This window comes from Gottfriedia luciferensis (genome assembly GCF_001712755.1).
GTDB lineage: Bacteria > Bacillota > Bacilli > Bacillales > Bacillaceae_G > Gottfriedia > Gottfriedia luciferensis_B.
The window spans coordinates 1-57671 of sequence record NZ_MDKC01000009.1 but is presented as its reverse complement, the minus strand read 5'-3'; the positions used below and the strand labels follow the sequence as shown (position 1 = coordinate 57671).

The window sequence follows — 57671 nt, the reverse complement described above, 5'->3', positions numbered from 1 at the left end:
AATTTTTGGATGATAATAAGAAACAATTCACATTGCAAAATCGTTTAAATCATAAATTAAGAATCATTCAAAATTTTAAAGAGAATCCGAGACCTTTAGATACAAGAATTATAGGAGTACGTATCTCTAGTAATTTTCAATTTGATGATGATGATGATGAAGACGTTTATTTCTATCAAAATATGTATGCAACCATTTTTTCTGATGTTCTCTATTGGTTTGATATCCGCTTACCAGGCTATAAAGAAATTTACATTGAATTAGTAGATTCCATAGAAGAAGCTATTGATATTTGCACAAGTAAAGATGATTGTTTTCAATATACTCATGCAATTTTAGATTACACTACTTTTAAGGAAGCTTCCCAAGAAATGAAGGAACAATTTTTTTTAAATAGTATAATCGAGGGATTAAGATACATTACAGATTTTGACCACCTAGAAATAAACAAAATAGAAGGTGCAATAGAATATATCCAAAAGCATAAACTGAAAACTCCGTTGACATATGGCATTAAAGAAAATGATGAATACAAGGTAACTATTCATTATATAGTGACTAGAGAAACGATCATAAGAAACTATGTAAAAGCTATTTATAATATACATATTTTCCAAAAGGCAACTGGAATAGAGAGTGTAAATCATCTTGGGATATTCGAAACATTTAATGTTCCGTATATTTTGGGAAGTATTATTCTTACAAAGAAGCAAGTCACAATAAAGGGGAGAAAAGGTTTAAGAGCAGAGGTTTATCGTTCAAGTGAAAAAGCTCCTATTGAGTTTGAATTTGAGTTTCAAAAACTGTTTTTGACCAATGAAAAAGGTGATACAGTTGGTTAAAACATATATCAGTATTTGTTAAATAAAAATTGGAGTCAATATGTTTTAATTATAATTTCATTCTTCAACTTACGTAGTGCGTTAGTTGCATAAGCACAAAAATCAACATTTTAGTTTAACAGAGCCAAAATATAAAAAAGGGCGCCACATAAGTCAGTTAACCTGACTTATGAGACAGCCCCATTATTTGATATTAGCCTTCTCCATGTAATCGGTATGCCATGTGGTTTGTTGGGCCAACGTATTGATTAAGTGGGAATGAGTGACGAATTGCTTCAGTAATGAATTTCTTTGCAGTGTAGATTGCTTCTTTCGGTTCTGCTCCTTTAGCAAGCTCTGCACAAATCGCTGCAGAATAAGTGCAACCTGCACCGTGAGTATATGTAGTTTCGATTCTGTCCGATTCTAGATGCTCGATTTTTTCACCATCAAATAATACATCTATTGCATGTTCATGCTGAATTTTGCTTCCACCTTTAACTAAAACATATTTAGCCCCTAATTCATGGATTTTGCGTGCTGCTTCTTCCATTTGTTCAACAGTGCAGATTGGTGGTATTTTAGCTAATTGAGCTGCCTCAAATAAATTTGGTGTTACAACTGTTGAAAGTGGTACTAAAATTTCTCTTAATGCATCATTTGTCTCTGGGTGAAGAGCCTCGTCATTTCCTTTACAAATCATAACTGGATCGACAACAACTCGATCAATATTATGTTTTTTTATTGTTTTTGCAGCTAACTCAATTATTTCAGTTGAACCAAGCATTCCTGTTTTCATTGCTTGAATTCCAACGCCAACAACGATTGTTTCTAATTGTGCTGCAATCGTATCTATATCAATTGGAAATACTTGATGATGCCAATGATTATGAGGATCCATCGCTACTAAAGTAGTAATTGCACTCATGCCATAAACATTACGTTCCTGAAACGTCTTAATATCAGCTTGTAATCCAGCTCCACCACTACTATCAGATCCCGCAAGTGTCAATGCTTTATAAATTGTCATGTGAAAAATTCCTCCTTTGAAGTACATAGAATTATTATACAAAAACATAAGTGCTAGGTACAAGACATGAGTATCATGAAGCGAAAATCAAGAAATAGATTTCTTAGGTTGAGTCTATTTTTGTCGAAATATTTATTGACAAACTAGATTAATAGATTGTATATTGAGTTTATAAAAATTAATTTAATATAATCTTTATCTCGTATGGATAGAGGCGCAGTTTTGATTAGTCGTTACTTTGAGGTTTATGGTACCTGTGAAAAGTAATAAAAGGTGAAACTGCCGAAGTAATAAATTTACCATTTAAATTTATTATTGGGCCTATTGCTGAATAAGCATAGGACTGTCACAAGATTTTCTTGTGGAGGGCTATTGAAGAGATGTTGATGCTGTTTGACACATATATATGAGTCTTAAACACGTGAACATTGCTTCACGTGTTTTTTTGTATTTTACCAGATTTTCCATTCTTTACATATTGACGAAAATACTGAGTAAAATACACATCATACAACACTTTTATACCGTCCCATATTCTCGCGTAAAGATAAGATTGCAAGAATGAAGAGGAGGCAATAAGATGGGACTAACAAACCCTAAAAATGATAAAGTAGTATCGAATACTCACGATGGTTCTTTAAAAAGGGGCCTTAAAGCAAGACATTTAACGATGATTTCAATTGGTGGTTCAATTGGGACAGGTTTGTTTTTAGCTAGTGGAACTTCAATTAGTCAAGCTGGTCCTGGTGGAGCTGTTTTAGCTTACGGACTAATTGGTATTATGGTTTATTTCTTAATGACTAGTTTAGGTGAAATGGCGACTTATTTGCCAGTTTCTGGTTCATTTAGTACGTATGGATCTCGCTACGTTGATCCTGCATTTGGTTTTGCTATGGGTTGGAATTATTGGTATAACTGGGCAATCACTTTAGCTTTTGAATTATTAGCTTCAGCAATGCTGATGAAATATTGGTTCCCACATTCTCCAGCTGTTTTATGGAGCGGAATCTTTTTAGTGATTATTTTAGGTTTAAATTTACTTTCAGTTAAAGGCTATGGTGAATCAGAGTTTTGGTTTTCATTAATTAAAGTTGTAACTGTAGTTGTCTTTTTAGTTGTTGGTATTGCAATGATTTTTGGTATTATAAGTGGACATCATGCAGGCTTTAAAAACTTTACTGTTGGAGATGCTCCGTTTCATAATGGATTTTTAGGCGTTTTATCAATCTTTATTGTTGCAGGTTTCTCATTCCAAGGTACAGAGTTAATCGGTGTTGCAGCAGGTGAGACAGAACATCCAGAGAAAAATGTTCCAAAAGCTATCCGTCAAATTTTCTGGCGCATCCTTTTATTTTATGTTTTAGCTATTATCGTAATTGGCTTATTAATTCCTTATACAGATCCTGGTCTAATGAAAAATGACGTGGCTGTTAGTCCATTTACTTTAGTATTTGAAAAATTAGGTGTTGCATTTGCGGCTTCTGTAATGAATGCAGTTATTTTAACATCAGTTTTATCTGCAGGTAATAGTGGAACTTATGCATCTACTCGTATGTTATATACTCTAGCAATTGAAGGAAAAGCTCCTAAATTCTTAACAAAAGTCAATAAAAATGGTGTTCCTACAAATGCTTTATATGTAACACTTGCAGTTGGTTCACTTGCTTGTTTATCTTCATTTTTCGGTGAAGGTCAAGTGTATACTTGGTTATTAAATTTATCAGGATTATCAGGTTTCCTAGCTTGGTTAGGTATTGCGATTTCTCATTACCGTTTCCGTAAGGCTTATGTTGCTCAAGGTAAAGATTTGAATGACCTACCTTACCGCGCAAAATGGTTCCCACTAGGTCCAATCTTAGCATTTTTAGCTTGTTTATTTATTGTGCTAGCTCAAAACTGGCAAGCATTTACAGGTAATGCAATTGATTGGCAAGGTGTACTTGTTTCATACATTGGAATTCCTGTGTTTTTAATTGTTTGGTTAGGTTATAAAGTTAAACATAAAACAAAAGTTGTTCCTTATAAAGAGATGGACTTATCTAGAAAATAATAATAAAGTATAGCCCTTTCATCTATGATGGAAGGGTTTTTTAGTTATTTTAACGATTTTTTGTAAATTTGGAATTTTTGTTCACAAAAACTAATACCTTTAGTATTATAAAACTAAAGGTATTAGTTTTTATTATTAGGAGGTTATAAATTGAAGATTACGAAAAAAAATTTTCTTTATGAGTTAAGCTTTTTACCCAATTTCTTTCCTGTAAATTGTTTTTTAGTTGAAGAAGAAAACGAACTTACGTTAATTGATACAGCACTTTCCTTTAGCGCGACTAAAATTATTGAAGCAGCTAATCAAATCGGCAAAAAAATCACGAATATCGTTTTAACGCATGCGCACGGCGACCATGTTGGAGCGCTTGATCAATTAAAATCACTACTTCCAGATGCAGTCGTCTCCATTTCAAAAAGAGATGCAAAATTATTAAAAGGGGACACTAGTTTAGAAGCTAATGAGCCTAATACTCCTATAAAAGGCGGCGTTCCTAAAAATATCCAAACCATCCCGGATCGATTACTCCAGGAAGGAGACACGATAGGGTCTTTAATAGCAGTTGAGGTTCCTGGTCATACACCAGGTTCAATGGCATTTTTTGATCAACGGACAAATGCAATTATCGCTGGTGATGCTTTTTCATTAAGAGGTGGTTTTGCGATTTCTGGACAATTAAGAATTTTATTTCCGTTTCCATCAATGGCAACATGGAATAAAGATGCTGCTTTAAATAGTGCTAAGAAAATTAGCGAATTAAAACCTACATTATTAGCAGTCGGTCATGGTACGATGTTAAGTGATCCACAAGAAGCAATTGACCGTGCTCTTAAAATGCAGTAAGTGGGGGATTATACGGAATGTCACCAAGAATTGGATTGAATTTTCATCAGTTACTGAGTACTTCAATTAACATTGTTGATACAGAAGGGTGGGAGGCTTTAACGATTAGTTATCTTGCAAAGAAGCTAACGATTCAACCACCATCGATTTATAATCATATTAAGAATTTGGATGAACTAAAAAATAGTGTTGCAGTATATGGAATTACACAGCTTTATGAAAAACTTTGTGAATCGGTTGAAGGAAAAAATAATGAGAATGCAATTTTTGCATTAGCTTTTGCTTATCTTGATTATGCTAGAACTCATCCTGGTTTATATAAAGCTACCTTATCTCCGTCTCAAACACCAGGTGATGAGTATCGTTTAACTGGGAATAAAATTTTGAACTTAATCAATGAGTTATTGAAACCATATAATTTAACGGACATTGAACTTATTCATGCGGTAAGAGGTTTTAGAAGTTTGCTTCATGGTTTTGTTTCGCTTGAAAAAAGTGATGGATTTGGTATAAATATTCCAATTGATGAAAGTGTACTTTTTGTATTGAAAAATTATGTAAGAAATTTGAAGTCGGATATAAAGCAATAATTAAAAGGATAGGAAGGTTTAAATACCTTCCTATCCTTATTTATAGAGAAAATACGTTATTATTTAAATTAAGCGTTTACGCCGTCTTTGAAGTTTTTATTCCAGTTTTTATCTCCCATATGTTCAAGATCTTCAGTAGTACGTTCTAATACGTCAATTAGTAACGTCTTCATATGGTGAATATTGTTATAAAATAATTTTTCTTCTTCTAAATCTGGTTTTGCATGATGAGCTGCCTTAATTGCTGTTTCTTCACGAAATCTTCTAACTTTTAAGTCTAACTCATCAAAGACGTGTTTTACATACTTTACAATATTTCTATGGTTTAACGTATTTCTCTCATTTAATTCCTCTAATTTGTTTACCATAGTCATTTTCCTCCATGAATTAAGATTAAAAGATTTATATTGATTATACTGAAACAATGTGAAAAAACAATATAAATTATAAATTTTTAACCATTATAATCAAACCCTTATGATTCAATTTGAGGTCAAAATTGTATTTTTTTCGATCTGATGTATGCTAAAATGATTTAATAATATTTTCTATTTTGAAAGAGGAGGCTATTATGAAAGCAATTGTCATTCATCAATATGGAGATAGCTCTGAGTTTAAAAATATTGAACTTTCAATACCGAAGCCATCTGGTCATCAAGTTTTAGTTAAGGTTTCTGCGACTAGTATCAATCCGATTGATACAAAGATTAGAAAAGGGATTGTACCAAATGCATTCCATCCTAATTTTCCGATGATTTTACATAGTGATTTTTCTGGTGAAGTTGTTGAAGTTGGTGAAAATGTTTCACGTTTTTCAGTTGGAGATTTTGTTTTCGGTTTAAATGTCTTTACGGGTACTCTTTCAGATTATTTTTTAATAGAAGAAACAGTAATTGCTAAAGCTCCAAAAAATTTACCTATTCAAGAAGCTGCAAGTTTACCATTAACAGCTATTACTGCATGGGAGGCACTTTTTGACAGAGGTAATTTAAAACAAGGTGATCATATTTTAATTCATGGTGGGGCAGGTGGTGTTGGCCATCTAGCGATCCAGTTGGCGAAAGCTTCTGGAGCTACTGTTACGACAACTGTTTCATCGAATGAAAAAGCTATTTTAGTTAAAAAGCTAGGTGCAGACCACGTCATTAATTATAAGGAAGAGACCGTCCAAGAATATGTTAACCGCCTAACGGATGGGCAAGGTTTTGATCTTGTTTTTGATACTGTCGGTAAAGAAAACCTAGATAAATCATTTATTGCAGTTAAACCAAAAGGTACTGTTCTAGCAATTGCTGCAAGATCGACGCATGATTTATCACTTTTACATAACAAATCTTTATCTTTACATGTAATATTTATTCTGCTTACTCAAAAAACTGAGGAAGGGCGTAAAGAACATAGTGCTATTTTAAATAAAATTGCTACTTTAGTTGAAGAAGGTAAGCTAAAGCCGCTAATCAATCCAAAATCTTTTACATTCGATCAAGTGAAGGACGCTCATGATTACTTTGAAAATAATGAAGTACAATTTGGTAAAGTATTGATTGAAAATAAGTAATTTTATTGAATCCCTTTTGCATATGCATAGGGATTTTTTCATATCATTTCATTTTGAGCTCGAAATCACACCTATCAATAAAAAAAGCTCAGTCTTCTGAGCTTTCAAGTTTTATGGTTGTATTTCAAATAGTTTTAATTATGATTTATACTTTTACTACTGTAAAATGATTTAACACAGGTACCTTTGTATATACGTCACCTACATATTCCCATTTTCCGCTACCCATAATAGTTTTTCTATATTGCTTATATTTTTTAACTTCTATATCTTTATGAATTAAAAGTTTAACTGCTTGTCCAGTATATGGCGATTTTACTACAACCCCAGTTCCACTTATACTTCCTGGCGTTACTCCTATTGAATAAGCACCATATGCAACGGATATTGTAACTGTAACCTTACTTCCACTATTTGACCAATAAAAACTTCCTGGAGAGTGAAATATAGTCCCTTTTGGTGGTTGACCTTCTGCATAACCAATTTTGACCTTTTTTGTTATTTGAGTTCCCACTAGTTCAGTTTTATACTCATATAATGGAGTTCTTCCTTTACTATTTTGTTGTTCTAATTGTTGTTGTTCTTCTCTATCAATTTCTTCTTGAGGTACAGGGATTACAAAAGCTTCTTGGCTTGTCTCATCAGTTGGAATTTCTTGTGCGTTAATTGGGGTTGAAGAAACTAAGATGCTTAAAAAGACTAATAAACTTACTATTTTTTTCATAATCAAACTTCCTACTTTCATAATTTGTTTGGATACTCGGGTTTGCATCGATCTGTTTAAAGTAATATGTCTTTTCATTTATCATAATCTTGAAACCACTATTTTTATATGTGACTTCTATGTCTTTAAAAATCGAACTTTTTATTATATATTTGGATTCAGATTTTTTTAAAAATGTTCCTTTATCTAATTTTCCATTACGTTTTAAATCCTCGTAATAATAATAAAATGTATAGTTATTTTCTGGATCAAAGACCATTGATACAAATGGCAGTTCATTACAGGTAAACGTACCTCTCAATAAAAATGTCTTATTAGTGGAATTACAACTACTTGTTAGGAACACCAATATAAATGTAATAAGTATTTTTTTAGTACTAAGTTTTTCCATAAACCTATTTTTCTCCTGTAATAGAACTTGTAATGTTTTACTCACCAATAAAGAAAAAGGTTACCTCTTCATTTTGTCGACGTTAATCAAAGTATTAACTTATTTGTAACTTATTTGAAAACGACAGAAATATAAACAAATAAGATAAATGGTAAATATTTTTTAGTAAAATTTAACAGAGCGCTCAATTAAATTTTACTAAATTTTTTATGATGTTTTACTTTAACTATTGAATATTTTGTGAAATTAATCACAAAATGAGTATTCGTGTTTTCCTATGCCTTTTATTAATGAATACGTCAAGGTTTCATAAAACAATAAAATTATGTAATTAAGTGATTTTGTTTACAAATCATTTAGATTTATCTTTTCCTTCTCATGGTAATTAGTCAATAGTGGTATATAATGGAAATATAATTCGTGGAATAAAGGATGTGAAAACGAGGTAGAAATTTTCTCCCTCTATTCAAATGAACAAAATAAAATTAATTATTGCTGATGATAATTCATTTATTAGAGAAGGTCTTAAAATCATATTGAGCTCTTATGAAGAGTTTGAAGTATTAGAAACAGTAAATGATGGGAATGAAGCGTTAAAATATTGTCAAAATAATGAAGTAGATGTTGCGCTTTTAGATGTTCGAATGCCAAATATGAATGGGGTAGAAGCTACGAAGCATATTTCCGAGCAAACTAAAACAAAGCCACTTATTTTAACGACTTTTGATGATGATGAGTACATTATTGATGCTGTGAAAAATGGAGCAAAGGGTTATTTATTAAAAAATAATGAACCAGAACGTATTCGAGAAGCGATCAAAAGTGTTTATCACGGAAATACAATCATGCAAGATTTAGTACTGGATAAAATTAGAACAAATTTAACAAACAATGCAAATACAGCAGATACGAAAATCGATACGAGTTTGTTTACCCAAAGAGAGTTAGATGTAATGGGTTTAATTGCAAAAGGATTTTCGAATAAGGAAATTTCTAAGCAAATTTATATTTCTGAAGGAACAGTTGCTAATTATATTACTTCAATTCTCGGAAAAACAGGGCTAGAACATCGAACACAAATTGCTATTTTCTATATTACTGGGAAAGTAGACTAACGCGAAGGAGTTACATATGGAGCGTTGGATTATTTTAAATAAGCTCTCTGTTATATTGTATATAGCTCTAATTTGTATTCAAAAAGAAACTCCTAATTTCTCTTGGGTACTTTTTGTATTGCTTGTTTATTTTTGTTTAAATATTAGTCTTTATTTAATAAAAAATAGATCGTTGATAAAATTTTTACTAATCATATCAATTTGTTTAATTGTCTATTCCAATTTAAAGATTCAGCCATTATTTCTTTTACTACTGCCAATGTCAATTTTAGAGCTCGTTTCTTATTTTACTTCAAAAAAATGGATCGGTTGCTTTCTTGCACTATTTCCAATTTGCTACTTATCTAATTCTTTACAGCCTATCTATGGATTAATTTCATTATTTAGTTTTATCGTTTTTTCACTTGTTAATTTGTATAACACTAGATTACGGTTTAAAGAAGATCAAATTGATAAAATGAGGAGCACGATTCAAAAGCTGTCAAAAAAGATTAATAATCATAATGAGTTTATTGAGCAATCGGAATATACCTTTAAATTGGAGGAACGAAATCGTATTTCTCAAGAAATACATGATAAAATAGGGCATTCAATGACAGGTGCGCTATATCAAATGGAAGCAGCTAAACATTTAATGAGTACTAATCAAGATAAAGCATTAGAATTGCTTCAAAATGCGATTAATATTTCAAAGGACGGAATTGAAAATATAAGACTTACTTTAAAAAATATGAAGCCTCCAACTGAACAAATGGGAATTCATCATATGAAATTATTCATAGACGAATTTTCTGCTAAGCATGATTTAAAAACATTGTTTGTCTATAAAGGAAATCTCGATCTTATTACGCCAATTCAATGGAAAGTAATTCAAGAAAATGTAGTTGAGGCTTTAACAAATACGATGAAATATGCAAATGCTACAGAGGTTTCGCTTGAAATACATGTTATGAATAAAATGATAAAAACAAATGTAAAAGACAATGGTAAAGGGAAAGTGAAAATTAAAAAAGGTTTAGGCATCATTGGGATGGAAGAGAGAACAGTGGCTATAAACGGGAAAATAATAGTGGATGGTCATGATGGTTTTTCAGTTACAACTTTGCTTCCAATCCAATAATCTTAACATGTGATATGAATTTCTATTAAGTCCATCATGATTTTGCCTAAATAAAAACATGAATATTCTCATGTGAAAAGGGTGAACTAATACACTGATATTAGTTCACCCTTTTGCTTATAATAGCATCATAGTAAAAAGCTCAGAGAGGTGAGAGGATGAAAGTTTTAGAGATAAAAAATTTAACTAAAAAGTTCGGGGATTTTATAGCAGTAGATAATATGTCTTTATCAATTGAAGAAGGAGAAATATTTGGATTTCTTGGAGCAAATGGAGCAGGAAAAAGTACGACAATTAATATTATTTCAGGGCTACTTCGAAGTAATCAAGGTACTGTAGAAATCCTAGGTAAAAACAGTAAGAAGAATAGTAAGTTCGCAAAAATGAATATTGGAATGGTACCTCAGGATTTAGCTATTTATGAAGATTTAACTGCCTATGAAAATGTTAGATTTTTCGCAGGACTTTATGGTTTAAGAGGTTCGGAATTAAATGAAAGAGTAGAAGAAGCCTTACAATTTGTAGGGTTAGAAGATAAATTTAAGGAATATCCAAAAAATTTCTCTGGTGGAATGAAGAGAAGGTTAAATATTGCCTGTGCGATTGCACACCGACCTAAACTGATTATTATGGATGAACCAACTGTTGGGATTGATCCACATTCACGAAACTATATTCTTAATAGTGTACGTAAACTTAATGAAATGGGTTGTACAATCATTTATACGAGCCATTACATGGAGGAAGTTGAAGAAATATGCTCACGTATTTCGATTATTGACCATGGAAAAATCATCGCTGAAGGAACAAAAGAACAGCTTAAATCGATTATTACGAATACAAAGGATATTCGAATTGAAGTTAAAACGACTGAAAATATTGATATTACTGAGCTTAAAGCGATTAATGGCGTTGAGAACGTTCATATTTTAGATAATGTTATTACGATTACTTCAGATAATGGTGTGAATAATTTAAATAAAATCATTCAACATTTTATTAATAATGAAATCGAAATCAGTTCATTACAGGAAAATGCGCCTAACTTAGAAACTGTTTTCCTTACATTAACAGGCCGAAATTTACGTGATTAACTTCATGGGAAATTATTTAATAAGGAGGCAATTAGCTTGAATATTTTTAATATTGCTTTCATGGAAATTAAGCGTGACTTTCGAGATGTAAGGAACTTATTTTTTATGTTAGCATTTCCAATCATTTTAATGCTTGTCTTAGGTACATCACTTTCAAATGCTTTTTCAACATCCGTCCCGATTAAAGATGTGCATGTTTTATATAAAGATCAATCAACAACAGGTGAGTTTTCGCAGTATTTTAACGAATTAATTAAAAGTACGAAAAAGTCTGGAATTCATTTTGAAAAAACTGCGAGTAATACAAATGGTGAGAATGAAGTGAAACGAAATCATTATGATGGCTATATTTCTATTCAAGATAACGGAATTAAGCTTTATATCAATGAAGGAAACAGTGTTGAGGGTAGTGTTATTCAAGGAATGTTAACTTCTTTTGTAGATAAATATAATGTTGGCGTGGAAGTTGCAAAAGTCGATCCAACTCAAGTTAAAGAAGTCTTTTTAGGTAATTCTCATGATAATTATATTAAGGACACGTCGATTGCATCAAATAAACAGCCAGGTTCGATGGATTATTACGCGATTGCAATGACTACTATGATTGTTCTTTATGCAGCTATGTCTGCAAGTAAATTGATCACAGGTGAAAGAGTTAGAAAAACTGCTGATCGATTAATCGTTGCTCCTATTTCCAAATTTGAGATTTTTATCGGGAAAATACTTGGAAGTTTGGTTGCTAACTTTCTGTGCATTATTGTAGTTATCTATTTCAGTAAATTCTTTTTTAAAGCCAACTGGGGTAGCCATCTATTATTAGTCTTTATTGTTTTACTGACAGAAGTTCTTCTATCAATTAGTTTAGGGTTAGTTGTAAGCTATATAACGAAATCAAATGCTTCATCTAGAGCAATCATCATGATTGTTGTGCAGCTATCTTCATTCTTTGGTGGAGCTTACTTTAAATTAGGCGATACTAGTGGGATTTTAAAATTCATTACTCAGCTTTCACCACTTACATGGGTTAATACAGCAATTACAAAAATTATTTATGCAAACGACTTATCAGCTGCTATCCCGGCGCTTGTCTTTAATATAGGTTTTTCTTTATTATTCCTATTTCTTGCATCTATTTCTCTACAAAGAAGGGAGGGGCTGTAGGATGCAGACAGTTTTTTGGCTAATTTCGAACACTTTAAGAGCTACTTTTAAAAATAAGAAAAATATTATTATGTATATTTTAGTGCCTCTAATTGGTATTTTTATTTCCTTTCTAGCTTATGGTGGTTCCAATAAAACGATCGTTCACGTTGGGATTGTCAATGAGGATCATCAATATATTGCAAATGATACGATTAAGTTTTTAGAACACTTAGATAACGTTCGAATTGAAATAATTAATACTACGGATGCAAATGATAAGCTCGCTTCAGGATCACTTGATTGTGTTATTTCGTTCCATGATGGCTTTACAGATAGTGTACGTTCTGGTAATCCAGATCATATTCAAATATCTTCTATAAAAGGTGCTCAAATTACGAGCTTTGTAAAATCTTATTTATATAATTATATCGATAATGTTTCAGCAATTGGTAAAGTGGCAAAAACAGACCAAACTAAATTTAATCAAATGTATTCCAACTACCAAAACGCAAGCTTCAAGGTAGCAACAAAAACATTATCAGATTCATCTCAGTCTGAAAATATGACGACATATAGTTTAGGCTTTTTGATTATGATTATGTTAATGTCTGCAGGGAATCTTTCTGAAATTATTTTAAAGGAAAAAGAAAATCGAATTTACTACAGACTTTTGTCAGCACCTATTAATGCTAGAAAATATATTTTCTCAAATGTTGTAGTAAATATGATTGTAATGACTATTCAAGTAATTATTACGCTTCTCTTTATGACTAAAGTGTTTCATATTGATATTCATATTCCGTTTTGGGAAGCGGCAATTGTTATGATGCTTTTTGCTTTGGTCTCGGTCGGGATCTCGTTAATGATTGTGGCGTTCTCTAATAGTTCAAAATCATCTGGCGCATTGCAGAATTTAATTGTTGTTCCAACTGTTATGATCTCCGGTTGTTTCTGGCCAATTGATATTATGCCATCATCCGTACAAAGAATTGCGGATTTTCTTCCACAAAGATGGACGTTAGAGACATTGACGAAGTTGCAACAAGGAAGTAGTTTAGGAAGCTTATATTTAAACATTTTAATCCTTCTAGTTTTTGCGGCTGCATTTTTCTTAATTGCTATTTATAAGTTTAGTCGCAATAGTTCTACTAGAAATTTTGTGTAGATATTAAAAAAATCCATCTCTTTATTAGAGATGGATTTTTTAGCTATTTTATTAGTCCATTGAACTACAAATTTCAATATAATGACCGTCTGGATCTGCTACATATGCTACTGTTTGGCCCCATGGTTTTGTAATTGGTTCTTTGATGATGTTTACACCTTTTGTTCGTAAATCTTCTATTGTAGAATGCACATCATCTGTTACAAATCCGATTTCAAATGTTTGAGAGGATGCTTCAGTATTTTTATAATTTAATCCAGTCAGCTCTTGAACATTGCCACGTTCAATCATAGCAAGTACGGTATTGCCAGTATCTAATTCGACATACGTACCATGATTTCCACGAATAGGAATGCCTAAAGACTCAGTATAGAAAGTAAGAGATTTTTCTAGACTTGAAACATATAAAATTAAATACCTCATTTTCAACATTTCATTAACCTCCAGAATAGTTTAATCTCTTTTTCTTTCTACATATATAAGGTATTTACCTTCTTACATTGGTTTTGGCAAGTTCTTATTCAAACTGATAGGTATAGAATGATTCCTTTGCAAAAAATGATTTTAATCGATCATCGGGTATATCCTCAAATTTTTCGATTTTTACAACGTCTTTTAGCATTGCCTCTGTCTGAGAACGGTGTGCTTTCATCGTTCTTAGTTTCTGAGTTGCAACATCCATTACATCATTCACGATATCGGGTTTTCCTAAAACTTCAAAGCGTTCTTTTGTAATCGCGATACACCATACTGTTGGACGATCTTCCTTATCCATTCGTCGAACTGCTTCAACAGCAGCTCTTGCAGTTGCATCATGGTCTGGGTGAACACCGTGTTCTGGATAAAAAGTAATTAATAATGTTGGCTGAATTTCGTCGATGATTTCCTTTATTGGACTAATTACATCCTCAGGGTCTTCGAATTCAATTGTTTTATCATGAAATCCTAGCATTCTTAAATCTTGGATTCCCATTTCTCTACAAGCGTCGATTAATTCGTTTTTACGTATTGTAGGAAGTGATTCTCTTGTTGCGAAAAATGGATTTCCCATATTTCGTCCCATTTCTCCTAAAGTTAAACAAGCGTATGTAACCGGAATCCCTTTATTTGTAAACTTCGAAATCGTTCCAGCAGCCCCAAAAGCTTCATCATCAGGGTGAGGGAACACAAGTAATACTTTTTCTTGTTTTTGACTCATTTTTAGTGCTCCTCTCTTAAAATGGCGTATAGCTTAAATGTATTGCGATTGCAAGCTTTCCATCCTCATTATGACCTGCTAGTAGGAGGCGACCTTGTTCATCAACTTCAAAATCAGTTAATCCTTCTGCAACAACCCAGCCTTCTTCAAGCTTTAATCCGACACGGAATGGGTATTTGCCTGTGATCGTAGCACGGCTAATGATTACTTTCGTATTTCTAATAAAGGCATTTACCGTCATTACTTTTTCATTAAAGTGATTAGCATATGCACCATTTGTAGTTTCTAAATGTAAATAGACTGTTTGATTTATATAATTTTGAAGTGCATCTTGGGCAGCACCAATTTCTAATTTTTGCATTTTCTCGTACCTCCTTTAAAAAGTATTATAATCCAACTTTCCCTAAATTGGTAATTTGTTGGCTTGTGATTTTGAACATAAAAAGATCCCTATCTAATTGGGTGATAGGGATTGGGGGGATGTGTATAACATGATTACTAAAATTTAACTGTTTAAATATTCAGTTAATTTATATTTAATATACATGATGGGAAAATATTCGTCAACCACTTTTGTTAAAAAAATTTAAAATATTCAAAAAATAAGAAAATGAGGTAATTAATGGTATCTTTTTATGATAATATACGTGACTAGAACTCGACAAAAAAGACGAGTTTCTGTGTAAAATAGTCAAATTTTTACTTGTTTTACCTTTTTTTTCTTTTCTAAAAAGATATTAATTGTTAAACTAGAGTAGAATAATATTTTTAAAGGGAGGTTTTTAACGTGAAGGCAGAAGCGCGAAAACTATTTAATCCACAAAGAGAAGAATTAAACAAGCCTTCTCGTAATCAATTTCCGCAGACTAAAAAAAGAAAAACAATACGAATCCATCGAATCATTTTGACAACATTATTTTTGTCTTTACTTATCGCGTCTGGAATATATATGTATAGTCAAAATAAGATCGCTTCGGCAAAGCAACATGAACTTTCAACATTACATGTTGAACAAAAAAAAGTAGCTAAAACTGAAAAAGATTTAAACAGACAGATTAGACTATTAAATGATCCGGATTTCATAGCAAACTATGCTCGTGATCAATACATGTTCTCTAAAAAAGGAGAAACAATCATCATTGTGCCGAAATCGGAAGATGAGATCACCTCAAACTAATAATTATTTAAACTTAAAGATTCTCATATATGTGGGAATCTTTTTTCTATATTCATTATAGAACTAATGTTCGTTTTGTACAAGTTTAAAGTCGAACGTAAGAACTTAAATAGGAAGAAGGGAATAGGATTTTTTCATATCTCTTACATTTTTGTCTGATAAACAGACTCTTTCTCTTATCAATTTGTTGTCTATTTAGTTCTAATTACCCACGGTTTCTACAAAATTTTTACTATTCTGAAAAATACATCTTTGATATAATTTAAATAAGCTTAAATAAGGAGGATTAACATGAAAAAGTTCATTTACGTTTTTGCTATTTTAATTGTACAAGTAATTTTGACGTTCCTTGTTAGTGTTCTCTCGGATTCATCGGCTAGTAATATTGCTATTATGGTAGGATTCGTTACGACGGTCTTCCTTTATTGGAAAACAGCTAAAAAAGTAAGTTATACTCCTCTGCAGCGATATCAATGGTTGCGTGCTGCTGGATTAGAATTTAATGACTTACATAAAGATTTTCAAAGAAAAATTGCTATTAAAGCATCGTTAATTTATAGTTTTTCAGGTTTAGTTGTTACTTTGTATACATCACATATTTTATTATAAGGCATAGTCAAAAAAAAATGGACAAGCATACTAACTGCTGTCCATTTTTTTATTTTTATTCCGATTCATGTTGTAGGCGTTTAATACGTCGTCTATATGCAATTGATGAAACAAGAATACTTAATTCGTATATAACTAACAATGGTAAGCTTGTCATCATATCAGATACAAAATCAGGCGGTGAAATTGCTGTTCCGATAATAATAAGGATAAAATATGCAAATCGTCGAGATTTTCTTAAAAATGCTGGTGATACGATTCCGATACTTGTTAAAAAAAGTATAATGACTGGTAAATCAAAGAAAAACGCAAAAGGAACAACTAAGTTAAATAAGAAGCTAAAATAGCGTTCAGCTGTGAATGTAACTGTTACTAAGTCTTCTCCAATGTCCTGTAAAAATTTTAAAACGTTTGGAAAGATGAAATAATAGCCAAATGCTAATCCACAAACGAACAATAAGAATAAAGCTGGTATGTAAAGCATTGTGCTTTTTCGTTCTTTTACATGCAAGGCTGGCTTTACAAACGCCCATATTTGGTAAGCTATGACAGGGATACTACACGCGATCGCGAACACTCCACCAATCATAAGATAAATCCAAAGGACATCACTTGGACCAAGTGCTAGAAGCTTTCCATGCAAATCTTGAACAAGGAAATTGAATATAGCTTTCGTATAATATAATCCAATCCCTAAAAAAATAACGAATGCAACAATCACTTTTATTATTCGATTTCGAAGCTCATCTAAATGGTCAATGACACTCATTTCTTTTTCTTGCATAATTTCCCCCAAAGCAAACTGTGAAAGTATTTTATTACACTTTAAAAAGTATAAATTGGCTAGCGTTGTTAATTACTCGATGTAGTTTGCCAATTTTAGGAATAAAGTGTAAGTGCAACTACGTCTTTAGTCTTCGCCTAAAAGGCTCGCCAATCGACTAGTTTTCTATAATATTGAGCTTCCTATATTTTGTCAGAAAAAAGAACAATCGTCAATGAATATAGAGACATTTATTATTCTTAAATTACCATCATTTGTTAATTTATTCATATGAAAACTAACCTTATCCGACTATAATAAAAGTATGAGTATGAAAGATAAGGATGGTAAATGTTTTGGATGGAAAAAGTCATGTAATTGTAGGATTATTTGCAACTGGTGTCACAATGTATGCAACAAAAAATGATTCTATGACCGTCCCACTTATAGTTGGTGCAATCAGTAGTTTGGCTCCTGATTTAGATCATCATAATAGTTCATTAACAAAAAAAGTTTCAATGCCGCTAAAAGTTCTCTTCAGCTTATTATTTTTAGCAGCTACATTATTTATTGTTGTGAAGACAGGGAAGTTAATTTATTCTGGATCATGGATTTATGCAGTAGGTATTCTCACATTATTTATTATTTGTGTGAGCTGGTTACGGCATTTAAAAACAATCTTAATGTTAACAGGCATATTAATTGCAGTTATTGGTTGGTTTTTCTTTTATGGTTATTGGTCAATCTTTGCGATTGGATTATTTATTGCTGTTTCATCGAGATTAAAGCATCGTGGACCAACTCATTCCCTTTACTTTTTAGCTGTTTGGAGTGGAATTTGTTATTTGCTGCAAAAAGACTTAAATGTAAATGGATTATGGTTAGCTGGTACAGTCGGTTATTTTTCTCACCTATTAGCGGATCAGTTGTTTACTAAACAAAGTATTAAGTGGTTATAGAGCTCTTTAATTATCACATTTTTTTATTAAAAATGATCCATACTAAGAAAGATGTGATGATGAAAGAAGGGTCAATATTGAAGAAAATAAATTCTCTAATATCCATATGGGTTTTGTTTTTTTTGTTAGCTTTGTCATTCCCAGTGGATGCAAGTAGCAATACGTATAACCAGCGAACTATTAAGGTAGAAGCCAATACTTTAGTTTCTAGTAAACAAACATCAACGCATCTTGCAATTAGGAGATCGTATCGTTCTAATAGAAGTTATCGTCCAACAGCACCAAGGTCGAGCTATCGTTCGTATAGAAGTCCTGGAAGGAATTTTTTAGGCTATGCAGGTGCATTTGGGTTAGGCTCTCTTTTTGGTTCGATGCTAAACCCATTTGGTGGCTACTATGGTGGTCAGCAATTTGGTTTTTCATTTTTTGGATTACTATTAGATTTTTTAGTAATAATAGTTATTATTTGGTTTATTAAGAAAATCTTTCGTAGAAACCGATATTAACTTTCCCCTTTTGAGGTGACTTGTGAAAATCTATTTTGATGAACAAGATGTTGCCAATGCAATTTGTGTATATGCGGCTGATTTGGAAGGAATTCGACCAGAAAGTGTACAAATTGAATTTCTATTTAATGAAGATGATGGTGTAAGCTGTGAAGTATCAGCTAATCATCGGAATTTAATTTATTTTGAGCAACAAATATCTGACGCAATTGGTTTTTACTTGGAAGAGATTCATCGTTTTTCATCCTATGCAATGGAAATCATTATTGGTTTTGATGAAGAAGATGGAATTACGAGTGAAATATCATTTGTCTATTCATAAAACCCGAGAGAGAACTGGATGTTCTTTCTCGGGTTTTTTCGATTGCTTAGGCATAATTCGTTACGTATTCGTAAACAATATCTTGTACTATTTCATATAATTCACGGTCATCATTTAATTGTTCGGTAACGATTTGTTCGTACAGTTTATCTAGCATATCAGCTGTAATCCACTGTTCGTGTTCTCCTCTATATTGCATTAACGCTCGTTTAATCATCTGCTTTACAAACTGTCCATCCACTTTAAGTCTTTCCTCCTTTAAGCTAATTTTAGTATAACTAAAATTTTGTATTGTTCCTAGCGAAAAAATTTATTGAAATCGAACGTATATTCGTTTAATATATGTTTATAATAAAAATAAGAACATTAGTTCTGCTATTTTTTGGAAAATCGGAGTGATATGTATGAGCATTTGTTATGAAGAGTTACCACATCATCGGATATTATGCATCGATATGAAGAGCTTTTATGCAAGTTGTTCTGCGGTCATGCTCGAATTAGATCCATTAGAATGTTATTTAGCAGTTGTTGGAGATGTGGAGAGGGAAGGAAGTATCGTACTTGCAGCCTCTCCGCGATTGAAAAAGGAATTTGGGATTAAAACAGGATCAAGGGTTTTTGAAATACCAAAAGATCCTCGAATCAAAATTGTAAATCCTTCAATGTCAAAATATCTAGAAATCTCAACGAACATAGTAAAGTTACTAAATGAAATTGTCCCTTTAGAGGATTTACATGTATATAGTGTTGATGAATGTTTTTTAAAGGTGGATGGAGTGAAGAGACTATGGGGGGATGCGTGGGAGATTGCCGAAAAAATTCGTACTGAGATTATGGCACGATTTCAATTACCTTGTTCGATTGGGATTGGACCGAACATGCTTTTGTCAAAGCTCTGCTTAGATTTAGAAGGAAAAAAAGATGGGATAGCGGAGTGGACTTATGAAGATGTAGAAAAAAAACTATGGCAGGTAAGTCCTCTTAGTGAAATGTGGGGAATCGGTAAAAGAACCGAACGCACTTTAAATGCAATGGGTATTTTTACCGTAGGACAGTTAGCGAAATATCCTCTTCATTTGCTGGAGAAGAAATTCGGAGTGATGGGAAATCAACTATATCATCATGCGTGGGGAGTAGATCTGTCTGAGCTAGGTGCGCCAATAATGAACGGACAGATTAGCTTTGGTAAAAGCCAAATATTAATGAGAGATTATACAAAAGTTGAAGAAATTAAATTTGTTATTCGTGAAATGTGTGAAGAGGTTGCACGCCGAACTCGTAATGCTAGGAAGGCAGGACGTACGATTACATTAGGAATTGGATATAGTCGGGAAGAATTTGGTGGAGGATTTTCTCATGCATATACAATGGATGAACCTACAAATATTACTTCAGATTTGTATGAGATCTGTACAAAACTATTTGATCGATATTATGAAGGGAAGACAGTTCGGCAAATTCTCATTTCTCTTTCGAATATTGTAAGTGATGAAATCATGCAGTTAAATTTGTTTGATCAGAAAAAACCTCAAAAGCGCAATTTAGGATATGTGATGGACGCAGTCCGAAAAAAATACGGATCATCTTCGCTCCTCTGGGCTGTTTCTTATGCGGAAGGAGGAACAGCACTTGCCCGAAGCAAGCTGGTAGGTGGACATAAAGGTTAAAAAATTTCCTTTTGTCCTTTTCCCCTGCAAAGCCACTAGTTCTAACCCAGATAAAAAGAGAAGAAAAGGAGAAGAATGCCGATGATTCGTGACCGTGGCACCATTAAATGGACGTCAATGATGTTACCAGAACATGTAAAAATGCTTCGTGATTGGAAAGTATCACAAAATTATGAACAACAAAAAGAAGTAGATGAACAGCTATTAGAGGAAATGAACCGTCATCTTCAACAGGCAATTCACGAAGATGAAAGTGTACAAATTACTTATTATAAAGACCACTATCACCATAATGTAAAAGGAAAAATAGGGAAAATTAATTTACACCAAAATAGGCTATCTATTTATGAAGAACAGGCTGGATATATGGAGCTGTTATTAAGTGATATTGTGGACGTGAAAATTGGATCTTGAACATCCAAAAAAATAATTAACCATTAACGAAAATCCCCCCTTTTTTAAGTACATATACATCGAAAGGGGGAGTTGAAAATGGCTCAAATTGCTACTCAACAACTAACATTGTATGTAAATTTACATGCAGGAAAAGATGCACAAGGAAAAATCATTATCAAGAGGAAGGCATATAAAAATGTCCGAGTTGATGTTGATTTAGTGAAGCTAAGTGAAATCGGTAATGCCTTAGCATCATTGCAAGATCTACCATTAGTAGAGCTAGAAGTATTAAGCAATGGACTACTTTTAAACAGTTAAAAAAGGAGGAAAGCGATATGATTCAAACATTAGAACTTAAATTTTTAAATGAAAATGAAAAGATTGTTACGCTAACAGTAGACAATCCAACAATTCCAGTTGATCCAACATTAATCAATCAAGTAATGGATAAAATTGTAGCAAACAATGTATTCACTTCTACAACCGGAATTGTCGTAGCCAAACAAGGCGCCCGCTTGGTTGGTAAGGAGATTATTGAGATTGAGCTATAAGCTCTATTAGGAAAAGAGTTTTGTAGGCAGTCTAAAGACCTTCTGAATGCAGAAGGTCTTTTTTTGCGTTATAATAATAAAGAATGAAAACATAAAATAGAAAATAGTTAAATTGTAAAAAGAATGCTTTAGTAGAATTGGGGAATAGTTAGCATTCAGATTATAAGAGAATAGTAGAAAAGGAGAGAACGACATGGCACTAATTGCAATTGATATGGATGGTACACTGGTAAATGGTAAGAATGGAATACCAATGGAAAACATTGAAAGCATCCGAGCGGCACAAAAGGAAGGAATCCATGTTGTCATTTCTACAGGTAGAATGTATGAAAGTGCGAAGGAGGCATTAGATGAAGCTGGTCTAACTTGTCCGATTGTCTGTTTAAATGGCTCTCAAATATATGACTATGAGGCAAAAATATTGCACAACGATTCAATGGATAAGGAAATTTTTGCGAAAGCCTTAAGTATATGTGAAGCAGAAAATAAAACATTTATTATTAGTACTAGTGAAGGATCATTTACAAAGTGTCGAGATACACTATATGATGAATTTTTTACTGATAAGCAAACTGGCAAAACACACAAAGTAACAGCTACTTTAAGAAAAGTTCGAAATTACTCTTCTATTGAAGATTTTAATAATCTTGATGTATATAAAATATTATTTCTTTCTAATAATGAAGAGGTTATTAGTCGCATTCGTCTAAAACTAATGCAAGAAGAGAATTTACTAATTACTTCGTCAAGCTCAAATAACGTTGAAATTAATGCAGCAAATGTAAGTAAAGGAGCGGCATTATTAAAGCTTGCACCAATCCTTGGAGTAGATTTAAATGAGAGCATGGCAATTGGAGATAGTTTTAATGATGTCTCTATGTTTAATCGAGTAGGTTTTCCAGTAGCTATGGGAAATGCGAAAGAAGAGCTAAAAGGCCACTGTACATTTGTTACAAAAACAAATGAAGAAGCAGGCGTAGCCCATGCAATTTATCATTTTTTAGATCAAAAACAGAAATTGAAGCAAAGCTAATTAAGTTCTGTTTGTCGACTGGCAAAAGAGGGAGTTCAAAAGTTAAAGTACTTTTTGAGCTCTCTTTTTTTATGGGATAAGTTGCTGATTTTTGTTATCTAACTAAATGGCAGTTTAGTTGCTTAAGGTATGTTACAATAAAAGGAAAATAATGGAATTCTATATATTGACATCCAAAAATATAAGGGGGTTTAATTTGAAATATTTAATTATACTTCTTGTAATTATTTCTACTTTTATTACGGGTTGTTCAAACTTAAAAGGAAACGAAGAACAAAATATAATAGTTCAAAAGCGTATTGCTGATGTAAATAATTATGAAGACTTCAAAGTAATTACTATAAATGAGAAAGTTCAAAAGGTAAGAGCGATATTAGATAATATTAATTGGGAACATGCAAAAGTAGATATGGTAGCACCAGCAGATTACAGATTTATATTTCAATTTAAAAATCCAGAAATAAATGGAAAAGCAGTGCTATATGAGCTTTGGAATATTCCTGATAAAGATAAAATAGAACTTGCAATAAGCGCCGAAAGTAAATTTGTTCAATTAGACAAGAACAGTTCAGCTAAACTATATAAAATAATAATTGGTGGAAAGTTAGATGACCAAAAATAATATTCTGAGCTCGAATGTAAGGTGTTTTTTATGTGCATCTTTGCATTGGTACAGTTGTGACTATTTAAAACAAACATTTGAAATTAGAGCTAACTAGTACTTCAATTTCTTATGCAACTAACGTATGCAATAGTTGAAGATCACAAGCTGCTAATATGCGGCTTTTTTTATTGAAGTAAATGGCAGATTAGTAGAATAAAGAATATAACAAAATTGGTAAATTATGTTATATTGAGTGAGTAGTTAATAATTATAGGAAGTAGTAGAAATCAATGAAATTATTTATGAAAATTGTCTTAACCTTAGCATTTTGTCTTTATCTTGTCGTCCTTACAAATCAAATACTATTTAAATATGTATCTCCATCAGAAATAATCAGTCATTTTAATTTTAACTATAATGATGATCGTTGGCATGGACATAATTTTATTCCTTTAAAAACTATTATTTATTATATTTTTTTAGCTGACATAAATTTAAATATTAGGATTACAAACTTAGTTGGAAACATTATTGGTTTTGTACCTTTTGGTTTCATCCTTCCAATATTATTGAAAGGGTTCAAAAATTTTAAAGTTATCGTAATTGCAACTTTTAGTTTAAGTTTAACTTACGAATTAATTCAGTTAATATTTGACTTTGGAAGTTTTGACATTGATGATTTAATTTTAAATACTTTTGGAGGGTTATTAGGTTATTTACCAATTAAACTTATTCAGTTAATTAATAATAGGAAAAACCATTTGAAAATAACCACCGATTTATAACAAAAATATGATTAAACTATTGAACTAACGTAATGCATTAGTTCAATAGCAAGAACCATTTGAAGTGGTTCTTTTTTTGTTATTAAATAATAACAATCGATGTATTAAGGGAAGATAACACTAGAGGTGAGTAGAAAATGAAGATGAAAGTGATGATTTTTATGTTCATTATGATGTTATCTTTCGGATCGATTGTAGGATACGCGCAACCTAAAAAGTGTCCTGTGTTAAGTGACTTAGATAAAACATCAATAAAGAATAAAAAAGAGGTAATTGAAGCCTTAAATACCTTAATACCAAAAACTTATGGTACAGGTTTAGAGGATCTTCCAGACATTTATAAGAAGTGGAATGTTGTTACGGCAAAGCCATTCCCTAAAACAGTTGGTGTTAAAGAAGAAGAGGATTATTTTGGAATGGCAAAGTATTTTTGTGGGAAAGAAATTGCTGAAAAATCTTGGCTTGTCCGTTTAGATTTTCCGAAAGCACCTGGAGCTAACTTAGCCCAGGGGCAAATATTTTTAGCCAAAAGTAAAGAAAAGGGCTGGTTTGTTTGGTTTCGTTATCATTAACCTTGTACAAATAACGCATGCATATATTCAATAAGAAATACAAAAACCCTTCTTAAAAAAGAAGGGTTTTTGTATGCTAGATTTTTTGTTATTAGAATAATCCTTATCACTTTATTAGTAAAAGGGATTATCATTTTTGCACAGAATTTACATATTATGGAAATGAAAAGGAGAGGTTTTATGAAGAAACTACTTTTATCACTTTTAGTTTTAACATTATTCGGATGTTCCAATAAATCGCTTCTTTTTAAAGGGGAAAGCGAACATTGGAAAGGAGAATACTCTGCTGATATAACCAATGATACGAGAGAAGATGGACAATTTATTTTTAAACTAAAGAAAGGTAATAAAGTAAAAAAGAATCTAGAGATTAATATCAATAATGGTCAAACTGTTCGCACAGAAGAATTAAATAACGAAAATACTATTACGATTCCTAATGCCTGCTCTGGTTGTTCTGTTACAAGTAAATCCTCACCTATTGAAGTAACGATAAAATGGAATAATCAAGAGGAAACCTTTAAATTAAAGAAAAAATAATCTGGTACTTTTATTTTTTGAAACTATGAAAACAGAAGATAAACCAATCACAGACTTAAAAAATCATATTCATCCTATTAAAAAAAGAGATAACATTGTCGTTGGATTAGTAATATTTTTGAGTGTTTTTTACTTATTTATTTTGATTTTTAGCATTCTGGGGCAATATTACTAATTCCTTGTTCAACTTACGCATGCGGTAGTACAATAAGGAATTTCCAGAGCCTTATCGTAAAGGATCATGGGAAGAAATGCAAACACTTGTGTACTTTATTGATAAAGCTTGTTTCTTATCCGAATTTTTCCTTTCTACTATTTTATAGACATAAAGATTATATAGTCTAACATAATCTAAATATAAACTATAAAGGATGTGGAAAGTTAAAATGGATGCAACCTTAAGTATAATTCCAATCATTATGATGCTTTTTAACATAGCAATTCCTGTATGTCTTATAGTAGTAGTCTACTACTTCTATAAATTATTTAAAATCCGAAACGAAGAATTAAAGAAGCAAAATGAACTACTAAATCGGATTGTAAATGTACTAGAGAGATCATAGACTTTTGCAATACATATGATTAAAAAGAACTTAGTCTGATGATGACTAGGTTTTTTTTAATCTATTAAAATTGAAAAAAAATAAAAAAACTAGTGGACATGCTGTAACGAAAAGAAAAAACTTTCATATTAATAAACTATATCAACAATTATAGACAAGCCTTTAATATGTTACTCCTAAGAGGATTTATGTCTAAATAATAAGAAAAGGTGATAGTATGAGATACCCAAGACCGCCAAGACATCATTTTCCACCAATACCTCCTGGCGAAAGTTTTGCATTTGTTACGAATAGTGGTGGAACAGTTTCCGTTATAAAAGAAGGTACAATTGTAACTTTTCCATCATTTCAGTTTTTAGGTGAAGGAGTTACAATTGATCAAGCAAATGAGCGATTAACAGTTCAGGTACCAGGTAATTACTTTATTACTTACACTGTGAATTTAAATGCGCTATTAGACGTATCTACAAGATTATTAGTAAATGGGAGACCTATAAATGCATCAGCAATCGTAAATGAAGTGAATAGATCCATTTACGGTAGTCAAATGATCTTACCATTAGACGCTGGAGATACAATTTCACTTCAACTGTTTGACTTTGTTGGAGATGTTAAGTTGTTACAAGGCGCAGGTGCAACAATTAATCTATTTAGAGTTCATTAGTATAAGATTTAATCATTACTCCTCGTGAAGATTCCCTATTCCGTTGCAAGAATGCACTGCTTTTTAAAAAGTAGTGCATTTTTTAATAGGTTAAAATCATAAAGTAATAAAGGTGAATCTAGTAATAACCACGAAAGTACATATCTTAAAGTATAAAATTAAAAGGGAGAATGATCTATGAGTAAAAAAGAGTTTATATTAGATCAATTAGAAGTCTGTCGTAATGTTGAAAGCTGGATTCAACCTTTAAGTGTAGCATTGGAGAATTTAAGTTTAGAGAGTATTAGTTGGAGACAAAATGATTCTACTCATACGATCGGTGAAATCGTATACCATTTATATTTCTATAATGAAAGATGGTTAAGAAGATTTAAAGGGGAGATCCCAACTGAAGTGGTCGAAAGTAATGCTTCAACTTTTCAAGAGATGGAAAATTTAACGAGGGAAGATTGGCAAGAGCTTGTTGAGCGGTTAGATGAGAATCTAGCGAATTGGCAGCAAGCTATAAAAGAAGTAGATGAATCAAAGCTTTATGAACAAATTCCAAATTTTCCAGTAGATGCAATCTGGTGGGGAGCGTTATCTAATCTATGTACTCATAATGCTTATCATATTGGGCAAATCCTCTATATTCGAAAAGCACAAGGCTCATGGGTATCAAAGGAAGAGTAAGATCCGGTAATAATCAGAAAGATCATTAAATAATTTTTATTGCCGTATAGGAAATAGTAGGCTAATTTGGAAGAAGTAGGAATAGTTGAGAATAGAATTGCAAAAAGATTAATAAGGGAAAATGGGGAACAAAAGATGATAACACAAAATGTTAGAGGTTACATTTTGAAAAAGTACAATATAAGCGAAGCGAATTTTTTAGGAAAGGGACAAGAAGCAGAAGTATACTCTTATGATCAAAAAAGAGTCTTAAAATTATATAAACCAACAGCATATTCAAAGCTAGAAATATTAAAGCAATTTTATGAATCAATGAATGCTAGTGATGTGAATTTTGAATTACCAAAAATTCACGAAATTATAAAAGAGAGAGATGCCGTTTTAACAATTGAAAAACGAATTGAAGGCAGAAATATACAAAAGGATTTATCAAATTATGATGAGCAAGTATTAGATTCGTTCTTTGAAAACTATCTATCTACAATAGTAAGTATTCAAAAGATTGAATTGGAAGAGCAATTTAAAGGCATTAAATTATTAAGTGATTATGATGAAATTTCTTCAAAGGACTGGAACGATTTTTTAAAACAATCGTTACTGAGAAAAAATACAGAAGTTGATCGATATTTGAAAAGAGATGTATCAGATTACGAAGTGAAATTAAAACGATTAATGGATGCATTTTCAGTTGGATACGAAGGGGAATATTCATTAGTACATGGTGATTATTATCCATCAAATCTATTAGTAAATTCAGATGGACAAATTAATGGTGTAATTGATTTCGGCTTAATGACGTTATATGGGGACCCGTTATTTGATGTTGCATTAAGCTGGATTTTATTTGATTTATATGATGAATTGGGTGAAAAAAAGCTAGAAAAATATTTAAATAAAGTAGTTAATCGATTAGGCGAAGAAGTTAGAAGAACAATTCATTTGTACGTGCTTTTTTATAGTATCTATTCGGCAAATTTCTTTTCGGAAACTTGCAGTGATGGGCACTACCAATGGAGCGTTCGCAATTTAAATAACGAAAAGTTTTGGGCGGCACTAGAAAATTAATGAAAATATGAAACTACTAATAAAAAATGCTCACTATTAAATAGTAAGCATTTTTTGTTTATTTATTTACTTCTGATTTAACTAAACCAGCTACAAGTATATAACGCTGTGGTGCATGTCCAATAAAATTAAACGGATAACAAGTGCTTACCGTTAAAGTTGGTCTTGGTTTTGGGATAATAACAGTGCGATCATCTTTATCAACGATACGAATCTTATGAACTTTATAAGTAAATGTACCAGCCGAAGTTTTAACAATTAGCGGATCGCCAACTTTTACTTTGCCAAGCTCACGGAATACAGTATCTCGATGTCCAGCAAGAACACTATTATCTCTTTCACCTGGCATCACAGATTTAGCATAATGACCTATTCCTTTTGCAAGCTCATCCTCATCTGTCCCGTGGAAGATTGGTAGAGTTGCAGAAATTCGAGGAATTGTTAATGAACCCATCTCATCGCCAAATTTAGGATAAGTCTTGTAAAGCGGTTCGTCTTTTTTAATTTGCTTCAATTTAGTTGCTGTTTCTGTTTTGATTTCTTTTTTGAAATCATCCTTAGACTGTTTATACAGCACATAAGTTTTAATCAAAGAATAAGCATTTGTTGTAGCAAAAAATAATCCGACAATAAAAAGGAGTGCTGAAAAAATAAGTAGTACTTTTCGTTTACGATTCATAGCTTATCGTTTAACAATTACCTTTTTACGTAAAACAACAGCAGTTAACATCATTAACATACCAACCATTGTCCATTCAGTTGTATGAGTTGCAGTAGTTGGAAGTTTACCGCCATTTTCCGTTCTTACTGTAACAGTTGGTTTTGGGTTTTTAATTGCTTTTTGAGTATCTTTAACGATATCTACAATTTGGTCATCACCAATAAGTTCCTCAGGTGAAAATAAAGCGTCTAATAATAGATTACCAGCGTTGTCATAAATCTCTAAATATACTTTTATATTTTCCATAGAATCCATAGAATCATCCATAGTAAGTAATTTAGCAAAAGTTAAAGGAGTTTTAACGCCATTTTGTTCAATTTTAACTTTAATATCGATTTTTAAAGTAGATTGAAGTTCTTTTACGATATTCATTAATTCTACTTTTAATTCAGCTGGTAATTCTTCTGGAGTAGCCTCAGTATCCATTGAGAAAAATTCAGGATAATTTTCTTCTAAAGCAGATGCACGTTCTCCTAATGCTTCTAATTTTGCTTCAACAGCAGGGTCATCATTCACAACTTTTTCTATATATGAAGATAGATTATTAATTTCTGCTTCAGTAATTCCAAACTCTGAAAGAGCAGAAGAAATATCTCCCATAGAAGGGAATTCATCTTCGCTACTGCTACCTGACTCATCCTCATCTAAATAAATTAAGTTTTCGATATCAGAAGTAAAATAATACGTATCTAGTAATGATGCATTTTTGTCCATATCATCATAGTAGACTGCTAGATCGATAATTTCATCTTCAGTGTAACCGTACTCATCTAGAAGATCGTCTAAAGTTTTTTGAGTAAGTCTTTCACCTAAAGTATCTTTTAACTCATCAACTGAATCGAAATCAGAGATTGACTCACCGTAGTAAGAATTTAAATAATCCTCCAATTGCTTTTGAGTTAGATCGATACTAACTAAATAAGATCTTAATTCATTTGCATTTGGTGCTGCATATGCAGTTACACCTGGTACTACTAATGCTGCAGATAAAACGACTGAAGCCAATACCTTTTTCATATTGATTCCCCCTTAATAGTTCATTCCCTAAATGTAAATGTGATTAGATCAGTTTTATGAATGATTCAAAGGTAATAAAGGTATGAGGGCATAAGAAAGCCGATTATTTAGAATTGCTAATAATCGGCGCCAGAAAAATAAAATTATTCTGATTCTTTAGGAGCTCGAACAACAGATTCGAATTTTCCTTTATGAGTACCGTCACAATATGGTAATTTACTTGACATGCCGCATCGACATAATGAGAAAGCTGCTTTTTGCGGATATGTATTCCCTTCAGCATCAACTAACTCAACAGTACCAGTGACACGTAAAGGACCATTATCTAAAACCTTAATTTGAACATCAGACATATTTAATTTCCTCCTACACATCTTAAAATTATTATATATTACATTTATGTTAAAATAAATGGTGTAATTTAATAAAGTATTAATTTTTTTCATGAAATTAACTTGGATTTAGTATAAAATGAAAAGGTTGTTTTTTTTTACCTAAGAAGAATTAAAGATAAACTAAGAAAAATTTAAGTTAAGGAGTGACAATTCATGATTCGAATAGCAAAAAAAGAAGATGCCAAACAAATTGTCCCTCTAATTGTACAAGCGATTGAAGATATTTTATTTATGTTAACCGGGACATCATCATACGAACAAGCAACACCAATTTTAGAATATTATGTTCAATCTGAACAAAATAGACTAAGTTACCATAATTGTTTAGTAAAAGAAATTGAAGGGAAAGTTGTAGGAGTGATTATAGCCTACCATTCCATGGAACTATCAGTACTTGATCGTGAGATGCTTGAAATAATAAGTCGTAATTTAAATATGCAAAATGTTAAAGTTGATAAGGAAGCAGATGATAAAGATTTTTATATTGATACATTGTCAGTGCATCCAGATTATCAAGGCAAAGGAATTGGAACTGAATTATTAGAAGGATTACTTTCTTTTGCCAAAAACAAAGGAATTTCACGAGTTTCATTAAATGTAGATCAAGACAAACCTTCTGCTCGCCGACTATATGAAAAAGTGGGATTTAAATATGAGAAAGTTAGATTTATTATGAAACATTCATACGATTATTTAGTGTACCCATTAAATGAAAAAATATTCGAAACAAAAGTCGTTTAAGATGCATCCTTTTGATTGTTTAAGTTAAAATTAAGTTTGAACAATAGGAGGGATACATATGAATTTTTTTACATTTGCAAATCCAACAGAATTAATATTTGGTAAAGATAGTGTACAAAAGTTAAAAGAAAAGGCTGCTAGCTTTGGAAAGAATGTTTTACTTGTATACGGTGGTGGAAGTATTAAGAGAAATGGCCTATACGATCAAATAGTAGGCATACTTAAAGAAGCTAATAAAACAGTTTATGAACTAAGCGGAGTTGAACCAAATCCGAAATTATCAACAGTTCATAAAGGTATACAAATTTGTAAAGACGAAAATATCGACTTTGTTTTAGCTGTTGGTGGTGGTTCTGTCATCGACTGTACAAAAGCTATTGCAGTTGGAGCGAAATTTGATGGTGAGATTTGGGATGTTATTACACGTAAAGCATTCCCAACAGATGCATTAAAATTTGGAACAGTATTAACGCTTGCAGCAACTGGTTCAGAAATGAACGCTGGGTCAGTTATTACAAATTGGGAAACAAATGAAAAATTAGGTTGGGGAAGTAAATTTAGTTACCCAACATTTTCAATTCTAGATCCTCAAAATACGTTTACAGTACCTCGTGATCAAACAGTTTATGGATCAGTGGATATCATGTCACATGTTATTGAGTCATATTTCCACCATGGAACGAATACAAAAATTCAAGATCGTTTCTGTGAAGGTATTTTAAAAACAGTTATTGAAACTGCTCCGATCGCAGTCGAGAAATTGGATGATTATGAAGCGCGTGAAACGCTATTATATAGTGGAACAATGGCATTAAATGGAATCTTAAGTATGGGTGTTCAAGGTGATTGGGCTACACATAATATTGAGCATGCCGTTTCTGCAGTAACAGATATTCCACACGGCGGAGGATTAGCAATTATTTTCCCTCATTGGATGGAATATGTAATGAGCGAAAATGTTGATCGTTTCTGTCAATTTGCAGAAAGAGTATTTGATATTAAGCAAGAATCAATGTCAAAAGAAGAATTGGCATTGGCTGGTATTAAAGCTTTACGCACTTTCTGGAACTCGATCGGTGCGCCAAGTCGTTTAAGCGAGTACGGTATTACAAAAGAGCAACTACCTGAAATGGCTGCTAAAACGGTTAAATATGGACCATTTGGTAACTTCAAAAAATTAGATCAAGAAGATGCATTAAAAATTTTAGAGGCAGCTCTTTAAGAATAAAAACTGGACAGAGAAATAACTCTGTCCAGTTTTTATATTGAATGATGTTTAACGCCAATAGTATTTAAAAAGGAAGAAACAATTGAATAGTAATCATCTTTGTTTTCATTTAAACTCATAGCGTGTGCACCATTTTCAGCAATGAATAATTCTCTCTTGTTTTGATTTTTCGCTTCAAATAATTTAAGTGTATGTGTAAATGGAATATAAGGGTCTGGTTTACTATGAACAAATAAAACGGGATTTTTAATATTATGAGTTGCCAGTAAAGGGGAAATATCCTTAATGAAAAATCCATTCCGAAGCTTTAACCAAATGCTAGAAACTGGAAGGATTGCCCATTTAGGAAGTTTATAATCCATTTTCAAACGATATGTAAGCTGTTCCTCAAATGTAGAGAACGCGCAGTCTGAAATATAGAAAGCTGCAGAATCCTCAACAAAACCAGCATATTGTAACATTGTGCAAGCTCCCATTGACTCCCCATGAATGCCAAGAACAATCTCACCTTTTAAATCCTTTAAATAGTGAACCACAGATTGTAAGTCAAATTTCTCATAATATCCATAGCTAGTTGTATGCCCACCTGACTCCCCATGTCGCCTATGATCATAAGTGAGTACATTAAAGCCAAGCTTTAAAAATAGCTCAGCATATTTAATTGAGTTATTCTTATTGACCGTTACACCATGTGTAATAATGACCCAATTATTTGTATCAAAGGCCTCAAACAAGTATCCCCTTAATTCATACCCATAACGAGATTCAATAGAAAAGGATTGTTTTTGAACAGAACGATACAATCCTTCATCAAATCGGAAATTTTCCAACTCGCGCTGATAAATAAACTCAAGTGAATTTGTTTTCATAAACAAAACTTGCTGCGTAAAATAATAGCCAACTCCAATAAAATAAACGAGAAAAAGAACAGCTACAACAAGCCAGATCATCATAATAGAACCATCATCCTCTAACCAAAAAGAATATCAAGAATTGTCGTTAACTCACCGCGGGTTTTACCATCTAAAATTGAAGGATTATAAACCTCAACAAAACCGCAATTTAAACAAGATACAAATAAAAAATGATTATAATCAATATCTAGTAACTTACTTATACCTGAACCAGACATTGATACTTCTTTAGTTTTAGCGTGAGTATGTTTACATTTCGAACAAACAAATTTATCCTTTAACAATTCTTCTGCTCTAGCCATAAATAAAACCCTCCTTTTTAGTAAAGTGTATCATAGGAAGAAGAAAATTTAATAAAGGGAATTTGACAATTAAATCAAGAATGACAATTTTGAAAATTGAACATTGTCGCTTAATGTTCATAAATACCCTTCCAATGATCTAACAAGATTCATGAGTAATGGAGTTTGATTACCCATAAGGTGTCTATGAGGAAGTAACAAAGAGAAAAAGAAGGAGCTTGGTTCCACATGATGTGTTCATGTAGAAGTAAAAAGCGAAAGTGTGAAATGCTGTATATCAAATAGATTCAACTAATTTAAGATGTTTAAAAGTAGAGATTCAAATGAATATATTTTAGGGGACAACTAGACAAGCGATTATGATTTATGATAAATTATACAAGAAAAATTCCTTTAAAAACTACATATTTTAAATCGATGAAAAGGAAAGTAGTTTTTGCTATATTCGATAGCGAGCTAGGGACGGTGGAAGCCTAGTGATGAAGCATGAATGAAGAACACCTTTGAGTTCTAACCGAAAGGGAACACTTAAGTAGGCTTAGACGTTACCAGCACGTTATTAACTGGGATAAGCGATGTTAGCTTTAAAGTTGGTCATATTATGACAATTTGGGTGGTACCGCGGAAGTTAGTCTTTCGTCCCTTTTATAGGGATAGAAGGCTTTTTTTATTGGAAATTAATATAAGGAGGCAAATTATGATAAAGACTGTAGTGAAAGATTTATACAGAAATCAAGAAAAATTTAAAGACAACACTGTTCAAATTTCAGGATGGATTCGTACTCTTCGTGATTCTAAAACGATTGGTTTTATGGAGTTAAATGACGGTACATTCTTTAAGAGTGTACAAATCGTTTTTGAGGACAATTTAGATAACTTCAAAGAAATTACAAAGCTACCTATAAGCTCAACTGTTTTAGTAGAAGGTGAATTTATTCCAACTCCGGAAATGAAACAACCTTTTGAAATTAAAGCGACAAAAATTGTGATTGAAGGATTATCAGATACAGATTATCCATTACAAAAAAAGAGACATTCTCTTGAATATTTAAGAACAATCGCTCATTTACGTCCAAGAACGAATGCATACTCAGCGGTTTTCAGAGTAAGATCACTTGCATCATATGCTATTCATAAATTCTTCCAAGAAAAAGGATATGTATATGTACATACACCAATCATTACAGGAAGTGACACAGAAGGCGCAGGAGAGATGTTCCGTGTGACAACAATGGATTTGAACCAACTTCCAAAAACTGAAGGCGGAAAAGTGGATGATAAAGGGGATTTCTTCGGCAAAGAAACTAACTTAACGGTAAGTGGCCAATTAAATGGAGAAGCTTATGCCCTTGCTTTCCGTAATGTGTATACATTTGGTCCGACTTTTAGAGCAGAAAATTCAAATACTGCACGACATGCCGCAGAATTCTGGATGATTGAGCCGGAAGTTGCTTTTGCAGAACTACCAGATATCATGGATCTTGGTGAAGACATGGTTAAGTTTGTCATTAATTATGTATTTGAACATGCACCTGAAGAAATGGACTTCTTTAATAGCTTTATTGATAAAACTCTTATTGAAAGATTAAAGAATGCATTAGAATCTGACTTTGGTAGAGTTACTTATACTGAAGCTGTTGAATTATTACAGAAATCTGGTAAAAAGTTTGACTACCCAGTTGAATGGGGAACAGATTTACAAACTGAACATGAACGTTACCTAAGTGAGGAAATTTACAAACGTCCTGTATACGTGACTGACTATCCGAAAGAAATCAAAGCATTTTATATGAGAGCGAATGAGGATGGCAAGACAGTAGCTGCGACAGACTTATTAGTTCCTGGTATTGGTGAATTAATCGGAGGAAGTCAACGTGAAGAAAGAGAAGACGTTCTTGTAGAGCGAATCAAAGAACTTGGTATGAATGAAGAAGATTACTGGTGGTATCTAGAGCTTAGAAAATACGGCGCTACAAAACATTCTGGTTATGGAATTGGATTTGAACGACTTGTTATGTATTTAACAGGAATGAAAAATATCCGTGATGTAATACCATTCCCACGTACACCAGGAAATGCAGATTTTTAATATAAAAATGAACAATAGGATGCTGCGGCATCCTATTATTTTTATGAAGAACAAAGAATATGAGTTTTAGCATTTGAAAAAAGAGAAATAGTAGATTTATAATATAACAAAAGATGAAATACTTCTCTTTCTACTATAAATTAATGATAAAATAATGGAAATGGAAGGTGAAATAAAATGAAAAAAAGAAAACCACAGCAGCCTGTAAAACCGGCGTATGAACAGAAGGAAAAAATATCATTAGGATCATTAATGAATGAAGAAATTCTTCAAAAATTAAAAAATACAAAAAAACAATTGCAAGAAAATGAAACAAAGCAAAAAGAGGAAGAAGAAGCACGTATTCGTGAAGAAAAGAGATTACGTGAGAAAAATAAATCATTCGAAGAGTTATTAAACGAGAGTAATATCTCTTGGAAGGACTTTAAATAAGACGCGAAATGGCGTCTTATTTTTTTTAACATTAATTTAATCATTTTTTTTATAAGAAATTTCACATTATGAAATTTTTTGATTGTTCAAAATTTTATAATTTTTTATAGTGAAATTAAGTTAAATAAAAGGTAGTAGGTGGTGTAAATAATTTAAGATAGTGAAATTGAACTTTTTGAAAGCGCTTTAAAAAATTTCCGAATTCGATTTAAAAAACAAATGTTAAAAAAATTACATATCGGAGTGGAGGAATTATTAAATGGGTATTCGTACAGGGGCGCAATATATTGATGGATTAAAATCTAGAAAGCCAGAGGTATGGCTAGGTGGAGAAAAGGTAGAAGATATCGTAAACCACCCAGTTTTCAAACAACCGATTCTTGAGATTGCAAAATTATATGATATGCAGTTCGATCCAGCTTATCAAGACAAAATCACACATATTTGTGAAGAAACTGGTGAGCGAATTTCTAATGCATTTCTAGTGCCTAAATCATCTGAAGATATTAAAAAGCGTGGAGATTTGTTCGAAGCATATGCAAAGTCAACATTTGGTTTAATGGGAAGAACACCTGATTTCTTGAACATTGTTTTAACTTCAATGGCAAGTAATTCATGGTTTTTAGATAAATATAATCCAGAGTGGTCAAAAAATGTCCAAAATTATTTCAAATTTGTTCGTGATAACGACATCTTCTTAACGCACGCAATTATTAATCCACAAAATGATCGTAGCAAGCCATCTTATGAACAAAAAGATTTATTTACTCATTTAGGTGCTGTTGAAGAAACGGTTGATGGATTAGTCGTTAGAGGAGCTAAAATGCTTGCAACATTAGCGCCAATTACAGATGAAGTCATTATTTATTCATTCCCTGGTTTCCACGAAGGCGATGAGCGATATGCTTTAGCATTTGCACTTCCGATTGACACGCCGGGATTAAAAATTTTATGTAGAGAGCAGATGCAAGATGGTAAAAGATCATTTTTTGATCATCCATTAGCATCTAGATTCGAAGAAATGGATGCTGTTCTTGTATTTGAGGATGTGTTAATTCCTTGGAATCGTGTATTTATTCATAATAATGTTGAAGCTGCAAATAATCTATACCCAAAAACAGGTATTGCACAACAGCCTGCTCACCAGTCTGGCGTAAGAGGCTACGTAAAATTAGCTTTTGCAGTAGAGGTAGCATGTAGGTTAGCTGATTCAATTGGAGTAGATGTTTATTTAAATGTCCAAAATGACTTAGGTGAATTACTACAATCAGTTGAAACAATTCGTGCGTTACTTCGAGTTTCTGAAATAGAGTATGAGACATTACCTTCAGGCGAAGTAAGACCGGCATGGGAACCACTTGAGACGATTCGTGGCTTGCTTCCAACTATGTACCCAAGAGCAATTGAAGTGATTCAAACAATTGGTGCAGGTGGCTTATTAATGTCACCAACAGAAGCAGACTTTGAACATCCTGAGCTAAGAGATGCAATGGATAAATACTATGTTGGACGTGAAGGTGTATCCTCTTTAGACCGAATTCAATTATTCAAACTTGCATGGGATTTATGTGGAGAAGCTTTTGGACAAAGAGCACTTCAATATGAAAGATACTATACTGGTGATCCAATTCGAAAAAGAGCAATTTACTATAACCAAATGAAACGTAAGAAAACGTTTAGTATGGTGGACGATGCGTTAAACGGAGCAAAAAACTTAAAAGGAGTATCGACTAATCTAGCGAATTCTAAAGTTAACTGATTAATTTTAGAAAGCAGGGATTTTATGAAATTTTTTAGCACCAAAGAGGAGGGGATCTAATGATCTCTTCAGTTCAAAAGATTTCTAGAATATTAGATTGCTTTACAGTAGAAGAACCAGTCCTAGGAAATTTAGAAATAGCTGAAAAGTTAAATATGAATGCAAGCTCGGTCCATCATTTAGTTCGAACTCTTTGTGCTGAAGGGATTTTAATTCAGGATAGTAAGAAAAAGTATCGACTCGGTTGGAAGTTGCTTGAATGGAGTAATCACGTTATGTATCAACAAGACATATATAGTGAAGCCATTCCATTATTAGAAAATCTATTAAAAAATTATGATAGTACCGTTCATATCGGAATGTTTGATAAAGGGGACGTAAGATTTGTCTTAAAAGTTTCCTCTAAACATTCGATCCCTGTCCCAACATTTATAGGTGCTAAACGGCCTGCCTATTGTACGAGTACCGGTAAAATTCTACTATCATATAATCCAGCATACTTAAAAACAACGATTGAAAGAGGCTTTGAAGCTTATACAACAAATACAATTACGACTATTGATGCATTAAAAAAAGAAATGACTGCGATTAAAGAGAATGGCTATAGCATTAGCAACAATGAAAATGATTTAGGATTATTCGGAATTGCAGCTCCAATTCAAACATATACCGGTCAAACTTTTGCAGCATTAAATATGGTTGGACCAGTTTCGTATATGATGAGCCAAGACATTGGTCGAATGATTCAGGATGTTGTGAAAACTGCTAAAACAGTCTCAAATCAGCTTGGTTATATTAATGCATAATGATAGCGCTTACTTAAATTCAAATAAAAATGATTAATTGGAGGATTAGAAATGAATCTTAAAAGTCGAGTTTTTAATATTTTCAAATTGATTGAGGATAATAAAGAGCTATTAAAACCACCAGTTAATAATAAAGTTATTTGGGAAGATTCAGAGTATGCTGCAATGATTATTGGAGGTCCAAATAAACGTAGAGACTTCCATATCGATCCTGCAGATGAATTTTTCTATCAAATTAAAGGCAATTGCTATGTTGAGTGTATTACACCGGATGGTAAGCGTGAAGTTGTAACAGTAGGAGAAGGTGAAATTTTTATGCTTCCTTCTTTTGTTCCACATTCACCTCATAGAGTAAAAGATTCATATGGAATTGTGCTTGAACGAAAAAGAGCAGAAGGTGAATTAGAAAGCTTTGTTTGGTTCTGTGATGAGTGTAATGAAGAAATGCATAAAACGACAGTTCAATTAACGGATATTGGTACGCAAGTAAAAGAAGCAATTGAACATTTCAATGCTAGCCTTGAATTAAGAACATGTAAAAACTGTGGTCATGTCATGAAAGAGGAAGCGGATGAATGGGTATGCGTATAGATTTTCATACACACATAATTCCTTTTGATTTACCGAATTTTTTTGAAAAATACGGTCATGAAAGATGGCCTATTTTACAACCGACATGTTCATGCGGTGCCAATATTATGGTTGCTGGAAAAGTATTTAGGGAAGTAACTGATCAAGTTTGGAGTCCTGAAAAGAGAATTGAGGATATGAATAATGAGGATGTAACAATGCAAGTGCTATCGCCAATTCCAGTTACCTTTTCGTATTGGGCACCAGCTTCAGTTGCATTGGAAATGGCTCAGATTCAAAATGATTTCATTGCAAATACAGTGAAAAAAAATCCTTCAAAGTTTATTGGATTAGGGACAGTACCAATGCAGAACGCTGAAATAGCTATTCAAGAAATGGATCGCTGTATTCATACGCTTGGATTAAGTGGACTAGAAATTGGTACAAATGTAAATGGAACAAATTTAGACAGTGATGAGTTTAGTCCATTTTTTGAAATGGCTGAAAAATGGAATGTCCCATTGTTTATTCATCCGTGGGAAACATTAGCGAAGGATCGAACTCCAGATCATAACTTTATGTACACGGTTGGAATGCCGAGCGAAACAGCTTTAGCTGCAGCTAGCTTAACATTTGGCGGAGTGATTGAAAAATATCCGAAATTAAAGATTTGTTTTGCACATGGCGGGGGATCATTCCCATTTATTCTACCTCGATTAGATCAAGGATGGAAGGTATGGCCTCATTTGCGGAAAACGGCCTATCCACCAAGTCATTATGTAAATAATTTCTATTTTGATTCTCTTCACTATGATCCTATTAATATTCAATTTTTAATTAACCGATTTGGTTATGACAAAATTGTGATGGGCTCGGATTATCCTTTCTTATTAAGGGAAACGCCACCCGGAAGAGTGATTAATCAAATGGATATTAATAAAGAAATGAAAGAAGCGATATTAGGCAAAAATGCCCTGAAATTTTTAAATATTAAGGAGGCAGATTTACTTCATGGAAAACAAAGTATTGACTCCAGAAGATAGATTAATAAGTTTAGGTTATGCACTTAAACCAATAAGACCGGCTTCAGGTAATTATGTAAAGTCTGTTCGTACTGGTAATCTACTATTTACATCTGGTCAAGGTGTAGATGAATACCATGGGAAAGTTGGACGAGAGTTAACGCTCGAGGAAGGTTATGCTGCTTCTAGAGAGTCAATGTTAAATTTAATTAGTGTATTAAAGTACGAATTAGGTGAACTTTCGAAAGTAAAACGTATTGTAAAAATATTAGGTTTCGTAAATAGCACAGAAGATTTCTATGATCATCCGAAAGTGATGAATGGAGCTTCTGACCTTTTAGTAGAAGTGTTTGGTGAAAGAGGAAAACATGCTAGGTCTGCTGTTGGGATGGCACAGCTTCCACATAATACAGCGATCGAAATTGAAATGGTAGTAGAAATAGAGGATTGAAAAATTTGGTGGCACTCGTGTCACCTTTTATTCTATTAGAATGGTAGGTGCCTATTATGCAAGTTACAGAGAAGAAAAATAAAACATTACCGATTGATTGTAAGCATTTTATTGATGGACAATATATTCCTTCCTTTAATCAAAAAACATTTTTAAATATTAATCCAGCGACCGAAGAAGTGCTAGGTTCTGTTTCTGAAGGTGGCGAGTTAGAAATTGATCTAGCAGTAAAAGCAGCAAAACGAGCTTTAAAAGGTGAGTGGAAACAATTTACTAGCAATCAAAGAGCGGCAGTATTAAGAAAAATCGGCGACGGAATATTAGCTCGAAAAGAAGAATTAGCGGCGTTAGAGGCAATGGATACTGGAAAGCCATATGATCTTGCTTTAGAAGTTGATATTACTAGATCGGCTCATAATTTTTATTTTTTCGCTGACTATATTACAACGTTAAGCTCTGAGTCTCATATGCAAGATCAAACTGCCTTACATTATACATATCGTAGGCCAGTTGGTGTAGTTGGGATGATTAACCCATGGAATCTACCTTTATTATTATTGACATGGAAGCTTGCACCTTGTTTAGCGGCTGGCAATACAGCAGTTATGAAGCCAGCTGAATGGACACCAATGACAGCTACAGTCTTAGCTGAAATTTGTAAAGATGCAGGCGTACCTGACGGAGTTGTAAATGTCGTACACGGATTTGGTGCAAATGCGGCAGGTTCAGCTTTAACAGAGCACAGAGATGTTGATGCCATCACATTTACTGGTGAAACAAAAACAGGTTCAGCAATTATGAAGGCGGCAGCTCCAACGTTAAAAAAATTATCGTTTGAGCTTGGTGGAAAAAATCCAAACATCATCTTTGCTGATTCAGATTTAGACGAAGTGATTGAAACAACTTTAAAATCATCTTTCATGAATCAGGGAGAAGTTTGTTTATGTGGATCTAGAATTTACGTCCAGAGATCAATCTTTGATGAATTTATTGATAAATTTGTCGCAAAAACAAAGGAATTAAAAATTGGCGATCCATTTGAAGAAGGCACAAAAGTCGGTGCGGTCATTAGTAAAGAACATTATGAAAAAGTGTTATCTTATATCGAGATTGCAAAAGAAGAAGGCGGAACTATTTTAACAGGTGGTAGTAGACCAGCATCAATTGAAAAAGGGTGCTTTATCACACCGACAATCATTACTGGGCTAAGTCGTGATTCTAGATGTGTAAGAGAAGAAATATTTGGTCCCGTCGTAACAGTTATGCCTTTTGATTCGGAAGAAGAAGTGATTGAATGGGCAAATGATACTCATTATGGTTTAGGTGCAACAATTTGGACAAATGATTTACGCAGAGCCCACCGTGTTGCTCATCAAATCGAGGCCGGAATTATTTGGGTAAACACTTGGTATTTAAGAGATTTACGTACACCATTTGGAGGAATGAAGCAAAGCGGTTTAGGTCGTGAAGGTGGAATTCATAGCTTTGAGTTTTATAGTGAATTATCGAATATCACGATTAAATTATAAGAATTAAAAAGGGACGTGAGAAAGTGAAGATTACTAGTGTAGACGAGCTTACGATTCTGCTACAAGAAGCAGAAGAGAGTGGAGTTAGTATAAAAGCTTTAACTGAAGTTTTTCCTGGATTAACTGAAAGGGAAGCCTATCAAATTCAATTAACAAATGTTGAAGAAAAATTGAAAAAAGGGCAGAAAATTATCGGGAAAAAAATTGGATTAACTTCGATTGCCATGCAGGAGTTATTAGGGGTAGATGAGCCAGATTACGGTCACTTACTAACAGATATGAATATTCCTAATTTCGGTGAAGTACAAGTTGCAAATATGATTTTACCAAAAGTAGAAGCTGAAATTGCATTTGTCTTAAAAAAAGACTTAATCGGTCCAAATATTACATTTGAGGATGTAGTAAATGCAACAGATTATATTGTCCCTGCAATTGAGGTAGTTGATAGTAGAATTGAAAATTGGAAGATTCGATTAGAGGATACAGTAGCCGATAACGCTTCATCATGCTTATTTGTTCTTGGCAATGAGCGTTTCGATGTAAAGGAAATTGACTTACCGAATGTTACGATGGAATTATATCGTAACGAAGAATTGATGAATTCAGGTAAGGGAGAAGCAGTGTTAGGAAACCCAATTCATTGTGTAGCATGGTTAGCCAATAAATTAAGCGAATTTGAAATCTCTCTAAATGCAGGAGAAATTATTTTATCAGGAGCTTTATCAGCTGCAATTAATGTAAATGCTGGGGACTTATTTACTGCGAAGTTTCCATTATTAGGTGACGTCTCGATTTCATTTAAATAAATGAGGTGCTATTTATGAATAAATTAAAAGTTGGAATCATTGGTTCGGGGAATATTGGAACAGATTTAATGATGAAATTACAGAATAATCCATTTCTAGAATTAACAGCAATGATCGGAATTGATCCAGAATCTGATGGGTTAAATCGTGCAAAAGAATTAGGAATTGAAGTAATCGATAATGGTATTCAAGGTTTCATTGAACGAAAAGAACTGGCTGATTTATTGTTTGATGCGACTTCTGCAAAAGCTCATTTTCATCATGCAAAAGTACTTGGTGAATTAAAGAAGCGTGTGATCGATTTAACGCCAGCGGCAATTGGGCCATTTGTCGTACCACCTGTCAATTTAGGTTCACATATAGTCGAAAGCAATGTCAATTTAATAACATGTGGTGGGCAAGCAACGATCCCAATCGTTCATGCAGTAGGTCAAATTGCAGAAGTTGAATACGCTGAAATCGTTGCAACAATTAGCTCAAGAAGTGCCGGTCCTGGTACACGTGCTAATATCGATGAGTTTACTGTAACAACGGCTCGAGGACTTGAAGAGATTGGTGGGGCTAAAAAAGGAAAAGCGATCATTATTTTAAATCCTGCAGAACCGCCAATTATGATGAGAGATACAGTTTATTGCAAAGTTACGAATGAAGATTTTAACCATGAAAGCATGATTCAATCCGTTAAGCAAATGGTGAAAAAGGTTCAAGCGTATGTTCCAGGGTACCGTTTAAGAATGGATCCAATTATAGATGGTTCAACTGTAACTGTTTATTTAGAAGTTCAAGGATCAGGGGACTACTTACCAAGCTATGCAGGAAACTTAGATATTATGACTGCATCAGCAGTAAAAGTAGCAGAAGAGATTGCACAATATGAAGTTGTAAAAACCGTTTAAAAAATCGCCTAAAGAAAGTGAGGGAGTGCAATGTTTGGAAAAGAAGTTATTGTAACTGAAGTAGCACTTCGAGATGGAAGTCATGCAATTGCACATTCATATACAGTAGATCAAGTCGTTCGAATTGCGAAGGCTCTTGATGATGCAAAAATGCCTTATATTGAAGTATCACATGGAGATGGTTTAGGTGGTTCTTCACTACAATATGGTTTATCAACAACAAATGAATTTGAATTGATCGAAGCAGCAGTAAATACGTGTAATCATTCAAAGATTGCTGTCTTACTATTACCTGGTATTGGAACAGTAAAAGAATTAAAAACGGCAGCAAAAATCGGAGCAAAAATGGCTCGTATAGCTACCCATGTTACTGAAGCTGATGTTTCGAAACAACATATTACGATGTCTAAAGAGCTTGGATTAGAAACAGTCGGGTTTTTAATGATGTCCCATATGGCACCAACTGAAAAATTAGTTGAACAAGCCAAATTAATGGAAAGTTATGGTGCTGATGTCGTATATATGGTTGACTCAGCAGGGGCGTTTCTTCCACATGAAGTAAAAGAACGTATTGCTGCTTTGCGAGGGTCTCTTGATATTGAAGTAGGATTCCATGCACATAATAATCTTTCTCTAGCGATGGCAAATACACTAGTAGCAATAGAAGAAGGAGCTACTAGAATTGATGGCAGTGTACGATGCTTAGGTGCTGGTGCAGGAAATACACAAACTGAAGTGTTAATTGGGGTATTAGAGCGATTAGGAATCAAGACAGGAATTGATTTCTATAAGATGATGGACTTAGCAGAGGAAATCGTTGCACCGATTCTTCAAACACCACAAGAGATTACAAAAGGGAGTCTAATTTTAGGCTATGCAGGAGTGTATTCTAGTTTTCTATTACATGCCAATCGAGCAGCTAAAAAATGGAATGTTGATGCAAGAGATATCTTAATTGAATTAGGAAAACAAAAAGTAGTCGGTGGGCAAGAGGATATGATTCAAGAAGTTGCTTGTATGTTAGCAAATAAAAAATTGTCTGTTTTTTGAGAGGAGACGGTACTTATGATAACTGAAATTGCAAATAAAATATATATGCACCAAAAAAATGGTTTAGAAATGGATAAAATTACGATTGAACATCCAGAATTAAACGTTAATAATGCTTACGAAATTCAAAAATTAAGCATTGATCATGCGATTAAAAATGGAGATCCATTAATTGGTTGGAAAATGGGACTAACAAGTATTGCTAAACAAAAATCTGTTAATGTTGATGAGCCGATTTATGGACGCTTAACAAAATCGATGGAATTAGAAGAAAATGAATTAAAGATGGAAGGTTCAATCCATCCGAGGGTGGAGCCAGAAATCGCATTTATGATTAATAAACCATTATTTGGACATGATGTAACAGCAAAAGATGTATGGGAAGCAACTGAGTATATTGTACCTGCATTAGAAGTAATCGATAGTCGATATAAGAATTTCTCATTTACACTGACAGATGTAGTGGCAGATAATGCATCTTCATCAAAATTTATCATTGGTAAACAACAATATTCACCTACATATACTTCATGGGATGAAATTAACGTTGAATTATATAAAAATGGTGTAAAAGTACAAAGTGGTGTAAGTTCTGATGTACTAGATCATCCTGTAGAATCTGTCGTAAAGTTAGTGCAGATGCTAAGTAAAAACGGCGAACAAATTGAACCAGGGATGATTATCTTAACGGGCGGTATTACAGAAGCGATCCACGTTGAAGAGGGCGATATTGTAGAAGCACGTTTTGAAGGAATCGAGACAATGTCACTACAAGTAACGAGGTAGTACTTTATGCCAATCATTCAAATTCAACTGATTGAAGGTAGAAGTCCAGATTTAAAAAAACAATTAATGAGAGAAATAAATGAAGTTGTTTGTCGTACATTGGATGTTCAGCCAGCGCAGGTAAGAATTTTAATAAACGAATTCGAAAAAGCAAATTGGTCCGTTGGAGGAGTTGCAAAGGATGAGTAAAAAAGTCCCTTTTTTAAGGGGCTTTTTTCTTGTTGGGAATTTAAGGAGGGGATTTTTTGATTATACAAGTGGGATCTATGGTGGATCAATCTATTTTAAAAATAATTTAAGCAATAAAAAATAAAATAACCTTAACTATTTAGTGCCTAGGTTAAGGTTACTTATTTTTTAATAATATTAAGTAAAGGCAAGTTCAATCAGCTTAATACTTTAATAGTCTTATAGAGAACTAATCTATGTTACATACATCCTTTGGGCAGTTATCACAGCCTATTTCATTTTTAAGAAATTGTAAGTCTTTGATAATAATTTTTCCATCAGGAGAATAACTAATAACATTTTTTTTCTTTAAATCACTTAACATCCGATTGACACTTTCTCTTGTAGCAGCACAAAACTTAGCTAATTCTTGATTGGTAAGATGAATATTAAGAAGAATTCCGTTTTCTATTAATTCCCCGTATGAGTTCGATATACGAATAAGCGTGGAGTAAAGTGCGCCTTTTTTACCATTTAACACTAAGTCTCGAATCTTAGATTGATTTTTTCTAAGGTGAGTAGAAATCCATTTCATAAATTCAAATGTCAATGGAGCATGGTTAATTAGTTCTTTCTCCAATAGATCTTTAGGAATGACCTGTACTTCTGCTGCTTCTAAAGTATAAGCGCTAAGCATATAATTTGCATTTTCTGAAAAAAGAGTCAATTCTCCAATTAAATCATCTTTTTGACAAATGCGAAGATTTAATTCATCACCATATAGAGTCACCTTACTTATTTGGATAATTCCTGATTTAATTAGATACAATTCTTTAGCATCTTCTCCTTCTTGAAATAAGAAGGTGCCTTTTTTTACTGAACGTGTTGATCCGATTGACTGTAATAAGGAAGCCAAATCTTTAGAAACGATTGAAAGGTCACTTTTTCTATTATTATTTTTTTCCATCAAAGTATCTCCGCCCCGTTATAATTGAACACTAATGTTTTTATGTATATATCCAGAAAACAAGTATTTTAGGTATTACATTTATTATTATAATACCATGCTATTGAATAGCATAGAACTCTAAGGAGATAGAATATGAAAAGATTGACGTTGAAGCGGGATAAACTTTATGTGGCAAATTGATAAGTTACTCGGCCATCAAGGACAAGGTTGTGACATACATCATACGGCGAAATAATTTTGTGTGCTAATCTAAACTAAAAACCGTACAAAAGAAGGGGTGAGAAAAAAATGACGAATATTTTCGATACCCGCAATCGACCATTACGAGATTTAAGAATTTCTGTAACAGACCGTTGTAACTTTAGATGCAGCTATTGTATGCCTAAAGAGATATTTGGAGTTGACTATCCCTTTATGAGTAAAGATGAAATCCTATCCTTTGAGGAAATTGTTCGATTAGCAAAATTGTTTGCAAAAATAGGTGTGGAAAAGATTCGTTTAACAGGAGGGGAACCTCTTTTAAGAAAAGATCTACCAATACTGGTTAAACGTCTTTCAAAAATTGAAGGAATTAAATATGTGACTTTAACAACAAATGGTGTATTTTTGGCAAAAAACGCCAAAGCGCTAAAAGAAGCCGGAATTTGCCGCGTAAATGTAAGCTTAGATTCTCTGGAAGATAAAGTTTTCATGAAGATAAATAATATGAATATGAGCGTTTCCACAGTTTTAAACGGAATTTTTGCAGCTAGGGAAGCAGGGCTAGAAGTCAAAGTAAATATGGTAGTAAAGAAAGGTCTAAATGATACGGAAGTATTACCTATGGTCCGTTTTTTAAAAGAAAAAAATATTACATTACGATTTATAGAGTATATGGATGTAGGGTGTACAAATGGATGGAATTTTAAAGACGTTATCTCAAAGAAGCAATTATTTGATATGATCCAAGAACAATATCAGTTGGAGCCTATAGAGCAAGATTATATTGGTGAGGTAGCAAAACGATATCGATATAAAGGAACGAATACTGAAGTAGGATTTATCTCATCCGTTACAGAAACCTTCTGCGGTTCATGTACGAGAGCCCGACTATCTACAAATGGAAAGCTATACACCTGCCTATTCGCTTCAGAAGGCTATGACTTAAGTGAGTTATTGCGTTCTGGAGTTTCGGATAAGTACATATTAGCAACAATACAATCAATATGGGAAAAACGAGATGAAAGATACTCCGAGATCCGAACAGAAGAAAGTCATAAAAATCGTAAAATTGAAATGTCTTATATTGGTGGATAAAAATTCAACTATTTTTTAATAGTTGTTTTTTATTGTCCCTTAAATCATCTTTTCGTAAGAGGATGACCGAAAACATTCAGCATTAATTGGATATTGGTTTGAAACAAACATAATAAAAAAACTTCTCATTTTATGAGAAGTCAGAGTGTTGAAAAGTATTGTGGTCAATATAAAAAATACGAACAATAAATGATGTTCGATGAAATTGTAATATTTTTAAATATGATCTATCTATCGTCTCTTACCTGAAAGACAATTGATTGATAATATATTTTTTAACTAACTTGCAAAAATTTAACATAGTTAACGTCATTATTAAACAAATATCTTTTTGGGGATCATTATTTATATGATTTGTAAGTCGTGGATTATCTATCACTTACAATTAGATTAATAAAGGGAAATTCATTCGTTTAATAGACTAATCTATTGATTTTAAGATTATTTTTTTTTATTAAGAAGTTGATTGGAACGGAAGGGTGCTCGACTCCTATGGGATAAGCGGGAAGGCTGAGACCCCACAGGCTTGCCGAGGAGGCTAAAGAATCTCGCCCCATGGAAAGCGAGCACACTGTAGTGGAAATCATACCACACAACTTATTTATCAGTGATAAAATTAATTGACAACTTCCTTTTTCAACAGAAAGAACTTCTCATTGAAGAGAAGTTCCTTGTTCATTCAGGCTATTATCCTTGTAATATTGTTTCCAAATCGTCTTGAGCATTTGTAATTAATTTTAAACCAAATGTATCAACTAATACATTCAATACTCCCTCATTGATAAAGTCAGGTGCTTTTGGTCCAATTCGAATATCTTGGATTCCAAGGCTAAATAACCCTAATAATATGGCCACGGCTTTTTGCTCGAACCAAGAAAGTATAATACTTACTGGCAATTCATTGACACTACAATTAAAACTTTCTGCTAATGCAGCCGCAATTTTAATTGTTGAAACTGAATTATTGCATTGCCCTAAATCTATAAATCTAGGAATATTTGTACCATATACAGTACCGTAGTCTACATCATTAAAGCGAAATTTACCGCAAGATGTTGTTAAAACCACTGTATCATTCGGTAAAGAAGTTACAAGTTCACGATAATATTCTCCACCTTTTCCTGGGGCATCACAACCTGCTACAACAAAGAAGCGTTGAATTTTCCCGTTTTTTACAGCTTCTACAATTTCAGGCGCAATCGATAAAACTGTTTCATGATGATATCCAGTAGTCATTACTTCTTCTGATTCGATATTTGCTGCTGGTAGTTCTAAAGCACGTTGAATTAATGGTGAAAAATCTTCCTCTATAATCTTTGTTACTCCTTCTAATCCCGCCACTTCATATGAGAAGAAGCGATCTGCATAACTACCTTTTATTGGCATCACACAGTTCGTGGTTGCTAAAATTGCTCCTGGGAATTTTTCAAATAAACGACGTTGATCAAACCATGCTTTTCCAATGTTACCCTTTAAATGTGGATATTTTTTCAATTCAGGATAACCGTGAGCTGGTAGCATTTCAGAGTGAGTGTAAATATTTATCCCTTTACCTTCTGTTTGTTTTAACAATTCTTCTAATGCAAATAAATTGTGACCAGTAACAACAATGCATTTTCCTTCAATTTTATTAGAAGAAACTTGTACAGGTTCAGGAATTCCAAAATGTTTTATATGAGCTTCATCTAAAAGCTCCATTACACGAATTGCAGCTTTACCTACCTTCATAGCCATATCTATGTGTTCTTGTAAATTAAAATTTGAATTTGTTAAAGTCATATAAAGAGCTTCATGTGTTACTTGGTCCACAAATGGATCAGTATACCCTAATTGAGCTGCATGTGTTCGATAAGCTGCAATTCCCTTTAACCCATAAACCATCGTATCTTGTAAACTTGCAATTGTTTCATCTTTTCCACATACACCTACAATTTTACAACCACCAACCGGAGTTTGTTCACATTGGTTACAAAACATCCTTCATCCCCCTAACAATTTTTACTAACTTCATTATAAGGGGGGGAATAATCATTGTTTGTGACTTAAATCACATGAAATCTCTAAACTAAAAAATAAATTTTTTCAAAAAAAAGGATATAAAATTAAAATTCATAGAAAACAAATAGAGAGTAGGAAATATATTTATCTTCTAATAAAAAAAGGTGCCTAAATAGACACCCTTTTTTCAAAAATCAATATTTAAATTTAACAAAGCAATAATTTTAAAAAATTATATAATGAGAGAATAAAAGACTGAAATTAAATTTATGAATTACTTTGCAGAGTAGCTTTTAGGTAACTTAAAATGATTCTGATTCATCACATCACGTAGTCGGTCAGGGTAATCGGTTATGATTCCATCAACACCATCATCAATAAGCTTTTGCATAGTTGGTTGGTCATCAACTGTCCATGGAATGACCTTCATCCCGTACTGATGAGCTTCTTCAACCATACTTTTAGTAATATAAGGCGTGTAGTTCGCATCAGTAATTTTGCCATCCTGTGGGAACCCATGGACTGGAGATATTGCATCTACACCTAATGAATGAGCCGCAGTAACAAGATTTCCATTAAAATCATCAATATCGATTCCACCTAACCAAGGTGATTTACCAGGTTTGCCAGGTTGTAGAAATTCTGGTCCGTTCGTTAGCGCAACAAGAGGCAATCGTGGTTCAACTTCATGCATAAGTTTGAGCGAACCCCAGTCAAAGCTTTGAATTGACACTTGGTTCAACATCCCAGCTTCACGTACTTGTTTGGCAACGATTTGAACGAATTCCTCGCGAGGAGCTGTTTGTTCTGGTGCTCCAGCTTCAACTTTCGTTTCGATATTCATCCACACTTTTTTAGCTTTATATTTCTTTACAAGATCAAATACCTCGGTTAATAGTGGCATACTAGCACCAGGACTTAGTTGCTGACCAGGGAATTGGGGTAGACCTTTTGAACCACAATCGAGGGTTCTTACTTGAGTAAGCGTTAAATCTTTTATGTATTTTCCAACGTATGGGTACTCCGAATCACCAACGAACGCTGGTTTCGTGTCAGAGCATTTTGTACCTGTAATCTTACGGTCGTGCGTAATAACAGCTTGATGATCCTCTGTTATTTGTACGTCAAGCTCAAGTGTACTTACGCCTAGTTCAAGTGCATGAGAGAATGAAGCTAAAGTTGACTCAACTGTAAGCCCTAGTCCTCCACGGTGTGCTTGAAGGTCAAATCCTTTTGGACCAAATGGCTTAAACGTATTCTGATTCGCAGTAGTTGTTTGTGCTGAAACTTGGCTAACTCCTGAATATACCAATAGTGATGTCATTGCTGTTAAAATTAACTTTTTCCCATTCAATTTTAATCATCTCCTCATATAAATCTATTACTCTATAAGAATAGATGACGAATTTAAAGTTCAAATGATTAAAATAATAAAAAAAAGTAAATAAATGTTGAAAAATGTAAAAATAATTAGTTTTTCAGATGAAAAAATAAGCCAAATCCATCTTAGATCGGATTTGGCTTTATTTTTATTGAGCTTTTTTCGCTCTATTTTCTTTTACTTCAAAGGTTAACTTTTCTTTACCCATTAAGATAATCGCGATAAAACCTAAAGTAATCGGAATTAGTGTCCATTTAAAAGTAGTCGCAACAGAATGGGCCATTGCTTCCGAGATTTTATGAAGTACTTCAGGTGGAATTTTAGCTCTTGCATCAGCGGATAATAATGCACGTGAATCAACTTTTCCGCCAAATGCACCTAAATTACCAAGTAAATCACTTACTTTGTTTTTAAATACGTGGTTTTGAATTGTACCAAAAATAGTAACACCAATTGTCATACCTAATGTTCTAAAGAAAGTATTTGTTGATGTAGCGATGCCTCGTTTTTGAGGTTCAATTTTGTGTTGAGTTGCCATGCTTAAAAGTGAGAATGAGCAACCCATTCCAAGACCAGCGATAATCATGTAAAACGTTACGGTTGATCGAGCTGTGTTAGTGTCTAATGTGCTTAATAAATACATTCCAATAAAGAATAAAACAACTGAAACTAACATAATGCTTCTATAACTAAATTTACGTACCGATTGTCCTGCTACCTGACTACCTACAACAGAACCAAGCATCATCGGAATAAGAATGATACCAGAATTTGTAGCTGTACCACCGTAAACTGATTGAACAAAAAGTGGGATTAATACAGTCGTAATAATAAAAGCAGAACCGTAGAAAAATGCAACACCTTGAGTTGCCGCAAATAGCTGCTTTTTAAATAAGCTAAATGAAATAATTGGCTCTTCAACTTTTCTTTCAATTAGAATAAATGCGATAAACAATACTGCAAAGATTGCAAATAAGGAAATAATTGGACCAGAATTCCAATCGTATTCATTTCCACCAAGTTCAAGTGCAAACATTAAACTGACAACAGAGCCGACAAGTGTAATTGCACCAAACCAGTCGATTTTAAGTTTTCTAAGGTGTAGATTTTCTTTATAAAACTGAGAAATTAAATATAAAGAAATAATACCTAAAGGTAAGTTGATATAGAAAATCCAACGCCAATCAATTTGATCAGTAATATATGCTCCTAAAAGTGGTCCAAATACACTAGAAAGACCAAAAACTGCACCAAATAAACCAGTCATTTTTCCTCGTTTTTCAGGTGGGAAAATATCGAAAATAATAGTAAATGCAATTGGCATTAGTGAGCCTCCACCAATTCCTTGAATCGCACGATAAACACTTAATTGAACAATACTATTTGCTGTTCCACATAATGCAGAACCAATTAAGAAAATGATAAGTCCTAATAAATAAAATCGTTTACGTCCATACATATCTGATAACTTACCAAATATCGGCATACTTGCCATAGTAGCAACCAAATATGCAGAGGTTACCCAAATGAATTGATCTAAACCACCTAGTTCTCCAACAATTGTCGGCATCGAAGCTGAAACAATTGTATTATCCATAGCTGCCATTAGCATTCCTAATAATAGACCTGCTACGACAAAGCCAACCTTGCTGTCTTTTGAAACCATTAAGTTTCCCCCTTATTTAATGCTTTAGTCTCTTTTGGAATCAATTCATTTATATCATTCCAAAATTTAAATAATAATGTTAACTCTTTGTCATCATACTGATTAAAAATATTAGAAAGAGAGTCAGATAATGGTTTAAAAAGCTCTGATAATTCATCATCACGTTCATATACAGGTTTAATTATTACTCGTCTACGGTCATTCGGATCTTGAATACGTTCAACAAAGTTGACTTTTTCAAGTCGATCAATAACGCCTGTTATAGCACCAGTAGAAAGATGTGTTAATTGAGATAACTTTCCAGCTGTAATCGGACCAGTATGGCAAAGTAACTCTCGACATCGTAAATCAGTCGCATTTAAATGAAGGTTTGAGGCAAGCCCTTCGTTAAAAAGAACGATAGAAGTGCTAAATTTTCTAAATTCCATTATTAGAGATGGAATAAATTCACTTCGAATGATTGGGTTTTCTGACATTTCATTCTCTCCTTAAAATATAGGAAGTACTAAAAAGTTAACGTAACTAAATATCTTAGTAACTAAAATAATTATAATTCAAAGGAACCAATTAAAGAAGAAATTGTGAGTATTTTAACCAAAATTTAATTTAGTATTAAATTATGATTTTTGAACATTTTTTAAGTATGACAAAGGAAAAAGGGATTAGGTTATATAATTTGAAATAGCTTAATTCTAGGGATTGGGAGATAGGTAAAAAGTCATCAAATCTTTTTTTATGCGCTTACTTCACTAATTAATTTTTTCAATAATTAAGTGTCCTTTAACGAATGCTATAAAAGGAAGTAAATGAAAAAAGTGTAGGTGGAAACAGATGAATAAGAATATTGAAATTGTACCTTATCGTACTTCCTGGGAAGATGATTTTCAGTCTGAAAAAAAGGCAATTGATCTATTATTACCGGAGAAAGCAGCGATTTATCATATAGGGAGTACTTCAATTCCGAATATGTTTGCGATGCCAATCATTGACTTAATGATCGTAGTCAAATGCTTAAAAAAGTTTGATGAGTATAGTGATGTTCTAAAAACAATAGGGTACGAACAATTGGGGGACCAATCTAATCAAGACAGAAGATTTTTTATCAAATGTGATGATAATTGTAGTTTTCATATTCAAGTATACGCAAAAGGAAATGCTGCTGTTGAACGAAATATTGCATTTAGGGAGTATATGATTGCGCATACTGATCAAGCAATGGAATATATTAAATTAAAAAAAGAACTTGCTGAAAACAAATCAGAATATAAAAGAGGACGAAAAGAATTTTTAGATGAAATCGATAGAAAAGCAAGTAGATGGAAGAAATAACACTCCTTCCAGGGAAGGAAGGAGTGGCTTAACGATGTTCTTCATATTTCGTAAGAAGTGAAATTTCTTTTATTTGGGCGATTTGTTGTGAATTTAATGGTTTTGCAAAGTAAGCGTTAATATTATCTAGTAATTGTTCTTTATTTCTAGCTCCAACAGCTAATGATGAAACTGCTTTATGAGAAAGAACATATTGTAAAGCTAAGCTATGTAAGGATTGTTTCTCATCGAGAAGCCCGAGAAGCTTGTGGATTGTATCATTACATTCTTGTTCTGAATAAGACATATAGCCCTTGTTAGATAGTTTCTTTTCCCATTTACTAGTTAATAGCCCTTTTGCCACGGAACCACGTGCAATGACAGAAATAGTATGTTTTTCGAAAAGCGGAAAAAATTCTTCAGGCCTACGCTCTAGTACATTATATTGCATCATAACACCTTGTATAGATGAATGATTTACAAATCGATTAATAACATTCGGACGAATTGAAGAAATTCCATAATGGCGAATTAAGCCTTCTTTTATTAGTTCATCAAAAGTAAAAATAGTTTCTTCATATTGATCCTCGATAGTCCCACCGTGAAGTTGATAATAATCGATATAATCTGTATTTAGCCTGCGTAAACTGTCTTTTACAGCTTCTTTAATATATGCTCTCGATGGATCCCAATCCCATTTATCATTTGAATTATTCCAACGGTTTCCGACTTTCGTTGCAATAACGACTTGATCTCTACGACCTTTTAAAGCTTTTCCAACGATTTCTTCATTTTTACCAAAATCATATAAATCAGCAGTATCAAAGTAATTGATGCCAGCATCGATTGCGGCATGAATAGTCGAAATCGCCTCATTTTCTTCTGTCCCAAGAGACATACATCCTAAACCAATTTCGGATATTTCTAATAAAGTAGAACCAAGCTTACGTTTTTTCATATAAATCCCTCCAAATTTAATTGTAGGGAAAAGAGTATTATTTTACAACATAGAGAAGCTTGCCATTTGAGTTTTGAATCCATTCTTGAACGGTTTTATATTGCATACTAATAACTTCGAGGGTTTTTAAAATTTCTGTTTTGGAGCCCACGAGGACAACAGAATTTTCCGTCATACACATTTTCATCAGACTACCTCATTTCAGAAAGTATTTAAATGAAATAAATGATAAAATGTATGTGACAACCATATTAAATAGAACAAGGTGATGAAAAAAATGAAAAAATTTGAAGAAAAAACACTAGCAGAAGAAAAAGTATTCACAGGAAGAGTTATATCTCTTTATCATCAAAAGGTAGAATTACCGAATGGAAATACCAGTACGCGTGAAATCGTAAAGCATCCTGGCGCCGTGGCTGTTATTCCAATTACAAATGAAGGAAAAATTGTTTTTGTTGAGCAGTACCGAAAAGCGCTAGAACGAAGTCTTCTAGAAATTCCAGCAGGAAAACTAGAAAAAGGCGAAGAGCCACTTGTAACAGCTAAACGAGAGTTAGAAGAAGAGACAGGATATGAAGCAGCAAATTGGGAGCATATCCAATCTTTTTATACTTCACCGGGGTTTGCAGATGAGTACATACATATATATGTAGCAAAAGGTTTAAAGAAATTAGAAAATAGTGCTGCGTTAGACGAAGATGAATTTGTTGAAATGTTTGAGTTAACATTAGATGAGTGTCTAGAGGAACTAAAAAAAGGTTCAATCCATGATGCAAAAACATGTTTTGCAGTCCAATATTTACAATTATTACAAAAAAATTAAAATAAAATTAAAAATAAATCTCAAAATATGGTAATAAACATGTTAAAATAAAGTGACATTTTTTGAGAGGATGAGTAGATGAGAATTTCGTCAATTAAAAAAACAGCTAAAAGTCATTTATCCGGTAATTGGGGAAAAGCGATTTTAACGTTAGTAATTTTTGGTATTTTAGAAGGACTTATTTATATGTTACTTAATGCACCAGTAGATAAGCATTACACTGGAACTTTATTTCCAAGTTCAAAACAACAAGAACTAATTCCAGGTGGGGTACTTACAGTAATTGAAGTTATATCTGCGATCATAAATACATTACTAGGTTATGGATTACTTGTTTACTTTTTAAAGTTGATTCGTGATGAGGAAAAAAGCATATCGGACTTATTTTACTATTTTAAAAGTGGTCATCAATTTATAAGAGGAATAATAGTTGGGTTTTTAGTAACTTTATTTACAGTATTATGGACGCTTTTATTAATCATTCCTGGTATTATCAAATCGATTGCTTATTCACAAGTTGGCTATATTTTAAAAGATTATCCAGAAATGAATGCCCTTGATGCCATTACATTAAGTAGAAGAATGATGGATGGGTATAAATGGAAATACTTTTTATTAGTACTTTCATTCATCGGTTGGGGTCTATTAGTCATCATCACTTTTGGGCTTGCATTGTTTTATGTAGCACCATACTTTTATACTACTCAGGCTCAATTCTATGCAGAAGTAAAAGAAGCCTACGAAGAAAAAAAGGAAACAATTTAAAAATCTTAAGACTAAAGACGTTAATTTTTTTAACGTCTTTTCTGTGTGTTGAAATATAAAATGGTCAATAAGGAAAACGGAGATTAAATGAACAGTTAATTAAAGATGAAATTAGCATTTTCTGGATGACTATTAATGGTTTTAAATATTAATCTGTTTGAGTAATTTCATGATTCTAATAGCACTAGTAATGGCATTTTCAGAAGTTTAAAATATTATGAACTAATTTTAAGAAAAACAAATTGAATTGATTAGTTTAATTAATGTTCCATTTTTATTGACCTAGAAGATACTTAATTTACAACAGTTAAGATACTCTAAGTAAAGGCTATTTGATTAAGGTCTATTGCAGACTTTTTTTGATGAAAAAGTTGATTGGAACGGAAGGGTGCTCGACTCCTATGGGATAAGCGGGAAGGCTGAGACCCCGCAGGCTTGCCGAGGAGGCTCAGGTCTCGCCCCATGGAAAGCGAGCATCCTGTAGTGGAAATCAACATCACTCTACTCCTTTTACGAAAATTTGGTAATTTAATT

Annotated in this window: 66 protein-coding genes, 1 riboswitch and 1 other annotated feature (1 of these 68 running past the window's edge); of the genes, 46 read left to right on the top strand and 20 right to left on the bottom strand. The window is 32.8% G+C overall.

Annotation, left to right across the window (positions count from 1 at the left end; genetic code table 11):
* Positions 1–842, top strand: partial view of a hypothetical protein gene (locus tag BED47_RS09080; RefSeq protein WP_069033418.1) — the 3' portion only. It extends 403 nt beyond the left edge of the window; only the last 842 of its 1245 coding nucleotides appear in the window; its start codon lies beyond the left edge, outside the window; the stop codon is at positions 840–842.
* A gap of 193 nt (positions 843–1035) precedes the next feature.
* Here BED47_RS09080 and pdxK read toward each other — a convergent pair whose 3' ends face one another.
* Entirely contained in the window at positions 1036–1851 is an 816-nt protein-coding gene (gene pdxK, locus BED47_RS09075) for a pyridoxine/pyridoxal/pyridoxamine kinase (protein WP_069033417.1), read from the bottom strand.
* 201 nt (positions 1852–2052) lie between these two features.
* Positions 2053–2231, top strand: a riboswitch (Lysine riboswitch).
* A gap of 200 nt (positions 2232–2431) precedes the next feature.
* Between pdxK and BED47_RS09070 the strand changes: the two genes are divergently transcribed.
* From BED47_RS09070 to BED47_RS09060, 3 genes are all read left to right on the top strand, one after another.
* On the top strand, positions 2432–3901 hold the full coding sequence (locus BED47_RS09070) for an amino acid permease (protein ID WP_069033416.1): 1470 nt from the start codon (positions 2432–2434) through the stop codon (positions 3899–3901).
* Positions 3902–4051: 150 nt separating this feature from the next.
* The gene (locus tag BED47_RS09065) at positions 4052–4744 is read left to right on the top strand and encodes an MBL fold metallo-hydrolase (RefSeq protein ID WP_069033415.1); all 693 of its coding nucleotides are present in this window, start codon (positions 4052–4054) and stop codon (positions 4742–4744) included.
* A 17-nt stretch (positions 4745–4761) separates the two neighbouring features.
* Entirely contained in the window at positions 4762–5334 is a 573-nt protein-coding gene (locus tag BED47_RS09060; RefSeq protein WP_069033414.1) for a TetR/AcrR family transcriptional regulator, read from the top strand.
* A gap of 68 nt (positions 5335–5402) precedes the next feature.
* On the opposite strand, the gene BED47_RS09055 is transcribed toward BED47_RS09060, so the two are convergent.
* Entirely contained in the window at positions 5403–5702 is a 300-nt protein-coding gene (locus tag BED47_RS09055; RefSeq protein ID WP_069033413.1) for a hypothetical protein, read from the bottom strand.
* 203 nt (positions 5703–5905) lie between these two features.
* On the opposite strand from BED47_RS09055, the gene BED47_RS09050 reads away from it, so the two are divergent.
* Positions 5906–6892 (top strand): zinc-dependent alcohol dehydrogenase family protein, encoded by a 987-nt coding sequence (locus BED47_RS09050; protein ID WP_069033412.1) that lies wholly within the window; start codon positions 5906–5908, stop codon positions 6890–6892.
* A 145-nt stretch (positions 6893–7037) separates the two neighbouring features.
* Here BED47_RS09050 and BED47_RS09045 read toward each other — a convergent pair whose 3' ends face one another.
* Entirely contained in the window at positions 7038–7616 is a 579-nt protein-coding gene (locus BED47_RS09045) for a hypothetical protein (RefSeq protein ID WP_069033411.1), read from the bottom strand.
* Positions 7617–8477: 861 nt separating this feature from the next.
* On the opposite strand from BED47_RS09045, the gene BED47_RS09035 reads away from it, so the two are divergent.
* The 5 genes from BED47_RS09035 to BED47_RS09015 all read left to right on the top strand — a co-directional run bounded on the left by BED47_RS09035 (position 8478) and on the right by BED47_RS09015 (position 13644).
* Entirely contained in the window at positions 8478–9122 is a 645-nt protein-coding gene (locus BED47_RS09035; protein ID WP_069033409.1) for a response regulator transcription factor, read from the top strand.
* A 16-nt stretch (positions 9123–9138) separates the two neighbouring features.
* The gene (locus BED47_RS09030) at positions 9139–10242 is read left to right on the top strand and encodes a sensor histidine kinase (RefSeq protein WP_069033408.1); all 1104 of its coding nucleotides are present in this window, start codon (positions 9139–9141) and stop codon (positions 10240–10242) included.
* A 158-nt stretch (positions 10243–10400) separates the two neighbouring features.
* Entirely contained in the window at positions 10401–11336 is a 936-nt protein-coding gene (locus tag BED47_RS09025) for an ABC transporter ATP-binding protein (RefSeq protein ID WP_069033407.1), read from the top strand.
* A gap of 36 nt (positions 11337–11372) precedes the next feature.
* Entirely contained in the window at positions 11373–12497 is a 1125-nt protein-coding gene (locus BED47_RS09020; protein ID WP_069033406.1) for an ABC transporter permease, read from the top strand.
* Between the two features lies 1 nt (position 12498).
* Entirely contained in the window at positions 12499–13644 is a 1146-nt protein-coding gene (locus BED47_RS09015; RefSeq protein ID WP_069033405.1) for an ABC transporter permease, read from the top strand.
* A 51-nt stretch (positions 13645–13695) separates the two neighbouring features.
* Here BED47_RS09015 and BED47_RS09010 read toward each other — a convergent pair whose 3' ends face one another.
* From BED47_RS09010 to BED47_RS09000, 3 genes are all read right to left on the bottom strand, one after another.
* On the bottom strand, positions 13696–14076 hold the full coding sequence (locus BED47_RS09010) for a VOC family protein (RefSeq protein ID WP_069033404.1): 381 nt from the start codon (positions 14074–14076) through the stop codon (positions 13696–13698).
* Between the two features lie 85 nt (positions 14077–14161).
* On the bottom strand, positions 14162–14842 hold the full coding sequence (gene bshB2 / locus BED47_RS09005; protein WP_069033403.1) for a bacillithiol biosynthesis deacetylase BshB2: 681 nt from the start codon (positions 14840–14842) through the stop codon (positions 14162–14164).
* A 16-nt stretch (positions 14843–14858) separates the two neighbouring features.
* Positions 14859–15203 (bottom strand): YojF family protein, encoded by a 345-nt coding sequence (locus BED47_RS09000; RefSeq protein WP_069033402.1) that lies wholly within the window; start codon positions 15201–15203, stop codon positions 14859–14861.
* A gap of 426 nt (positions 15204–15629) precedes the next feature.
* Here BED47_RS09000 and BED47_RS08995 point away from each other — a divergent pair, with 426 nt between their 5' ends.
* Together BED47_RS08995 and BED47_RS08990 are read left to right on the top strand one after the other, a co-directional pair.
* On the top strand, positions 15630–16019 hold the full coding sequence (locus tag BED47_RS08995; protein WP_069033401.1) for an FtsB family cell division protein: 390 nt from the start codon (positions 15630–15632) through the stop codon (positions 16017–16019).
* A 291-nt stretch (positions 16020–16310) separates the two neighbouring features.
* Positions 16311–16628: a hypothetical protein gene (locus BED47_RS08990; RefSeq protein WP_056475504.1), complete on the top strand. Its 318-nt coding sequence runs from the start codon at positions 16311–16313 to the stop codon at positions 16626–16628.
* A 55-nt stretch (positions 16629–16683) separates the two neighbouring features.
* On the opposite strand, the gene tatC is transcribed toward BED47_RS08990, so the two are convergent.
* Positions 16684–17412 (bottom strand): twin-arginine translocase subunit TatC, encoded by a 729-nt coding sequence (tatC, locus tag BED47_RS08985; RefSeq protein ID WP_069033400.1) that lies wholly within the window; start codon positions 17410–17412, stop codon positions 16684–16686.
* A 335-nt stretch (positions 17413–17747) separates the two neighbouring features.
* On the opposite strand from tatC, the gene BED47_RS08980 reads away from it, so the two are divergent.
* The 3 genes from BED47_RS08980 to BED47_RS08970 all read left to right on the top strand — a co-directional run bounded on the left by BED47_RS08980 (position 17748) and on the right by BED47_RS08970 (position 19178).
* Complete coding sequence (locus BED47_RS08980) at positions 17748–18350, top strand: metal-dependent hydrolase (protein WP_069033399.1); 603 nt, start codon at positions 17748–17750, stop codon at positions 18348–18350.
* Positions 18351–18472: 122 nt separating this feature from the next.
* Positions 18473–18856, top strand: coding sequence for a hypothetical protein (locus BED47_RS08975; protein WP_069033398.1), 384 nt, complete (start codon positions 18473–18475; stop codon positions 18854–18856).
* Positions 18857–18878: 22 nt separating this feature from the next.
* The gene (locus BED47_RS08970; RefSeq protein WP_069033397.1) at positions 18879–19178 is read left to right on the top strand and encodes a DUF2653 family protein; all 300 of its coding nucleotides are present in this window, start codon (positions 18879–18881) and stop codon (positions 19176–19178) included.
* 46 nt (positions 19179–19224) lie between these two features.
* Here BED47_RS08970 and BED47_RS08965 read toward each other — a convergent pair whose 3' ends face one another.
* On the bottom strand, positions 19225–19419 hold the full coding sequence (locus tag BED47_RS08965; RefSeq protein ID WP_069033396.1) for a YqzH family protein: 195 nt from the start codon (positions 19417–19419) through the stop codon (positions 19225–19227).
* Positions 19420–19582: 163 nt separating this feature from the next.
* Between BED47_RS08965 and BED47_RS08960 the strand changes: the two genes are divergently transcribed.
* From BED47_RS08960 to BED47_RS08905, 12 genes are all read left to right on the top strand, one after another.
* Positions 19583–20845 carry a Y-family DNA polymerase gene (locus BED47_RS08960; protein ID WP_069033395.1) on the top strand — a complete coding sequence of 421 codons (1263 nt, stop codon included), beginning with the start codon at positions 19583–19585 and terminating at the stop codon, positions 20843–20845.
* Positions 20846–20926: 81 nt separating this feature from the next.
* Positions 20927–21259 carry a YolD-like family protein gene (locus BED47_RS08955; protein ID WP_069033394.1) on the top strand — a complete coding sequence of 111 codons (333 nt, stop codon included), beginning with the start codon at positions 20927–20929 and terminating at the stop codon, positions 21257–21259.
* Between the two features lie 78 nt (positions 21260–21337).
* Positions 21338–21559: a DUF1659 domain-containing protein gene (locus BED47_RS08950; protein ID WP_069033393.1), complete on the top strand. Its 222-nt coding sequence runs from the start codon at positions 21338–21340 to the stop codon at positions 21557–21559.
* A 17-nt stretch (positions 21560–21576) separates the two neighbouring features.
* The gene (locus BED47_RS08945; RefSeq protein ID WP_254664575.1) at positions 21577–21792 is read left to right on the top strand and encodes a DUF2922 domain-containing protein; all 216 of its coding nucleotides are present in this window, start codon (positions 21577–21579) and stop codon (positions 21790–21792) included.
* Between the two features lie 193 nt (positions 21793–21985).
* Complete coding sequence (locus tag BED47_RS08940; RefSeq protein WP_069033392.1) at positions 21986–22825, top strand: Cof-type HAD-IIB family hydrolase; 840 nt, start codon at positions 21986–21988, stop codon at positions 22823–22825.
* Between the two features lie 151 nt (positions 22826–22976).
* Positions 22977–23447: a hypothetical protein gene (locus BED47_RS08935; protein ID WP_069033391.1), complete on the top strand. Its 471-nt coding sequence runs from the start codon at positions 22977–22979 to the stop codon at positions 23445–23447.
* 272 nt (positions 23448–23719) lie between these two features.
* The gene (locus tag BED47_RS08930; protein ID WP_069033390.1) at positions 23720–24214 is read left to right on the top strand and encodes a VanZ family protein; all 495 of its coding nucleotides are present in this window, start codon (positions 23720–23722) and stop codon (positions 24212–24214) included.
* Between the two features lie 137 nt (positions 24215–24351).
* Positions 24352–24786, top strand: coding sequence for a hypothetical protein (locus BED47_RS08925; RefSeq protein ID WP_069033389.1), 435 nt, complete (start codon positions 24352–24354; stop codon positions 24784–24786).
* A 180-nt stretch (positions 24787–24966) separates the two neighbouring features.
* Positions 24967–25326, top strand: a complete 360-nt coding sequence (locus BED47_RS08920; RefSeq protein WP_069033388.1) for a hypothetical protein — start codon at positions 24967–24969, stop codon at positions 25324–25326.
* A gap of 780 nt (positions 25327–26106) precedes the next feature.
* A complete protein-coding gene (locus tag BED47_RS08915) occupies positions 26107–26553 on the top strand; it encodes a BclA C-terminal domain-containing protein (protein WP_069033387.1) in 447 nt (148 codons plus the stop codon).
* Positions 26554–26730: 177 nt separating this feature from the next.
* Complete coding sequence (locus tag BED47_RS08910; protein WP_069033386.1) at positions 26731–27225, top strand: DinB family protein; 495 nt, start codon at positions 26731–26733, stop codon at positions 27223–27225.
* A gap of 135 nt (positions 27226–27360) precedes the next feature.
* The gene (locus BED47_RS08905) at positions 27361–28290 is read left to right on the top strand and encodes an aminoglycoside phosphotransferase family protein (RefSeq protein WP_139116354.1); all 930 of its coding nucleotides are present in this window, start codon (positions 27361–27363) and stop codon (positions 28288–28290) included.
* Positions 28291–28348: 58 nt separating this feature from the next.
* On the opposite strand, the gene BED47_RS08900 is transcribed toward BED47_RS08905, so the two are convergent.
* The 3 genes from BED47_RS08900 to BED47_RS08890 form a co-directional block, all read right to left on the bottom strand.
* Complete coding sequence (locus BED47_RS08900; protein WP_069033384.1) at positions 28349–28969, bottom strand: class D sortase; 621 nt, start codon at positions 28967–28969, stop codon at positions 28349–28351.
* Positions 28970–28972: 3 nt separating this feature from the next.
* A complete protein-coding gene (locus BED47_RS08895; protein ID WP_069033383.1) occupies positions 28973–30028 on the bottom strand; it encodes a processed acidic surface protein in 1056 nt (351 codons plus the stop codon).
* 143 nt (positions 30029–30171) lie between these two features.
* A complete protein-coding gene (locus BED47_RS08890) occupies positions 30172–30381 on the bottom strand; it encodes a CDGSH iron-sulfur domain-containing protein (protein WP_069033382.1) in 210 nt (69 codons plus the stop codon).
* Between the two features lie 195 nt (positions 30382–30576).
* On the opposite strand from BED47_RS08890, the gene BED47_RS08885 reads away from it, so the two are divergent.
* A complete protein-coding gene (locus BED47_RS08885; protein WP_069033381.1) occupies positions 30577–31164 on the top strand; it encodes a GNAT family N-acetyltransferase in 588 nt (195 codons plus the stop codon).
* 58 nt (positions 31165–31222) lie between these two features.
* On the top strand, positions 31223–32386 hold the full coding sequence (locus BED47_RS08880; RefSeq protein WP_069033380.1) for an iron-containing alcohol dehydrogenase: 1164 nt from the start codon (positions 31223–31225) through the stop codon (positions 32384–32386).
* A gap of 38 nt (positions 32387–32424) precedes the next feature.
* Here the strand turns inward: BED47_RS08880 and BED47_RS08875 are convergent, their stop codons facing one another.
* Together BED47_RS08875 and BED47_RS08870 are read right to left on the bottom strand one after the other, a co-directional pair.
* Positions 32425–33342: an alpha/beta hydrolase gene (locus BED47_RS08875; RefSeq protein ID WP_439097776.1), complete on the bottom strand. Its 918-nt coding sequence runs from the start codon at positions 33340–33342 to the stop codon at positions 32425–32427.
* Positions 33343–33362: 20 nt separating this feature from the next.
* Positions 33363–33608, bottom strand: coding sequence for a zinc ribbon domain-containing protein (locus BED47_RS08870; protein ID WP_069033378.1), 246 nt, complete (start codon positions 33606–33608; stop codon positions 33363–33365).
* Positions 33609–34016: 408 nt separating this feature from the next.
* Positions 34017–34255 (top strand) — a binding site (T-box leader).
* A gap of 50 nt (positions 34256–34305) precedes the next feature.
* Here BED47_RS08870 and asnS point away from each other — a divergent pair.
* The 13 genes from asnS (at position 34306) to BED47_RS08805 (ending at position 45993) form a co-directional block, all read left to right on the top strand.
* A complete protein-coding gene (asnS, locus tag BED47_RS08865; protein ID WP_069033377.1) occupies positions 34306–35697 on the top strand; it encodes an asparagine--tRNA ligase in 1392 nt (463 codons plus the stop codon).
* A gap of 177 nt (positions 35698–35874) precedes the next feature.
* A complete protein-coding gene (locus tag BED47_RS08860; RefSeq protein ID WP_069033376.1) occupies positions 35875–36129 on the top strand; it encodes a YqkE family protein in 255 nt (84 codons plus the stop codon).
* A gap of 259 nt (positions 36130–36388) precedes the next feature.
* Positions 36389–37888 (top strand): 4-hydroxyphenylacetate 3-hydroxylase family protein, encoded by a 1500-nt coding sequence (locus tag BED47_RS08855; protein ID WP_069033375.1) that lies wholly within the window; start codon positions 36389–36391, stop codon positions 37886–37888.
* A 59-nt stretch (positions 37889–37947) separates the two neighbouring features.
* Positions 37948–38694 carry an IclR family transcriptional regulator gene (locus BED47_RS08850; protein WP_069033374.1) on the top strand — a complete coding sequence of 249 codons (747 nt, stop codon included), beginning with the start codon at positions 37948–37950 and terminating at the stop codon, positions 38692–38694.
* Between the two features lie 51 nt (positions 38695–38745).
* Positions 38746–39285 carry a 3-hydroxyanthranilate 3,4-dioxygenase gene (locus BED47_RS08845; RefSeq protein WP_069033373.1) on the top strand — a complete coding sequence of 180 codons (540 nt, stop codon included), beginning with the start codon at positions 38746–38748 and terminating at the stop codon, positions 39283–39285.
* Positions 39270–40307 (top strand): amidohydrolase family protein, encoded by a 1038-nt coding sequence (locus BED47_RS08840; RefSeq protein WP_175403475.1) that lies wholly within the window; start codon positions 39270–39272, stop codon positions 40305–40307. The genes BED47_RS08845 and BED47_RS08840 overlap by 16 nt, the downstream gene beginning before the upstream one ends.
* Complete coding sequence (locus tag BED47_RS08835; protein ID WP_069033372.1) at positions 40276–40737, top strand: RidA family protein; 462 nt, start codon at positions 40276–40278, stop codon at positions 40735–40737. The genes BED47_RS08840 and BED47_RS08835 overlap by 32 nt, the downstream gene beginning before the upstream one ends.
* A gap of 56 nt (positions 40738–40793) precedes the next feature.
* The gene (locus tag BED47_RS08830; protein WP_069033371.1) at positions 40794–42266 is read left to right on the top strand and encodes an aldehyde dehydrogenase; all 1473 of its coding nucleotides are present in this window, start codon (positions 40794–40796) and stop codon (positions 42264–42266) included.
* A gap of 23 nt (positions 42267–42289) precedes the next feature.
* Positions 42290–43072 carry a 2-keto-4-pentenoate hydratase gene (locus BED47_RS08825; protein WP_091021055.1) on the top strand — a complete coding sequence of 261 codons (783 nt, stop codon included), beginning with the start codon at positions 42290–42292 and terminating at the stop codon, positions 43070–43072.
* Between the two features lie 14 nt (positions 43073–43086).
* Entirely contained in the window at positions 43087–43968 is an 882-nt protein-coding gene (locus tag BED47_RS08820; protein WP_069033370.1) for an acetaldehyde dehydrogenase (acetylating), read from the top strand.
* A 30-nt stretch (positions 43969–43998) separates the two neighbouring features.
* Positions 43999–45018 (top strand): 4-hydroxy-2-oxovalerate aldolase, encoded by a 1020-nt coding sequence (gene dmpG / locus BED47_RS08815; RefSeq protein WP_069033369.1) that lies wholly within the window; start codon positions 43999–44001, stop codon positions 45016–45018.
* Between the two features lie 15 nt (positions 45019–45033).
* Positions 45034–45804, top strand: coding sequence for a 2-keto-4-pentenoate hydratase (locus tag BED47_RS08810; protein ID WP_069033368.1), 771 nt, complete (start codon positions 45034–45036; stop codon positions 45802–45804).
* A gap of 6 nt (positions 45805–45810) precedes the next feature.
* Positions 45811–45993, top strand: coding sequence for a tautomerase family protein (locus BED47_RS08805; RefSeq protein ID WP_069033367.1), 183 nt, complete (start codon positions 45811–45813; stop codon positions 45991–45993).
* A 229-nt stretch (positions 45994–46222) separates the two neighbouring features.
* Here the strand turns inward: BED47_RS08805 and BED47_RS08800 are convergent, their stop codons facing one another.
* On the bottom strand, positions 46223–46939 hold the full coding sequence (locus BED47_RS08800) for a Crp/Fnr family transcriptional regulator (protein WP_069033366.1): 717 nt from the start codon (positions 46937–46939) through the stop codon (positions 46223–46225).
* Between the two features lie 291 nt (positions 46940–47230).
* Here BED47_RS08800 and moaA point away from each other — a divergent pair, with 291 nt between their 5' ends.
* On the top strand, positions 47231–48238 hold the full coding sequence (gene moaA, locus BED47_RS08795; protein ID WP_069033365.1) for a GTP 3',8-cyclase MoaA: 1008 nt from the start codon (positions 47231–47233) through the stop codon (positions 48236–48238).
* 687 nt (positions 48239–48925) lie between these two features.
* Here moaA and hcp read toward each other — a convergent pair.
* From hcp to BED47_RS08775, 4 genes are all read right to left on the bottom strand, one after another.
* Positions 48926–50215, bottom strand: coding sequence for a hydroxylamine reductase (hcp, locus tag BED47_RS08790; protein WP_069033364.1), 1290 nt, complete (start codon positions 50213–50215; stop codon positions 48926–48928).
* A 295-nt stretch (positions 50216–50510) separates the two neighbouring features.
* Positions 50511–51590, bottom strand: a complete 1080-nt coding sequence (locus BED47_RS08785; RefSeq protein WP_254664574.1) for a glycerophosphodiester phosphodiesterase — start codon at positions 51588–51590, stop codon at positions 50511–50513.
* A gap of 175 nt (positions 51591–51765) precedes the next feature.
* Positions 51766–53283, bottom strand: a complete 1518-nt coding sequence (locus BED47_RS08780; RefSeq protein ID WP_069033363.1) for an MDR family MFS transporter — start codon at positions 53281–53283, stop codon at positions 51766–51768.
* Positions 53283–53759 carry a MarR family winged helix-turn-helix transcriptional regulator gene (locus tag BED47_RS08775; protein ID WP_069033362.1) on the bottom strand — a complete coding sequence of 159 codons (477 nt, stop codon included), beginning with the start codon at positions 53757–53759 and terminating at the stop codon, positions 53283–53285. The genes BED47_RS08780 and BED47_RS08775 overlap by 1 nt, the downstream gene beginning before the upstream one ends.
* Before the next feature lie 355 nt (positions 53760–54114).
* Between BED47_RS08775 and BED47_RS08770 the strand changes: the two genes are divergently transcribed.
* Positions 54115–54612: a GrpB family protein gene (locus BED47_RS08770; protein ID WP_069033361.1), complete on the top strand. Its 498-nt coding sequence runs from the start codon at positions 54115–54117 to the stop codon at positions 54610–54612.
* 28 nt (positions 54613–54640) lie between these two features.
* Here BED47_RS08770 and BED47_RS08765 read toward each other — a convergent pair whose 3' ends face one another.
* A complete protein-coding gene (locus tag BED47_RS08765; RefSeq protein WP_069033360.1) occupies positions 54641–55549 on the bottom strand; it encodes an aldo/keto reductase in 909 nt (302 codons plus the stop codon).
* A 37-nt stretch (positions 55550–55586) separates the two neighbouring features.
* A complete protein-coding gene (locus BED47_RS24505) occupies positions 55587–55724 on the bottom strand; it encodes a hypothetical protein (RefSeq protein ID WP_368072856.1) in 138 nt (45 codons plus the stop codon).
* Positions 55725–55826: 102 nt separating this feature from the next.
* Between BED47_RS24505 and BED47_RS08760 the strand changes: the two genes are divergently transcribed.
* On the top strand, positions 55827–56372 hold the full coding sequence (locus BED47_RS08760) for an NUDIX domain-containing protein (protein ID WP_069033359.1): 546 nt from the start codon (positions 55827–55829) through the stop codon (positions 56370–56372).
* Positions 56373–56450: 78 nt separating this feature from the next.
* Positions 56451–57137 (top strand): DUF975 family protein, encoded by a 687-nt coding sequence (locus tag BED47_RS08755; protein WP_069033358.1) that lies wholly within the window; start codon positions 56451–56453, stop codon positions 57135–57137.
* Positions 57138–57671 lie beyond the last annotated feature (534 nt).

Excerpts from the sequence above, each read along its gene's own strand:
- BED47_RS08780 (WP_069033363.1), bottom strand. The coding sequence starts at position 53,283 with ATGGTTTCAAAAGACAGCAAGGTTGGCTTTGTCGTAGCAGGTCTATTA.
- BED47_RS08960 (WP_069033395.1), top strand. The coding sequence starts at position 19,583 with ATGAGCATTTGTTATGAAGAGTTACCACATCATCGGATATTATGCATC.
- BED47_RS08830 (WP_069033371.1), top strand. The coding sequence starts at position 40,794 with ATGCAAGTTACAGAGAAGAAAAATAAAACATTACCGATTGATTGTAAG.
- BED47_RS08770 (WP_069033361.1), top strand. The coding sequence starts at position 54,115 with ATGAATAAGAATATTGAAATTGTACCTTATCGTACTTCCTGGGAAGAT.
- BED47_RS08810 (WP_069033368.1), top strand. The coding sequence starts at position 45,034 with ATGATAACTGAAATTGCAAATAAAATATATATGCACCAAAAAAATGGT.
- BED47_RS08935 (WP_069033391.1), top strand. The coding sequence starts at position 22,977 with ATGGAATTCTATATATTGACATCCAAAAATATAAGGGGGTTTAATTTG.
- pdxK (WP_069033417.1), bottom strand. The coding sequence starts at position 1,851 with ATGACAATTTATAAAGCATTGACACTTGCGGGATCTGATAGTAGTGGT.
- BED47_RS09055 (WP_069033413.1), bottom strand. The coding sequence starts at position 5,702 with ATGGTAAACAAATTAGAGGAATTAAATGAGAGAAATACGTTAAACCAT.
- BED47_RS08990 (WP_056475504.1), top strand. The coding sequence starts at position 16,311 with ATGAAAAAGTTCATTTACGTTTTTGCTATTTTAATTGTACAAGTAATT.
- BED47_RS08940 (WP_069033392.1), top strand. The coding sequence starts at position 21,986 with ATGGCACTAATTGCAATTGATATGGATGGTACACTGGTAAATGGTAAG.
- BED47_RS08915 (WP_069033387.1), top strand. The coding sequence starts at position 26,107 with ATGAGATACCCAAGACCGCCAAGACATCATTTTCCACCAATACCTCCT.
- BED47_RS09000 (WP_069033402.1), bottom strand. The coding sequence starts at position 15,203 with ATGCAAAAATTAGAAATTGGTGCTGCCCAAGATGCACTTCAAAATTAT.
- BED47_RS08765 (WP_069033360.1), bottom strand. The coding sequence starts at position 55,549 with ATGAAAAAACGTAAGCTTGGTTCTACTTTATTAGAAATATCCGAAATT.
- asnS (WP_069033377.1), top strand. The coding sequence starts at position 34,306 with ATGATAAAGACTGTAGTGAAAGATTTATACAGAAATCAAGAAAAATTT.
- dmpG (WP_069033369.1), top strand. The coding sequence starts at position 43,999 with ATGTTTGGAAAAGAAGTTATTGTAACTGAAGTAGCACTTCGAGATGGA.
- BED47_RS09050 (WP_069033412.1), top strand. The coding sequence starts at position 5,906 with ATGAAAGCAATTGTCATTCATCAATATGGAGATAGCTCTGAGTTTAAA.
- BED47_RS08845 (WP_069033373.1), top strand. The coding sequence starts at position 38,746 with ATGAATCTTAAAAGTCGAGTTTTTAATATTTTCAAATTGATTGAGGAT.
- BED47_RS08755 (WP_069033358.1), top strand. The coding sequence starts at position 56,451 with ATGAGAATTTCGTCAATTAAAAAAACAGCTAAAAGTCATTTATCCGGT.
- BED47_RS09060 (WP_069033414.1), top strand. The coding sequence starts at position 4,762 with ATGTCACCAAGAATTGGATTGAATTTTCATCAGTTACTGAGTACTTCA.
- tatC (WP_069033400.1), bottom strand. The coding sequence starts at position 17,412 with ATGCAAGAAAAAGAAATGAGTGTCATTGACCATTTAGATGAGCTTCGA.
- BED47_RS08775 (WP_069033362.1), bottom strand. The coding sequence starts at position 53,759 with ATGTCAGAAAACCCAATCATTCGAAGTGAATTTATTCCATCTCTAATA.
- BED47_RS08950 (WP_069033393.1), top strand. The coding sequence starts at position 21,338 with ATGGCTCAAATTGCTACTCAACAACTAACATTGTATGTAAATTTACAT.
- BED47_RS08805 (WP_069033367.1), top strand. The coding sequence starts at position 45,811 with ATGCCAATCATTCAAATTCAACTGATTGAAGGTAGAAGTCCAGATTTA.
- BED47_RS08875 (WP_439097776.1), bottom strand. The coding sequence starts at position 33,342 with ATGATCTGGCTTGTTGTAGCTGTTCTTTTTCTCGTTTATTTTATTGGA.
- bshB2 (WP_069033403.1), bottom strand. The coding sequence starts at position 14,842 with ATGAGTCAAAAACAAGAAAAAGTATTACTTGTGTTCCCTCACCCTGAT.
- BED47_RS08905 (WP_139116354.1), top strand. The coding sequence starts at position 27,361 with ATGATAACACAAAATGTTAGAGGTTACATTTTGAAAAAGTACAATATA.
- BED47_RS08925 (WP_069033389.1), top strand. The coding sequence starts at position 24,352 with ATGAAGATGAAAGTGATGATTTTTATGTTCATTATGATGTTATCTTTC.
- BED47_RS09015 (WP_069033405.1), top strand. The coding sequence starts at position 12,499 with ATGCAGACAGTTTTTTGGCTAATTTCGAACACTTTAAGAGCTACTTTT.
- BED47_RS08885 (WP_069033381.1), top strand. The coding sequence starts at position 30,577 with ATGATTCGAATAGCAAAAAAAGAAGATGCCAAACAAATTGTCCCTCTA.
- BED47_RS08840 (WP_175403475.1), top strand. The coding sequence starts at position 39,270 with ATGGGTATGCGTATAGATTTTCATACACACATAATTCCTTTTGATTTA.
- moaA (WP_069033365.1), top strand. The coding sequence starts at position 47,231 with ATGACGAATATTTTCGATACCCGCAATCGACCATTACGAGATTTAAGA.
- BED47_RS08910 (WP_069033386.1), top strand. The coding sequence starts at position 26,731 with ATGAGTAAAAAAGAGTTTATATTAGATCAATTAGAAGTCTGTCGTAAT.
- BED47_RS08945 (WP_254664575.1), top strand. The coding sequence starts at position 21,577 with ATGATTCAAACATTAGAACTTAAATTTTTAAATGAAAATGAAAAGATT.
- BED47_RS08855 (WP_069033375.1), top strand. The coding sequence starts at position 36,389 with ATGGGTATTCGTACAGGGGCGCAATATATTGATGGATTAAAATCTAGA.
- BED47_RS09030 (WP_069033408.1), top strand. The coding sequence starts at position 9,139 with ATGGAGCGTTGGATTATTTTAAATAAGCTCTCTGTTATATTGTATATA.
- BED47_RS08835 (WP_069033372.1), top strand. The coding sequence starts at position 40,276 with ATGGAAAACAAAGTATTGACTCCAGAAGATAGATTAATAAGTTTAGGT.
- BED47_RS08870 (WP_069033378.1), bottom strand. The coding sequence starts at position 33,608 with ATGGCTAGAGCAGAAGAATTGTTAAAGGATAAATTTGTTTGTTCGAAA.
- BED47_RS24505 (WP_368072856.1), bottom strand. The coding sequence starts at position 55,724 with ATGACGGAAAATTCTGTTGTCCTCGTGGGCTCCAAAACAGAAATTTTA.
- BED47_RS08930 (WP_069033390.1), top strand. The coding sequence starts at position 23,720 with ATGAAATTATTTATGAAAATTGTCTTAACCTTAGCATTTTGTCTTTAT.
- BED47_RS09025 (WP_069033407.1), top strand. The coding sequence starts at position 10,401 with ATGAAAGTTTTAGAGATAAAAAATTTAACTAAAAAGTTCGGGGATTTT.
- BED47_RS08890 (WP_069033382.1), bottom strand. The coding sequence starts at position 30,381 with ATGTCTGATGTTCAAATTAAGGTTTTAGATAATGGTCCTTTACGTGTC.
- hcp (WP_069033364.1), bottom strand. The coding sequence starts at position 50,215 with ATGTTTTGTAACCAATGTGAACAAACTCCGGTTGGTGGTTGTAAAATT.
- BED47_RS08860 (WP_069033376.1), top strand. The coding sequence starts at position 35,875 with ATGAAAAAAAGAAAACCACAGCAGCCTGTAAAACCGGCGTATGAACAG.
- BED47_RS08900 (WP_069033384.1), bottom strand. The coding sequence starts at position 28,969 with ATGAATCGTAAACGAAAAGTACTACTTATTTTTTCAGCACTCCTTTTT.
- BED47_RS08920 (WP_069033388.1), top strand. The coding sequence starts at position 24,967 with ATGAAGAAACTACTTTTATCACTTTTAGTTTTAACATTATTCGGATGT.
- BED47_RS08955 (WP_069033394.1), top strand. The coding sequence starts at position 20,927 with ATGATTCGTGACCGTGGCACCATTAAATGGACGTCAATGATGTTACCA.
- BED47_RS09010 (WP_069033404.1), bottom strand. The coding sequence starts at position 14,076 with ATGTTGAAAATGAGGTATTTAATTTTATATGTTTCAAGTCTAGAAAAA.
- BED47_RS08820 (WP_069033370.1), top strand. The coding sequence starts at position 43,087 with ATGAATAAATTAAAAGTTGGAATCATTGGTTCGGGGAATATTGGAACA.
- BED47_RS08850 (WP_069033374.1), top strand. The coding sequence starts at position 37,948 with ATGATCTCTTCAGTTCAAAAGATTTCTAGAATATTAGATTGCTTTACA.
- BED47_RS08880 (WP_069033380.1), top strand. The coding sequence starts at position 31,223 with ATGAATTTTTTTACATTTGCAAATCCAACAGAATTAATATTTGGTAAA.
- BED47_RS09045 (WP_069033411.1), bottom strand. The coding sequence starts at position 7,616 with ATGAAAAAAATAGTAAGTTTATTAGTCTTTTTAAGCATCTTAGTTTCT.
- BED47_RS08760 (WP_069033359.1), top strand. The coding sequence starts at position 55,827 with ATGAAAAAATTTGAAGAAAAAACACTAGCAGAAGAAAAAGTATTCACA.
- BED47_RS09070 (WP_069033416.1), top strand. The coding sequence starts at position 2,432 with ATGGGACTAACAAACCCTAAAAATGATAAAGTAGTATCGAATACTCAC.
- BED47_RS08800 (WP_069033366.1), bottom strand. The coding sequence starts at position 46,939 with ATGGAAAAAAATAATAATAGAAAAAGTGACCTTTCAATCGTTTCTAAA.
- BED47_RS08895 (WP_069033383.1), bottom strand. The coding sequence starts at position 30,028 with ATGAAAAAGGTATTGGCTTCAGTCGTTTTATCTGCAGCATTAGTAGTA.
- BED47_RS09035 (WP_069033409.1), top strand. The coding sequence starts at position 8,478 with ATGAACAAAATAAAATTAATTATTGCTGATGATAATTCATTTATTAGA.